We start from the raw sequence: 55396 nt of genomic DNA, 5'->3' as shown, positions 1-55396 counted from the left end.
AAGCGGTGTCGGCGTCGGAGGCGTCCCGTCCAGCTCGGGACTTTCGGCCCTTTTGCGCCCCTCCTGCCCGGCGAAAGGGTGGCGCTGGGCGGGCAGACCGGCCCGCTCGGACGACATCTCGTCGTGGAGATCCGGGAGAAGGCATGACCGAGGCATCCGTCCGTGCGCGGCAATCGCTGCTGTCCGAGAGCTCCGCGGAGGTGGTCCGCGCCACCGCCGACGTGGTGGCGGCGCACGCGGAGGAGATCACCGCGCGGTTCTATCCGCGGATGTTCGCCGCGCGCCCGGACCTGCTCCGGGTGTTCAACCAGGGCAACCAGGCCACCGGGGAGCAGAGCCGCGCGCTGGCCGGCTCGGTGGTCGCGTACGCGGTCCAGCTGGTGAACCCGGACGCGCCGCCGTTCGACCACATCCTGCGGCGGATCGCCTACAAACACGTCTCGCTGGGCATCCGGCCGGAGCAGTACACGATCGTCGGGCACCACCTGCTTGCCGCGGTCGCCGAGGTGCTGGGCGAGGCGGTCACCCCCGAGGTCGCCGCCGCCTGGGACGAGGTGTACTGGCTGTTCGCCACCCAGCTCGTCGCCGAGGAGGCCCGGCTCTACCAGCAGGCCGAGGTGGACCCCGCCTGCCCGGCGCGCCCCTACCGGGTCGTCCGCCGGATCGACGAGACACAGGACGTCATCTCGCTGGTGCTCGAGCCCGCCGACGGCGGCCCGCTCCCGCGCATCACCCCCGGGCAGTACGTCTCGGTCTTCGTCGACCTGCCCGACGGCGCACGGCAACCGCGGCAGTACACGGTCTCCTCCACCCGGCAGGACACCCGGCTGCAGATCACGGTCCGCAGGGTCCGCGGAGCGGGGGGCGCCCCGGACGGTCAGGTCTCGTCCTTCCTCCACGACTCCGTCACGGTGGGGGACCTGCTCGACGTCAGCGCCCCGGCCGGGGACTTCGTGCTCCAGGACGCCACCGGGCCGGTGCTGCTCGCGAGCGCGGGCGCCGGCATCACCACCGTGCTCCCGATCGTCGAGCACCTCGCCCGCACGCAGCCCCAGCGTCCGGTGATCGTGGCGCACGCCGACCGCACGCCTCGTGACCACGCCCTGCGCGAGACCGTGCTGACCGTCGCCCGCGAGCTCGACCACTTCACCGCGTACACCTGGTACGAGCAGCCGGACGTGGGCGACGACCAGGCGCGCATCGGCTACATGGACCTCTCCGACGTCCCACTGCCGGACGACGTCCAGGTGTTCACCTGCGGGCCGCTGCCGTTCATGCGGCACGTCCGGACGACGCTGCTGGCGCGCGGCGTGCCGGCCGCCCGGATCCGCTACGAGGTGTTCGGGCCGGACCTCTGGTCGGCCCGCCTCACCGAGCCCGAGTCGGGCGGGCGCTGACATGGCACGCGACAACAGCAGGGTGGGCCTGGACAGCGGCCTGGCCGAGAGCCTGGTCCGCACGTCCCGCTTCTTCCGCCGGGGAGAGGTCAGCGCGGATCTGCGTTCGCTGCACCAGATCGGTGGGCGGGACGCGGACAGCTTCTACCGGGACCGGTGGGCGCACGACAAGGTGGTGCGGTCGACCCACGGCGTCAACTGCACCGGCTCCTGCTCGTGGAAGGTGTTCGTCAAGGACGGCATCATCACCTGGGAGGCCCAGCAGACCGACTATCCGTCCACCGGTCCGGACCGGCCGGAGTACGAGCCGCGCGGCTGCCCGCGGGGTGCGGCGTTCTCCTGGTACACCTATTCGCCGACGCGGGTCCGCTACCCGTACGTCCGCGGCTCGCTCCTGCAGATGTACCGCGAGGCCAAGCAGCGTCTGGGTGATCCGGTCCTGGCCTGGGCCGACGTCGTCTCCGATCCGGAGCGCTCCCGGGTCTACAAGTCCCACCGGGGCAAGGGCGGCCTGGTGCGGGCGTCCTGGGACGAGGCCGCCGAGATGATCGCGGCCGCGCACGTGCACACGGTCAAGAGGTACGGACCGGATCGGATCGCCGGCTTCTCGCCGATCCCGGCGATGTCGATGGTGTCGCACGCGGCCGGTGCCCGGTTCATGTCGCTCATCGGCGCGCCGATGCTCTCGTTCTACGACTGGTACGCCGACCTGCCGGTCGCCTCCCCGCAGATGTTCGGCGACCAGACCGACGTTCCGGAGTCCGGTGACTGGTGGGACGCGTCCTACCTGATGCTGTGGGGTTCGAACGTGCCGGTGACCCGCACACCGGACGCCCACTGGATGACCGAAGCCCGCTACCGCGGCCAGAAGGTCGTGGTGATGTCGCCGGACTACTCGGACGCGACGAAGTTCGCCGACGAGTGGCTGGCACCGCACCCGGGCACCGATGGCGCGCTGGCGATGGCGATGGGCCACGTCGTCCTGCGCGAGTTCTTCGTCGACCGGCAGGTGCCGCGGTTCACCGAGTACGTGAAGCGCTACACCGACCTGCCGTTCCTGCTGACGCTGGAGGAGCGAGGCGATGCGTACGTTCCCGGGAAGTTCCTCACCGCCGCGGACCTCGGGGAAGCAGGCGACGACGCCCAGTTCAAGACCGTGCTTCTGGATGCCGCTGGACAACCGCACGTGCCCAACGGCTCGCTCGGCTTCCGGTTCGGCGAGGCCGGCAAGGGCAAGTGGAACCTGGACCTGGGCGTCGTCGACCCGCTTCTGTCGCTAGTCGGTGGGGAGGCGGTGGAGGTGGACCTCGCGCGCTTCGACACCCCGCGCGGCGAGGGTGCGACGATGCGGCGCGGTGTGCCGGTGCGACGGATCGGGGATCGTCTCGTCACGACGGTGTTCGACCTGCTGCTCGCCCAGTTCGGCGTCGGGCGGCCCGGTCTGCCGGGGGAGTGGCCCACCGGGCTCGACGACGCCGGCCAGCCGTACACACCGGCCTGGCAGGAGCAGTTCACCGGTGTACCGGCTGCCGCGGCGGCCCGCATCGGCCGGGAGTTCGCGCAGAACGCCGAGGACTCCGGTGGCCGGTCGATGATCATCATGGGCGCCGGCACCAACCACTGGTTCCACTCCGACACGATCTACCGGGCGTTCCTCACGCTGACGACGCTCACCGGCTGCCAGGGCGTCAACGGCGGCGGGTGGGCGCACTACGTCGGCCAGGAGAAGTGCCGCCCGGTCACCGGCTGGACGACGCTGGCGTTCGCTCTGGACTGGGTGCGGCCACCGCGGCAGATGATCCAGACCGCGTACTGGTACCTGCACACCGACCAGTGGCGCTACGACCAGACCACGCTGGACGGCCTCGCCTCGCCGCTGGGGACGGGCCGCTTCGCCGGCAAGGCCCCGGCCGACGTGCTCGCGCTCTCGGCGCGGATGGGCTGGATGCCGTCGCACCCGACGTTCAACCGCAACCCGCTGGAACTCGCCGACGAGGCGGCCGCCGCGGACAAGGAGCCGGGGCAGCACGTCCTGGACGGGCTCGCCGACGGGAGCCTCCGGTTCGCCGGGGAGGATCCGGACGCGCCGGAGAACTTCCCGCGCGTGCTGACGGTCTGGCGGGCCAACCTGCTCGGCTCCTCGGCGAAGGGCAACGAGTACTTCCTGCGCCACCTGCTGGGCACCGACTCCTCGCTGCGGGCCACCGAGACTCCGCCGGACGCGCGCCCGCGCGAGCTGGTCTGGCGCGACGAGGCACCCACCGGCAAGCTCGACCTGCTGCTCGCCCTCGACTTCCGGATGACCAGCACCACCGTCTTCGCCGACGTCGTGCTGCCGGCCGCGACCTGGTACGAGAAGCACGATCTGAACACCACGGACATGCATCCGTACGTGCACTCGTTCAACCCGGCGATCGCCCCGCCGTGGGAGACCCGCACGGACTTCGACGCGTTCGGCACGATCGCGCGGGCGTTCAGCCGGCTCGCCGCCACGCACCTCGGGGTGCGGCGGGACCTGGTCGCGGTACCGCTGCTGCACGACACCCCGGACGAGATGGCGAACCCGCGCGGCGTCGCCCGGGACTGGAAGGCCGGCGAGTGCGAGCCGATCCCCGGCCGGACGATGCCGAAGTTCGTGGTGGTCGAGCGCGACTACCCGGCGGTCGCCGAGAAGTGGGCCGCACTCGGACCGCTGGTGGAGAACGCCGGTCTGCAGATCAAGGGCGTCACGACCCGGCCGGACGAGGAGGTGACCTACCTGCGGAGCAAGAACGGCGCGGTCCGCGGCGGGGCGGTCGACGGACGCCCGTCGCTCGCGCGGGACGTGGACTGGTGCGAGACGATCCTCGCGCTCTCCGGTACCACCAACGGGCGGCTCGCGACCCAGGGGTTCCGGTTCGCCGAGGAGCGCACCGGTACCCCGCTGGCGGACCTCGCCGCCGAGCACGAGGGCAAGCTGATCACGTTCGCCGACACCCAGTCGCGGCCCACCCCGGTGATCACGTCGCCGGAGTGGTCGGGCAGCGAGCACGGGGGTCGCCGGTACTCGCCGTTCACGATCAACGTCGAACGTCTCAAGCCGTGGCACACGCTCACCGGTCGCATGCACTTCTTCGTTGACCACGACTGGATGACCGAGGTCGGGGAGAACCTGCCGGTGTTCCGGCCGCCGCTGGACATGCACACGCTCTTCGGCGAGCCACACCTGGGCGAGAAGGGCGAGCTCGGGCTCACGGTCCGGTACCTGACCCCGCACAACAAGTGGTCGATCCACTCCGAGTACCAGGACAACCTGTTCATGCTGTCGCTCTCCCGCGGCGGGCCGCTGATCTGGATGAGCACCCAGGACGCCGCCGCGATCGGCGTCCGCGACAACGACTGGATCGAGGCGGTGAACCGCAACGGCGTCGTCGTCGCGCGGGCCATCGTCTCCCAGCGGATGCCGGAGGGGACGGTCTACATGCACCACGCCCAGGACCGGTTGATCGACGTCCCCCGGGCCGAGACGTCCGGCAAACGCGGCGGGATCCACAACTCGCTGACCCGGCTGTTCCTCAAACCGACCCACCTGATCGGCGGCTACGCCCAGCTCAGCTTCGCGTTCAACTACCTCGGCCCCACCGGCAACCAGCGCGACGAGGTGACGGTCATCCGCCGCCGCTCGCAGGAGGTGCAGTACTGATGCGCGTGATGGCCCAGATGGGCATGGTGATGAACCTCGACAAGTGCATCGGGTGCCACACCTGCTCGGTCACCTGCAAACAGGCGTGGACCAACCGCTCCGGCGTGGAGTACGTCTGGTTCAACAACGTCGAGACCCGCCCCGGGCAGGGATACCCGCGGACCTACGAGGACCAGGAGAAGTGGAAGGGCGGCTGGGAACTCGGCCGCAACGGCCGGCTGCGCCTGCGCACCGGGAGCCGGCTCAAGCGCCTGCTGACGATCTTCTCCAACCCGGTGCAGCCCTCGATCGGCGACTACTACGAACCCTGGACCTACGACTACGACACGCTGCTCAACGCGCCCCTGCAGGAGCACACGCCGGTCGCCCAGCCCCGGTCGCTGCTCTCGGACAAGCCGATGAAGATCGAGTGGAGCGCGAACTGGGACGACAATCTCGGCGGCGCCCCGGAGCTCACCCAGGACGATCCCGTGCTCCGACGCCTCTCCGACGAGGTGAAGAAGCAGTTCGAGCAGACCTCGATGTTCTACCTGCCGCGCATCTGCGAGCACTGCATCAACCCCTCGTGCGCGGCGTCCTGCCCGTCGGGGGCCATCTACAAGCGGGCCGAGGACGGGATCGTCCTGGTCGACCAGGACCGCTGCCGCGGCTGGCGGGCCTGCGTCACCGGCTGCCCGTACAAGAAGATCTACTTCAACCACCGCACCGGCAAGGCCGAGAAGTGCACGTTCTGCTTCCCGCGGGTCGAGGTCGGCATCCCGACCGTCTGCTCGGAGACGTGCGTCGGGCGGCTCCGGTACATCGGGATCGTGCTCTACGACGCCGACCGCGTCCTCGAAGCCGCCTCGACGCCCGACCCGAAGGACCTGTACGAGGCGCAGCGGTCGCTGATCCTCGATCCGTCCGACCCCCGGGTGGTCGACGCCGCCGCGCAGGCCGACATTCCGCGGGACTGGATCGACGCGGCGCAGCGGTCACCGATCTACGCGCTCATCCACGACTACGAGGTCGCGCTCCCGCTGCACCCGGAGTACCGCACGATGCCGATGGTCTGGTACATCCCGCCGCTCTCCCCGGTCGTCGACGCGCTGACCGAGACCGGCCACGACGGGGAGGACGCCGGAAACCTCTTCGGTGCGATCGAGGCGCTGCGGATTCCGGTGGAGTACCTCGCGGAGCTGTTCACCGCCGGTGACGCGGCGCGGGTCACCGGCGTGCTGCGGCGGCTCGGCGCGATGCGCTCGTACATGCGCGACCTCAACCTCGGGCGTCCACCGCAGGAGTCGATCGCGACCGCGGTGGGGATGACCGGCGAACAGGTGCGGGACATGCACCGGCTGCTGGCGATCGCCAAGTACGACGAGCGGTACGTCATCCCCACCGCACACGCCGAGCAGGGCCCCGACCAGCAGGAGTTCGACACCGGGTGCTCGCTGGACTACGACGGCGGGCCCGGTATGGGCGGATGGGGTCCGTTCGGTGAGACCTCCGGCGGCGTCACCCCGATCGCGGTGGAGAACTTCCACATGCTGGCCGGGCGGCAGACCAGCGACAGCGTGACATCGGGGCGGGTCAACCTCCTGAACTGGGACGGGAAGAGCACGCCGCAGGGGCTGTTCCCCCCGAAGAGCGGCGGCTTTGACGAGGAGAACCGGTCGTGAAGCGCCGGAGTGCGGTGGCGCGCGCGGATGCGGCGACCGCCCGACAGGTCGCCTCACTGCTGCTGGACTACCCCGACGAGCAGCTCATCGCCCGGCTCCCGTTGCTGACCGCGGCGGTCGACCCGCTCCCGGATCGGCTGGCCGACCCGCTGCGGCGAATGATCGACCACGTCGAGGCGACGCCGCTGGAAGCGCAGCAGGCCGCCTACGTCCAGACGTTCGACCTGCGCCGCCGCTCCTGCCTGTACCTGACGTATTACCGGTACGGCGACACCCGCAAGCGCGGCATGGCCCTGCTGCGGTTCAAGCACCTCTACACCCGGGCCGGCCTGGTGCTCGGCGCGGCCGAGCTGCCCGACCACCTCTGCGTGGTCCTGGAGTTCGCCGCCACCGGGGACGCGGTCCGGGCCGAGACGCTGCTGCAGGAGCACCGGGCGGCGGTTGAGCTCATCCGGCTGGCGCTGGAGGAGCAGCGCTCGCCCTACGCCGACGTGCTGCACGCGGTCTGCGTCACGCTGCCGCCGGTCGAGGCCGCCGATCGCGAGGCGGCGCTCCGGCTCGCCCGCACCGGGCCGCCCACCGAAGAGGTCGGTCTGGATCCCTACGGCACGGCACCGTTCGCGCCGCCTGAGTACATCCCAGGAGTGCCGGTATGACCATTTTCCTCTGGGTGATCGTCCCGTACATCGCGTTCGCGGTCTTCGTCGTCGGTCACTACTGGCGCTACCGCTACGACAAGTTCGGCTGGACGACCCGCTCGACGCAGCTCTACGAGCGCCGGCTGCTGCGGTGGGGGAGTCCGCTCTTCCACTTCGGCATCCTGGCCGCGCTCGGCGGCCACGTCATCGGGCTGGCGATCCCGTCGTCCTGGACCGACGCGGTCGGGATCAGCGAGCACGCCTACCACGTCATCGCGGTCACCACCGGCGCCGTAGCGGGGTTCTGCACGCTCGCCGGGCTCACGATCCTCATCTACCGTCGCCGCACGGTCGGACCGGTGTTCTCGGCCACCACGCGGAACGACAAGCTGATGTACGTCGTGCTCACCGCGACGATCGTGTTCGGGCTGAGCAACACGGTGCTGGGCAACGTCATCGGCCAGGCCTCCGACTACCGGGAGAGCGTCTCGCCCTGGTTCCGGAGCCTGTTCTACTTCCGGCCGGAGCCGGAGCTGATGGCCGACGCGGGGCTCGGCTACCAGCTGCACGCGCTGTCGGCCTGCGCGCTGTTCGCGATCTGGCCGTTCACCCGGCTCGTCCACGTCTTCAGCGCCCCGATCGGCTACTTCACCCGGCCCTACATCGTCTACCGCAGCCGGACGCCCCAGCTCGGAAACCGCGCCAACGCGCGGGGCTGGGAGCGCGTCGGGCCGCCCCGCCGCTGACCGTCGGCCGGATCGAGAGGAGAGGCCACCGTGGCCAGAACACACACCGCCGACCGAGTCGCCCCGGCCGTGCCCCGGCAGGCCTGGACGATGCTCGCGGTCGCCACCATCGGGTTCACGATCAACTTCTGGGCCTGGGCCCTGATCAGCCCGCTCGGTAGTTTCTTCGCCGGTCATCTGCAGCTGTCCGCGATGCAGAAGTCGCTGCTCGTCGCCGTCCCGGTGGTCGTCGGGTCGCTGGGGCGGATCCCGGTCGGTGCGCTCACCGACCGATTCGGCGCCCGCACGATGTTCCCGCTGATCTCTGCGCTGACGATCATCCCGGTGCTGTTCGTCGGCTACGTCGCGACGGATTCGCTGACGTTGATGCTGATCGGCGGCACCGCACTGGGCCTCGGCGGCACGACGTTCGCGGTCGGCGTCCCGCTGGTCAACGCCTGGTTCCCGGCGGAGAAGCGCGGCACAGCGCTCGGGATCTTCGGCATCGGCATGGGCGGAACCGCGATCTCCGCGTTCACCACCGTGGCGCTGAAGGACGCCGTCGGGCTCACGTTCCCGTTCACGCTCGTCGCGATCGCGCTCGCGATCTACGCCGTCGTGGCCTACCTGGTGCTCCGCGACGCCCCGAACCGGCAGATCCCGCAGGGCAGCGCGGTCCGGCGCGCCTGGAACACCTTCCGGCTCCCGGTCACCCTGCAGCTGTCGTTCCTCTACGCGGTCGGCTTCGGCGGCTTCGTCGCGTTCAGCGTCTACCTGCCCACCTACCTCAAGGACGCGCACGACCTGAGCCCGGGTGACGCGGCGATCCGCACCGCCGGGTTCGTCGTGCTGGCCGTCGCGATGCGGCCGGTGGGCGGGTGGCTCTCCGATCGCCTGCACCCGGTCCGCGTGCTGGTCGCGTGCTTCGTGGTCGTGGCGGTCTTCGCCGGCATCTCCGCGCTGGAGCGGCCGCTCGCACCGCTCGGCACCGTCGCGTTCCTCGCGATGGCCGCCGCGCTCGGCGCCGCCTCCGGGGCCGTCTTCGCCCTCGTGGCGCTGGTCGCCCCACCCGGCACCGTCGGCTCGGTCACCGGCATCGTCGGAGCGGCGGGTGGCCTCGGCGGGTTCGCTCCGCCGTTGGTGATGGGCGCGATCTACGGATGGGTGGGCAACTACAAGCCGGGGCTGGCGCTGCTCGCGATCACCGCGCTGGTCGCCGCCGTCTACACGCAGCTGGCGATGCGCCCGGCGCCGGTTCCGAGCCACCGCACCGGCTGAGAAATGAGCCGAGCGTCGGAGGTGCCCGTTGGCGGGCCCCTCCGACGCTCGCGACGTCAGGCCGGCGGCAGACCGAGCGTCTTGATCTCGAGGTACTCCTCGAAGCCGTGGAGGCCGTTGCGGCGGCCCAGCCCGCTCTGCTTGGTGCCGCCGAACGGGCTGGTCAGCCCGAAGTGCTGACCGCCGTTGATGTTCGCGCTCCCGGTGCGCAGCCGCAGCGCGACCTGCAGCGCCCGGTCCTCGTCGGCGCTGCTGACCTGCCCGGACAGGCCGTAGATCGAGTTGTTCGCGATCGCGATCGCCTCGTCCTGGGTGTCGTAGGGGATCACGCACAGCACCGGCCCGAAGATCTCCTCCTGAGCGACGCGCGAGTCGGGGTCGACGTCGGCCAGCAGCGTCGGCTGGACGTAGTACCCCTTCTCCAGGCCCTCGGGGATCCCGCCGCCGGTCACCAGCCGCGCACCCGACGCCACCCCGTCGGCGATGAGCCCGAGCACCTTGTCCTGCTGGCCCTTGCTGATCTGCGGACCCTGGAGGTTCTGCGTGGCCCAGGGGTCACCGACCGGGAAACCCTCCATCGTGGCCTGCAGAATCGCCAGGCCCTCGTCGTAGCGGGAGCGCGGGAGCAGGATCCGGCTCGGCAGCACACAGCTCTGGCCGGACATGATGCAGGCCAGCATCGCGGCCATCGGCAGCGCCGCGGTGAGGTCGGCGTCGTCCAGCACGATGTGCGCGGACTTCCCGCCGAGTTCGAGCAGCGTCTTCTTCACGGTCGGCGCTCCGGCAGCGAGGATCGCGCGCCCGGTGGCGGTGGAGCCGGTGAACGTGATCATGTCGACCCGCGGGTCGGCCGAGAGCGCCGCGCCGACCTCGTTCGCGTTCGAGACCACGACGTTGAACACGCCGGGCGGGATGTCGGTCTCCTCGGCGACGATGCGGCCCAGTTCGCTCCCCGCCCACGGGGTGAGCTGCGCGGGCTTGAGCACGACGGTGTTGCCGGCCATCAGCGCGGGCGTCGTCTCCGCGATGTTGAGGTACAGCGGCACGTTCCAGGGGGTGATCGCTCCGACGACGCCGACCGCGTCGTAGTGGATCAGGCGGCGGGACGGCCCGGCCTGCGAGTCGTGGACGCCGGTGTCCTGCAGGTACTCGAACGACCGCCCGACCTCCGCCCAGTGGGCGACCTCCTCGACCGGGCTGTCGACCTGGCTCCCGGTGAGGCTGATCGGGCACCCGACCTCGGTGACGATGACCCTCCGCAGCCGTTCGGTGTTGCGCTCGAGGGCGGCGTGCAGCTGGGTCAGACAGTGGTAGCGGAACTCGACGTCCCGGGACCAGTCGGTGGTGTCGAACGCCCGTCGTGCGGCGCCGACGGCGCGTGCCATGTCGTCGGTCGTGCCGTCGGTGGCCCGGCCGGCGACCTCCTCGGTCGCCGGGTTGATCACGTCGAACATCGCACCGCTACCGGTGAGCTGTAATTCGCCGTCGATGAGCATCCGCTCGTCCCCGGCGAGCACACCGCTGTCGCTGTGCACGGTCGTCATCGCGAACTTCCCTTCGTCGTCATCGACGGCGGGCGTCGCCCCGCCCGCGGGAGAGCCATCAGATGCAGCCGAAGCTACAGTATTGCTTTCGGTATCGCGCCGGAATCGTGAGCCCGCAGCGGGCCGAGGGCGGCGGCGTCAGTCACCCGGCAGTCGAATTCCGTCGGCTACCTCCTCGAAGACGAATCCCCACCACGTTTCGTCGCCGCGGAACGCTCGCGGATCGAGCTTCCGCAGCTCCTTCCGCAGCTTCTTCCCGTGCCGGATCGCCTGCTTGTCGTCCACAGCCCGGAAGTCCTCGAGGAAACCGAGCCACCGTTCGAGGAAGACCAGGAACAGCGGAACCGTCGAGTTGACGAACACCGTCTCCGAACCGTCCACGGAGACGTGCCACACCTCGCCGTCGCCGCGGCGGACCAGGTAGGCCCCGGCGAAGTCGACCTCGTCCCGCCCGAGGTGGTAGTAGTCCGCACCGTCCACGGTGACGCCGGAGAGCAACGGCGCTCCGGCGAGGTGGAACATGCCCTCGATCGCCGCCGGAACCCCGACGGAGGCGAGGACGTCCACTGCGTCCGAGGGAAGGTTCACTGGTTCGGCAGCCCGGTCGATTCTGGCCACGGCACCACCGCGCCAAGGATCTCGTCCGATCGGGACGGCTCGGTCGGTCATCGATCAACTCCGCTTCGCCGGGGTCACGGAGGGCCGACCGTAGCCGAGGGACCGCTCGACCCCGAGTCAGGGCGCGCGAGCCCGGCCGGCCTCGGCGACCCCTACACTCGCGGCTCGTGACGACATCGCCCACGCCGGTCGAGCTGGCCTTCGCGCTGATGCGGGAAGGCCGGATCGGCGACGCCGAGAACCTGATGACCCGTGAACTGCAGGCCGCCACGGACCGTTCCGGCCCCGGCAGCCCGGAATGGGCTTCGGCCCAGTGTGACCTCGGCACGGTGCTGCTCAACGCCGATCAACTTCCCCGCGCGATCGAGTGCTACCGCTACGCGGTCTCCGCGCCGCCGCGCGATACCGAGTCGCGAAAGGACCAGCTGACCTACCGGCTCAATCTGGGCTCGGCGCTGCGTCTAGCCGGACGGCTCGACGAGGCGGAGGCGGAGTTACGCCGGGGCGTGGAGGAGCGGCTCGAGTTCTACGGCCGCGCGCACCCGGGGTACGCGTTCGGCCTCGAGCCGCTGGCGGCGCTGCTGCGGCAGCGTGGCGACGTGCCGGGTGCCCGGCAGGTCATCGAAGAGGCGGTGGCCAACCTGTGGGACAGCGGGCACGAGCGGGTCGCCTCCGCGTTGGCGCTGCGCGCAGTGATCGTGCACGCCGGCGGCACCGGCGAGCCGCTCTTCGTGGGCTGGCACCAACTGCCGGACGACGTCGTCGAGGAGATCGGACGATCGGTCACCCAGTTGCTGGACGACGACGATCCGGCCGCCCAACCCCTGCTCACCTCCCTGGTCGCCGCGTTGGAGGAGCGGCTGGGCGTCGACCACCAGGCGACGCTCAACGCCCTGGCCGCGCTGGCGAACCTCGGCCGTGTCCTCGGTGACCCTTCGGGGCGGGTCGAGGCGATCGAACGCGTGCTCGCGTCCTACGACCGCCAGGGCCGTCAGGAAGAGGCGGTGATGGCGGCGCTCGGCCTGGCGATGGCCCAGGACGAAGCCGGGGACGCCGAGGCGGCGCTGCACACGTACGCGTCGACGTCCGCGCGAGCGGAGCGCATCGGCCGTCCGGAGCTGACCAGCCAGGTGCTGCGCAACTGGGGTCTCGCGCTCAAGGACGGCGGCCACGCCGGCCCGGCTGAGCACCGGCTGAGCGAGGCCGTGAGCCAGGCCCGCCGCGGGGCAGACCACGACATGGTCGGGCGCGCCTGTGTCGCGCTGGGCCTGTCCTCCAGCACGACGGTCGGCTGGCGGAGGCCCGCACGGTCCTGGAGGAGGGCCTGAGCGTGCTGAACCCCGTCCACCCGGACGCGCTCATCGGCCGCAGCCACCTCGGCGCGGTACTGGAGGGCCGGACCTGCGGGTGCGGCGACCTGGCGGGCACGATCGCCGACGCCTTCCGCGAGTTCGTTCTGACCAGGCTCCCCGCGGATCTGCTGGACCGCCTCGACGTGACGATCGTGCAGGGCGAATTCAAGATCGACGTCGGTCTCCGCCGGGAACCGACCGAGACCGAGCTCGAGCGGCTCAACGACGTCGTCCAGACCGCGCACGCGGAGTTCCGCCGCCGGCTCACCGAACCGCACTACGCAGGCTGACCGGAGCTGCCGAAGAGGACGGTGAGCACGGCTCGCATCGTGTCGGGGTGACCGGTCTGACTCCGGTCGAGCAGCCACTGCTGCTGCATGCCGTCGAGAAGGGCGAGGACCGCGGTCGCGGCCTGCGCGGGGGTGAGGCCGGAGGGCAGGCGGTCGCCCCAGCGTCGGGCGAACGCCTCGGTCATCCGGGCGCGGACGTCGGCGTAGTGCGTACGGAAGTACTCCTGGGCCGGGTGCCCGTCGGTCACGCTCTCGGCCATCAGGACGCTGTACGCGCGGGCCAGCCCTGGCTCGTCGTGGTCGTGGGCCACCACCTCGGCCAGTTGGGCCGGCCAGTCCTCCTCGGCGTGGCCAGCCAGCAGGTGCTCGCGGCTGAGCTCCTCGCGGCGCTGCAGAATCGCGCTGAGCAGGGCTTCCTTGCTGGGGAAGTAGTGCAGGACACCCTGCCGGGTCAGGCCGACTCGATGGGCGACGGCGTTGAGTGACGTTCCGCGGTAGCCGCGCTCGGCCAGCATCTCCATCGCGACGGTGAGGATCTCGTTCCGCTTGCCGTTCACGAGCGCCATACTATGCTCCCTACCTACATGTAGGTAGGGAGGCGCGATGGAGCACGGTGCGGTCGTCACCGGGGCAGCGGGCGGGATCGGGGAGGCCGTCGCCCGGCGGCTCGCCGCGGGCGGGAGGCGCTGCGTCCTGGTCGACCGCAACCCGCTGGTGGAGCAGGTCGCCGCGTCGATCGGCGGCACCGCGGTGGTCGGCAACCTGACCGACCCCGACGTGTCGGTGCGCGCGGTCGCGGCGGCCGGTGCCGGGCTGGACCGGCTCGTGCTCAACGCCGGCGTCAACTCCGTCGACAAGGACCCGGCGACGCTCGACCTCGAGCGGTACCAGGCCGTCGTCGGTGTCAACCAGCACTCGGTCGTGTACGGCCTCCGGGCGGCCCTGCCGGTGCTGCGGCGTGCCGGTGGCGGCTCGGTGGTGGTCACCGCGTCGCTCGCCGCGTTGCACGGCGTCGAGCAGGACCCGATCTACACGATGACCAAGCACGCGGTGATCGGCCTGGTGCGCGCGCTCTCCGGACCGCTGTCCCGGGAGAACGTCCGGCTGTCCGCCGTCTGCCCGGGCCTGGTCGACACGCCGCTGACCGCGGGCGCCCGGGACCGCTTCCGCGCGGCCGGCATCCCGATGCTCACCGCCGAGGACGTCGCCGCCGCCGTCGAGCAGACGCTGGACACCGGTGCGCCCGGTACCGAGCTCGTCGTCCAGCCCGGACGCCCGCCGGTTCCGTACGCGCTCGCGCCCCTGCCCTGAGCCGAGCTCCGCCGGGCCGGTGCCTCAGCGCTCGTCGTCCGCCCTGCGGTGGGCGTAGGCGACGTAGGTCGGGATGGCCGCGCCCTGGTCGAGCGAGCCGAGGTCGGCGGGGAGGTCGACGACGCGGTCGTCGCGCGTCCGGACGGTGATCCACACGCGCGTGTACTGGCCGCCGCGGAACTCGGCTCGCCACCACGCGTCGCAGCCGTCGCAGCGTCCGGCGCGGTGGTCGCCGACCGGCTCGGTGCGGAGCCGGGCGTGCGTCTCGTCGGGGCAGAAGCCCTCCAGCAGGCGATCGCTCGGGGAGATGATGCGGGCAGCCACCCCGCCATCATCCCCTTCCGGCGTGCGCCACCCGGGGCCGACGTCAGTCCAAAATAACAAGCCCAGACACAGGCGAACCCGGCACTGTGACCTAAGGCCCTACTCTTCGGCGGCACGGCCCCCGAGACTGAAGGCGTTGAGACGGGGACGTTCCCGGCGTACCGGCAACGGAGGGGGTGAGGACGATGTCCGCAGGCATGTCCGGGTCCGCAGGACTGTCCGGCCATCCGGTGGACCACGCGGGTCTGGTGGTCCTCGATCTGGCGGAGTGCCGGCGGTACCTCCGGTGCGAACAGCTCGGCCGCGTCGGCTTCGTCCGCGCGGGAACCGTGGAGATCTTGCCGGTGAACTACGTCGTGGCCGGGTCCGGCGTGGCGTTCAAGACCGGGCACGGATCGAAGCTGGGCGCAGCGATGGACGGCGCCGCGGTCACGTTCGAAGTGGACGGGGTCGGGTTGCCGTCCACCGGTGTCGCCGCGTGGAGCGTGCTGGTGAAGGGCGTCGCGGGCCTGGTCACCGAGGACGACCTCCTCCAGGATCTGGAGCGCGAGGAGTCGCTGCCGCTGCTACCGTCCGCCGCCCGCACCGGCCGGTGGGTCCTGATTCGCCCTGACGAGATCAGCGGTCGCGCGATCGCCGCCGAGTAGGAGCTGGAAGACCATGCGAAAGATGTCGTTGACCGCCCTCGCCCGTGAGCAGCTCGAGAACGCCGCCCGGGAGACGAGCGGACGGAGCGCCCGCACCGTCTACGGAGGGCACGAACACGTCCTGCGGCAGACGGTGATCGCGCTCGCCGCCGGGCAGCAGCTGAGCGAGCACGAGAATCCGGGTGAGGCGACGGTGCACGTCCTGCACGGGCGGGTGCGCCTGGTATCGGACACGAACTCGTGGGAGGGCAGCGCGGGCGACCTGCTCGTCGTGCCGCCAGCCCGGCACGGACTGCACGCCCTGGAGGACGCTGCCGTACTGCTCACCGTGGCCGCGAGCCACTGACTCAGTAGGACGCGGGCAGGCCGGCGTGGAGGAGCCGGTTCGCCTCGCCGCGGCTGATCTTGACGCGGGACCGGCAGTGCTGGCACTCCAGTACGTACCGGCTGCGCACCGGCAGCACCGGGACGAAGAAGAGGCTGAATTTGGTGGTCTCCCGCACCACGAGGGCGCTGCCGGGCTGCCCGCAGACCTGACAGCCGCCCGCCGCCCTTCCCAGCACGTGGGCCTTCGTACGGAAACCGAAGATCAAGAACACGGAGTACCCCTGCGACTCGCTGGACCGGCGCGCACCGGATCGGACCTCCGGGTACCCGGAAGCGAGGCGTCCTACGCCGCGGCGCCGCCGACTCGCACGGTGCGCGGCAAGCGCTGGGGCCTATGTCGTGAATATTTGCCAAATGTTACTTTTGTTCCCCGGGCGGGGGGCTGTATGGGCGTGAGCGGGAAGCAGAGCCGGAAGCGGGGGCGCGCAGCGCCGGACCGCGCCTCCGCGGTGCCCGCCGGTCCGGCTGGGGCGGCGGGGTCTGCTCGGGCGCTGGGCTCCGCCGGGGCCAATGGGGCGGTCGGGCACCGCCGGTCGGTCGCGCCGGACGAGCTCGCCGAGCTGGCTGCGCGGCTGGCCGACGCTCCGGCCGCGGTCTGCACCGCGATCGACGCCAGCGCGGAGCGGGTCGCGGGCCGCTACGGTGCTGCGGCGGAGACCTGGCCGGAGGCCTCGCCGATCGAGGCCGGACCGGCCGCGTGCGTGTTGCGGTCGAATCGCTCGGTGGTGGTCGACGACACGTCCGAGGACCTCCGCTGGGGCTGTTGCCCGGTCTCGGTGTCCGAGGGCATCCGGGCGTTGCTCGGCGTGCCGCTGCGGGACGACGACGAGCGGATCGTGGGTGCGGTCTACGTCGTCGACGCGGCTCCGCGGCACTGGGAGGAAGCGCAGGTCGAGGCGGTGGACCGGTTGGCGATCCTAGCCGGTAACGCTCGGCCGATCCGGCACGACCCGGCCGAGCCGTACCCCGACGTTCCGCACCTGTTCCTGAGCGCGTTGCTGGAGACCCTGGACGTGGGGGTGGCCGCCTGCGACGCAGACGGCCGGCTACTCCTCTACAACCGCGCGCTCCGGGAGCTCCGCGACCTACCGGCATCCTGGTCACCGACGGACGGGCTGGAGGCGTCGCTGGTCACCAACCCGCTGCTCGGACTGGATGGGCAACCGCTGCCGCTCACCGGGGTGCCGCTGGTTCGGGCCCTGAACGGCGAGGTCGTGGAGCAGACCGACGTGATCATGACGGCGCCCGGCCGACGTCTGCGGATCGGATCGGCGAACGCGAAGCCGATCTACTCCGGCGACGGCCGGTGTCTGGGCGCGGTGACCGCGTTCCACGACATCACCGACCGGCGGCGCGCCGAGCGCTTCGCCGACTGCGAGCTGCAGGTGGCCCGGGCGCTCGCCGAGGCGCACTCGGTCGCGCACGCGGCGCCCACCGTCCTGAAGGCGGTGGCGCGGAGCCTGCAGTGGCCGCACGCGGAGCTGTGGCTCCTCGACGCGACCTCCGAGCACCTGGAGCCGGTGGCCCAGTGGAGCGCGCCCGCCCTCGACCTCCGCGTCGAGCTCCCGTCCGTGACTGGTCCCGAGGGGATCGTGGGCTCGGTGTGGGCCAGCGGGCAGCCGCTCTGGGTGCCCGACCTGCTCACCAGCCCGTACGTGGGAAGCGGCGAGGCGGCCGCGCGGACACGCGAGTGCGCCCGCCAGGGACTCCGGACGGTGCTGGCAGTCCCGCTCCTCGACGAGGGGGTGGTGCAGGGCGTCCTCGCGTGTTTCGCGGACACCATCGAGGGCGGCGAGGAGCTCCTCACGACTCTGCTCGGAACGATCGCGCACCAGATCGGGCAGTACATGGCCCGGCGCCGCGCCGACGAACTCGCGCTGGAGCTGGCCCGCACCAAGGACCAGTTCCTCGCGCTGGTCAGCCACGAGATGCGGACGCCGCTGACCGCGATCTCGACCTACACCGAGCTGATCCTCACCGACCCCGAGCAGGAGTGCTCCGCCCAGCACCGCCTGCTGCTCGAACGGGTCGACCGCAACACGCGCAGCTTGCGGGCGATCGTCAACGACTTGCTGGACCTCGCGGCGCTGGAGTCCGGACGGTTCACGGTGAGCTGCGACCACGTCGACCTGGTCGCGGTCGTCCACGACTCGGTCGGGGCGGCCGCCGGCGCCGCCCGCGCCGCAGGCGTCGAGGTGCTCACCGACGTGCCCGACCGGGCCGGCCTCTGGGCCGACGTCGTCCGTCTCCGTCAGGTGCTCGACAACCTCCTCTCCAACGCGGTGAAATACAGCCCGCACGGTGGGGAAGTACGGATCCGGGTCCGGACGGAGGACGACACGGTCCGCCTCGCGGTGAGCGACACCGGCATCGGGATCCCGGAGGCGGAGCGTCCGCGGCTCTTCCACCGCTTCTACCGGGCCTCGACCGCCCGCAACCACGGGATCCCCGGCACCGGTCTGGGGCTGACGATCGTCCGCGCGATCGTCGAGGCGCACGGCGGAACGATCGCGATCGCCGACGTCCCGGGGCCGGGGACGACGTTCGAGGTCCGGCTGCCGGCCTCCGAACGACCGGCAGCAACCCCGGACTGACCATCGACGCTCGCCCGGCGACCGGCCGCTGACGATCAGGGGGTCTCGGCCGCCGCGAGCGGGATCCGCAGCCTGATCGTCGACGGCCCGGTGAGGGCGAAGGTCCCGCCGTGCCGCTCGGTGATCACCCGGACCAGGGCCAGCCCGAGCCGCGGCACGGTGTCGGCGCTCGAGCCGAGCCCGGTACCGGTGGCGTTGGCGGGGGAGAAGCGGCTGACCAGCTCGGTGGCCGCGTCGCCGGGCGCGGAGAGCGTGAGCTCGGCGGCACCGTTGCGGGCGTGCAGCGCGACGAACAGGTCACCGCCGGAGGTGGCGGAGCTGGCCGACGCGAGGAGCGTGTCGGCGAGGGCGTGCAGCCGCTGGTCGTCGCCGTCGAGGTGGACGTCGGGGTCGATCTGGGCGTGCAGGGTGATCCCGGCGGCTTCGGTGGTGGGCCGGACGTCCGCGACGGCCTGCCGGAGCAGCGCGCTGAGGTCGACGTCGTGCGCCTGCAGCGGTTGGTCGCCGGCTTCGAGAGCGGCCAGGTCGAGCAGCGCGTCGACCAGGCTGCGGAGCCGGGCCGTGCCGCGGTCGATCCCGCGCAGCAGCTGCTGGTCGGAGTCCGGCCGCGGAGCCGGATCGTCGAGCAACAGTTGGGTGTAGGTGGCGATCGTGGTCAGCGGGGTGCGCATGTCGTGGCCGACGAGCGCGGTGAACTCCGCGCGGGTGTGCGCCAGCTGCAGCGCCAGGTCGGCTGCGCGGCGCCCGATCAGGAACTGGCTGACCTGCGCGCCGATCGCGGTGACCAGGCCGGTGATCAGCATCTGGTCGGTCTCCGCGGTATCGGCGAAGCAGGTGAGCGCGCCGACGGTGTCGGTGCCGTCGTGGAACGGGACCGAGACCGCGGACCGCAGGCCGTGGTGGACGTAGAGTTTGGTCCGTTCGCGTGCCTCCGGGTCGTCGAAGAGCGGCGACGTCTCCAGATCGGGGATCCAGACCGGCTCGCCGGTGGCCCAGACCTGACGCATCACGGCCTCGGTGGTGGGCGTGAGCTGCGCGGTGAGCAGTTCACGGATGGCGTCGGAACCCTCGTCCCAGTGCCCGATCCGGCGGAGGACGCCGGTGGCCGGGTCGATCCGCCGGATGCTGACGTAGGGCCAGCCGAGGGTCGCGGCGACGATGCGTGCGAGCTCGGAAGCGGCTTCCTCCAACGAAGTCGCGTGGTTGAGCAGCCGGGCGACGGCCAGCTCGCAGTCGCGGAACTGTTCGGTGCGGCGCCGGACGGTGACGTCCCGGATGGTGGCGACCGCTCCGATCACCCGTCCGTCCGTGGCCTGGATGGGTTGCCCGCTGGTGAGCACGTGCCGGTCGGGCAGGCCGGGGAGGCGCACCAGCACCTGGGTGTCGCGGAGCGTGGCTCCGCTCAGCGCGGCGGTCAGAACCAGGTCGCGGGCGGTGAACGGCTCGCCGTCGGGGTGGTGGAGCACCGGCAGCACTCCGGCCATCGCCTCGGCCGTGGACGCCGTCTCCGGCTGGCCGCAGAGCCGACGCAGGGCCCGGTTGAACACGACCGCCCGGCCCTCGGCGTCGACGGCCGCCACGCCCTCGGAGAGGCTGTCGAGCAGGGCGTCGGCGAAGGCCCGCTGCATCTCGGCCGCTTCGGCGGCGCTGGCCGCCTCGGTGGCCATCGTGACCTGTCCGGTGATGTCGGTGAAGAACGCGCAGATGATCGCACCGGCGGGGCTGTGGATGACCGACAGGCGGACCTGCGCGTGGATCGGACGGCCGTCCCGGTGGCGCACCCGCACCGCGCCGTGCAGGTGCCGGTCGGCGTCGACCTCGGTAGCGTGCACCTGGAGCAGCCGATCGAGGATCGTGTGGATCGCCGGTGGGCCGTCGCCCGGGCGGAGGAGGTCCTCGACGTGCCGACCGCAGGCCTGCTCCGACGTCCAGCCGAACAGTTCCTCGGCGGCGGAGTTCCAGCCGGTAATCACCGCGTCGGGGTTCAGGGTGAGGAAGGCCTCGGCGACCGCGTCGAAGACGACGGCGGCCTCGACGCCGGCCAGCGGTGTGTCCAGGTGCGGCGCGGTCGCGGGCACCGGGCCGACGAGCTCGGCGATCTCCACCACCGCCGCGATCTGGGAACCGGTCCACGGCCGTGGCCGGGTGTCGAGGACGGTCACCGATCCGACCGGCCGGTCGTCGGTGTCCCGCAGCGGAGCGCCCAGGAACGCCCGGACGCCGTACTCGACGGCGAGCGGGTGGTGGCGCAGCCGGGCGTCGTCCTCGGCGTCCAGGTCGGCGGAGAGGACCGGGCCGTCCGCGCTGACGACGTACTTGCAGAGCGAGTAGGCCACCGACGCCTCGTCACCGGCGACCAGCGAACGCGGAGCCCCGTAGCTGCCGGCGAAGTACTCGAAGTCCTGCCCGACGAGCGTGATCAGGCCCATCGGTGCGTCCAGCAGCCGGGCGGCGTGCCGGCTCATCTTGGTCAGCGGGATCGGCAGCGTCGGCAGCACCAGTCGGGCGCGTGCGACGGCGGCCAGGCGCAGCGGATCGGCCAGCGCCGCCGGATCGAGCGTCAGCATGACGCGCCCTCCTCTCGCGGCGGGCACGCCACCGCTGCCGCGTCGCCGACCACCAGTGCGTCGGTATCAAGAGTAGGACAAAAGCGGGATAGTAAACCTTTCAGGGATGTTCTATCCTCGGCCGCTCGCCACTGGGGTCCCGGCCGGACGCAGCGGCGGGGCGTAGCCGGCCGCCTGGAGACGGAACATTCGGGCGTAGGTGCGGTCCAGGGCCATCAGGTCGCGGTGCTCGCCGCTCTCGGTGACCGTGCCGCCCTCCACCACGTAGATCCGGTCCGCCTCGCGGACGGTGGAGAACCGGTGGGAGACCAGCACGACGGCCCGGTCGGTGTAGAGGTCGCGGAGCCGCGTGAACAGGTCGTGCTCGGCCTCCGCGTCGAGCGCCGCGGTCGGCTCGTCGAGGACGACGAGCGGCGCGTCCCGGTGGAAGGCCCGAGCCAGCGCGATCCGCTGCCACTGGCCGCCGGAGAGGTCGACGCCGTCGCTCAGTTCGCGGCTGAGTACGGTCTCGTAGCCGGCCGGAAGCCGGGCCACGAAGTCGTGGACACCGGCCCGGCGCGCGGCCTCCGCGACGCTCCGCTGAGTGGAGAGCGCGATGTTCTCGGCCGCGGTGAACTGGTACCGGATGAAGTCCTGGAACATCACGGTCAGCCGCGCCCGGTAACCGTCCGGGTCCAGCTCGGCGAGGTCGGTGCCGTCCCACCGGATCGCGCCCAGGTCCGGCCGGTAGAGCCCGCACAGCAGCTTGGCCAGCGTCGTCTTGCCGGACCCGTTCGGCCCGACCAGCGCGACCACCTCCCCGCGCCGCACCGACAGCGAGACGTCGCGCAGCGCGGGCACCGCAGCGCCGGGGTAGGTGAACGTGACGTGCTCGACCGTGACCCGGTCGAGCGAGGCGGGCGCCGGACGGCCCTCCGCCGCGACCGGGAGCCGGGCCTCGTCCGCACAGAACCGCTCGTAGTCGTCCACGAAGAGACTGTTCTCGTAGACCTGGGCGACGCTCTGCGACGCACCGACGAGCAGCGGCACGACCTGCATGAGCGCGGCGACCGCGGTGGCTGCCGACGCCACCGTGAGCTCGCCGGCCGCCACCGACCGCACCAGCAGTCCGCCGCCGAGCGCGACGCCGAGCGCCGTGCCCACCCCGCCGAGCAGGCTGAGCCAGGTGATCCGGCGCAGCACCGCCCGCAGCGCCACCAGCCGTTCGGCGAACAGCGTGCGGTGCCGCGCCGAGAGGGCCGACGCCAGCCCGAACACGCGGACCTCCTTGGCGCTCTCCCGGCCGGTCATCAGCGACCGCACGTAGGTGCGCCGCAGGTCGTTGCGGACCAGATCGACGCTGAGCGTGAACATCCCGCGGCTGGCGGCGGCGCCGGCCAGCAGCAGCGGCACGGTGGAGAGCAGGACGCAGACGACGAGCAGGGGGTCGATCACCCACAGCGTCCCGAGCACCGCCACCCCGGTGAGCAGCGACGACGTCGCGGAGAGCAGCGCCTCGGTGAACTCGATCGGGCGGTGCCCGGCGTCCTGCACGCGGCGGAGCCGTCCGTGGAACTCCGGTGAGTCGAACGCCGCCAGCTCGACCCGGCACGCGACGTCCAGCACGCGCTCCATCGCGTACATCGCGACGTGCTCGCCGAGCAGCGTCATGAGGTGACGCTGCACGGCCAGCAGCACCGACGAGGAGCCCAGCAGCGCGCCGAGGCCGAGCAGGAGCGGGAGCGGCCCGCCGCTCCCGCCGGTGTCCCCGACCAGCGTCGCGATCAGCGCGCGGACGAGCAGCAGGGCGGCGGCCGCACCGGCGGCGGCGGCCACCTGCGACAGCAGCACGAACAGCGTCAGCCGGGGTGCGGACCGCCACAGCAGGCGGGTCGTCGACCGCGCGACCCGCAGAACCGTCGCGGCCTTACGAGACATCGGCGGGGACGCCTGCGGTACGGCCGGCCCACACCTCGACCTGCTCCATCCAGGCGTCCCGCCCGACCAGGCCGCGCGCCCGGACCGTGCCGTCGGTGCCGACGACGCAGAAGTACGGGAACAGCAGCGGTCCGTTGTAGACCTTGATGAACGCGCTCTCGGAGTGCGGCGCGGCCACGACCGGCGTGCGCAGCGGCGTTCCGTCCGCGGTCATCTCCTCCAACCAGCTGGAGGTCTGCCGCGGGCCGGTGTCGGTGACGACGACGATCTCGGTGCCGCGGGCTGCCGCGGCGCCGTAGAACTTCTGCAGCTGCGGCAGCGTGCGCGTGCAGCCGTCGCAGTTGGGGGAGAGGAACACGTACGCCACCTCGCGGCCGGCGTACGTGCGCTCGTCGATCCGCCGCCCGTCGAGGAATCGGGCCCGGAACGTCGGGCCGGTCGCGCCGACCGCCAGCTCGGGCAGCCAGTTCTCGGCGAGCGACGCGGTGCTGGTCCGACGCCGCGCCCAGGCGACCAATCGCAGGGTCAGGAGCAGGTTGACCAGGATCAGGGTCCCGAGCACGTAGAGGGAAAGGCTCACCGCGGTCATGACGCGTCCTCCAGATCCAGCGCGAGCGGTCGGCGGAGCACCTCGGCGAGGTCGCCGAGGTGGATGACGAGCACGGTCAGCGCCGCCCCGGTGATCACCAGCAGACCGGTGTCGGCCCCGGCCAGCGGGGGCGCCGGCTCCGCCGACGCCGCCCACCCCGCTCCGCCGACGCCGAGCAGCAGCAGGTTGCGGACGACGTCGTACCAGGACAGCCGCTGCGCGGTGCGGCCGAAGCAGTTGCAGCCGACGCTCGTGCCTTGCAGCCGCGCCCGCGCGAGGATCGCGGTGTAGCCGGCGAGCAGGACCACGCCCCCGGCGAGCCCGGCGGCGATGGCACCGCCGGCACCGAGCACCACGCCCGCGGCGAGCAGCGCCACGAGCAGCGCTTCGAGCGCCACCACCGCCGGTGCCGTCCACCGGGCGACGCGATCGGGCAGCGGGGTGAACAGCGTGATCGTGTGGTGGAAGCCGTCGAGGTCACGGACCTTGGCGACGGCTGACACGGCGAACGTCGTCGCGACGACGGCGCCGGCCAGGACGGGGAGGGCGGCAGCCCACGGCATGGCTCACCTCCGGAGCAGGGACGGTGGGGACGGTGCTGCTTCGGGCTGGGCGGAGAGGACGATCGTGGGCAGCTCCAGCCCGTCGGCGGCGGCCGCGGCGAACTGCGCGCGGCCCGCGTCGTCGACGGCGCGCAACGCCCTGGTCTCCGCGTCGGTGGCGTCGACGACCGGGAGCCCGGCCTCCCGGGCCTCGTCGCGCAGGATCGGGTAGTCGTGCGACGGGTAGCCGGCGACGAGCCGTTCGACGATCGCGTCGATCGCCGCCGGATCGGCCTCGCTCCGGCGGAGCAGCGCGGTCGCCAGGGAGCGGGCCAGCGCGTCCGCCCGGTAGAGCCGCGCCAGCGCGGTCGGGGCGATCCGCTGGGACAGCAGCGCCAGCAGATCGACGCCGTTCTCCCGCGCGGACACGTCGAACCAGTCGGCCGCCAGGCTTCGGAACGCCCGGAGATCGGCGGCGGAGAGCGCGCCGACGGCCGGATCACCGGACGCCTGCTCGATCACCGGGTCGATCGGGCCGAGCTCGGCGCCGGCGGTGAGGACGATCTCGTCGGCACCGAGGCAGAACAGGGTGCCTGCCGAGCGGGCCCGCACTCCGACCAGCACCGCGAGGTGAGGTGTCCGGTCCGCCAGGACGGCCACGGCCCGGCGCGCCCCGGTGGGCGACCCGCCCCGGGTGGACAGGACGACGTCCAGGCCGGCGCCGCAGGGGAGGTCCCGGACGAGCGGATCGAGCCGGTCGGCGAGGTCCTCGTCGATCCGCCCGTGGCAACAGAGCACCGGGCGGCCGCGGACGGAGGCGAGTGCAGTGAGCGCGTCCACGGCTCACCGCCCCGTGATCAGCCGGGTCGCGACCGCGTCGGCCATCCGCAGCTCCGGCACCCGTTGTTCGACGTGGAGGAACTGGCCGTTGGGGTTGCTCTCCAGGAACAGCAGCCGGCCGTCCCTGTCCCGGACCAGGTCGATCGCGCTGAACTGCAGACCGTACGACCGCACCAGCGCCAGGCACGCCTCGGCGACGTCGTCCGGGAGCGATCCGGGCCGCATCCGGAGCCGATCGGTCTCGGTCCGCCAGTCGACGCCCGGCGGCGGACCGTCGGCCGGGCTGATCTCGGCGACGAACAGGTCGTCCCCGATCACCGTGACCCGGTACTCGACCCGCTTCTCGACGAACTCCTGGAACTGGCACGGCACGGTGCGGACCGTCGACTCCAGCGCCGCCAGCTCGGCGGCGGTGACCAGCGTCGTCGCGACGAACCGCGGTTCGACGTCGGCATCGTGGTTGCGATCAACGGTGCGTCCGGCCATCAGGTACGGGTCGGTGAGGACCTTGTAGACGATCCGGCCGTCGCAGTCGTCGGCGAACTCGCGCACGGCCGCCGGATCGCTGCTGATCAGCGTCCGGGGGACCGCGAGCCCGAGCCGGCGCGCCCGCTGGAGCTGCTCGAGCTTGTAGCCGGCTCGCCGGATGTCGTCGGGGCGGCTCATCCAGTAGCAGTCCAGCGACGCCCAGAGGCCACCGGTGGCGTGCCGGAGCTCCTCCTCGGCGAACTCCCGCTCCCACTCCGACAGGTCGGCGGGCAGTCCGAAGCCGGTCGGTTTGCGCCACCAGACCGCGGTGACGTCTTCCCACGCGAACGTGCGGCCACCGGCCGTGACGTGCAGCGTGCCGGTCCACTCCGGACCGTCGAGGCGGGCGGAGAGCACCGCGCCGCCGGGGAGCTCCGAGGAGTTGACCCGGATCGGCTCGTGCCCGCGTCGAACGAGCAGATCGATCAGGACGTCGGTGTGTGCGTCGAAGACGTTCGTCGAAATGACGATCTGGGCAGAACTCACGCTTCCTCCCGGGGTGCGGCGCCGGCCGGAGCGCCGTCGGCCGGCGCCGCGACCGGATCAGGCGTAGTCGCAGGCGTAGCAGCCCAGGTAGGACTTGCTGCACCTGGTTCCGGTGCACGCCGTGCCGGTGGACTGGCAGGGGTTCCGGCCGCTGTAGTAGCCGCCCGAACAGAGGGCGCTGCCCATCGTGGTGCCGCTGTCGCCCTCCCAGACGAGCGTCTGAGTGGCGGCGTCGTAGCCGGTCGCCACGGGGCTCTGCGGTGGATCGGTGACCGGGCTCGCAACCCGGAACGCGAAGAGTCTGCTCACGGTCGGTGGTCCCTTCGGAAGTCGGCTCGCTCCCGGGATCACCGGGAGCCCTGCGACGCGGAACTCTGCCCGACGGTGCTCTCAAACCGGTCTCATCCCGCTCCAACGGGGACGAGATAACGGCTCGGCATCGAACGGTAGTAACTGTCGAACCCTGCGTTACCTTCTGCCTTATGTCGCCTGTTAAGGACTTGTCGATTCCCCTTTGACAGAACCGGAGGATCGGTGCGCCTCAACATCCTTGGTTCCCTCACCGTCGAAGGACCGCGGGGCATCGTGCCGATCTCCGCAGCCCGCGAGTCCGCTCTGCTCGCCGAATTGGTCGCCCACCTCGGGCAACCGGTCACCCGTGAGCACCTGGCCGAGGGCATCTGGTCCGGCCGGGTCCGCCACCCGGCGCACGCCGTCCACGCGCTCGTCAGCCGGCTCCGCCACCGGCTCAGCCTCGCCTGCACCGAGGTGGCCGGCGCGGTGATCGTCACCCGCGGCGCCTGTTACGCGCTGCACGTCGCGGACGACGCGGTCGACGGGCTGCGCTTCCAGGCCCTGGTGCTCGCCGCCCGCCAGGCGGTCGCCACCGGCGCGTACCACCGCGGCTCCGGCCTCTACGACGACGCCCTGGAGCTGTGGCAGGGCCCCGCGCTCTCCGGCGCCGCCGGCGACTCACCCTGCGTCCAGGCCGAGCGCTCGCGGCTGGAGGAGTTACGCGTCACCGTGCTGGAGGAGCGCGCCCAGGCGCTGCTCCGCGTCGGCGCCCACCGGGCGCTCGTCACCGAGCTGTTGCCGCTCGTCGACGCCTATCCGCTGCGCGAGGGGCTGCGGGCCGCGCTGATGCTCGCGCTCTACCGCAGCGGCCGGGTGGGCGAGGCGCTTGCCGCCTACCGCGCGGCGCGGGAGCATCTGGTCGAGCACGTCGGTGTCGGACCCGGCGCGGAGCTCCGGCACTTGCACGCCCGGATGCTCTCCGGCGACCTGCGGGACGAGCGCGAGTCGCCGCCGCACGCCGTCGAGCTGGCCGACCGGCCGGCCGAGAGCCTGGGGCGGCTGATCGGCGAGCTCCGGATGGATCAGGCCCGGCTGGAGACGAGGATCCGCCGGTTGGAGGCCCGGCTCGCGGGGCGACCACGGTCGGCGAGCGGGTGAGTGGCTGGGAGGCCCAGGGCTCGCCGCGCTCAGCCGACCTTGATCTCGACCCCGTTGCTGGAGAACGACTCGAACAGCTTGACCTTGGTGATCCTCTGGCCCTGCGGGATGTCCCACACCCAGGTCACCTCCGTGCTGGTGCCCGGGTTGACGTCGCTCAGGAACAGCGTCAGGTCCTCGTTGGCCGCGATCGACGCCGAGATGTCGGCCTTGAACTCCTGGCCTTCGGCGTTGTAGGCCTCGTTCGTCCCGGCCTCCAACGACAGCGGCTCGTTGCCGAGGTTCTTGACCGTGGCGGTGACCAGGCAGAACTGACCTTTCGGGGTCTTCTGGGAGTACTCGTCGCCGACCGAGGTGGCGCCGCACTCCGCGGACTTCACGGTGAACTCGGTGTTCCCGTCGCGGGCCGGCTGGTTCAACGCGCCGTCGGACCCGGACTGCGCGCTCTCCGCCGTCGTCACGGTGTCGGCGTCGGAGTCGGAGTCCCGCATGCCGTACCAGACCGCGCCGATGACGCCGAAGACCAAGCACAGCGCGACGACGCCGCCGATCACGAACAGCGCGATCTTGCCGCCGGACGACTTCTTCGGGGGCTGCCCGTACGGGTGGCCGGGTCCGGGCTGGCCGGGACCGGGCTGGCCGGGTCCGGGCCCGGGCTGGCCGAAGCCCGGCTGCCCGTAAGCGGGCTGGCCGTAGTCGGGTTGCCCGTAAGCGGGCTGGCCGTACGCGGGCTGCCCGTAGGGGTCGGGGGCGCCGTAGGGCTGCTGGGGGCCGCCGCCGTACGAGGGTGGCTGGGGTAAAGGTTGCTGGGGCTGCCCGTACGGCGGCGGAGGTCCGTTGTGGGGCTGCTGGGGATCCGGAGGCCACGTCATGGCCAGCGACGCTACCGGCCCCGCCAAGGTCTCACCCGGCCGAGTACTCGTCGGGCACCCGCATCGCCGGGCCACCGACGTGCAGTCCGAGCGGGACCGCGCGTCCCCGCGGTTCCTCCCACGCCTCCTGGTTGTCCATCGATCTCTCCCTCACGTCAGGCGGTCGCGCAGTGCCGCGAGCGGGCCGTCCCAGTCGCGGGCCAGCGCGCCGAGGAATTGCTGCGCCACCTTCATCGGCGCCGAGTCCAACCGGTACCGGACCCGGCGCCGCTCGCCGGGCTCGGCCACGACCAGCCCGGCCTCGGCCAGCAGCGCGAGGTGCTTGGCGATCGCCTGCCGGGTGATCGGCAGCTGGCCGGCGAGGTCGGTCGCGGTGGCCGGCCCCCGAGCCGCGAGCGCGGCGAGGATGCTGCGCCGGCTCGGATCGGCCAGGGCGGTGAAGACCTCCTGGGCCACCGCCTCCGGATCAAAGTCGTCCATCGAGGTACGCGACCAGCTCGCCGAGCTCGTTCGTCCAGCCCTCGGTGTTGCCGTTGTGGGCGACCTTGTGGGTCTCGGCGTCCGGTGCCTGGGCGAACCCGGTCTCGACCATCGTCAGCGTGGTGCCCGTGCCGGTGGGCGCCAGCGTGAACTCCACAAAGGTGCGTCGCGGATCGCCCTCCGGGAGGCCGTAGATCGGCCAGGTGTACGCGAAGACGTGCGGCGGCTCGAGCCGCTCGATCGTGAGGACGGCGGTGTCGCCGCTGTCCCAGGCGAGCTTGACCTGACCACCGACGCGCAGGTCGACCTCGGCGCGCTGGCCGAACCAGGTGCCGAGGCCTTCGGCCGTGGTGAGCGCGGCCCAGACCTTCTCGGGGGAGTGGGTCAGCTCCAGCGTGCGCTCGATCCGATCGGGGAACGTCATCTCCGCCTCCAGGTAGCAACTCGTCGGTTGCCACCGAACCTATAGCAACCTCTCGGTTGCGTCAACGCTCTCGGTTCGGCGCGGGGCGCGACGCCAGCCCGGCCTCCGCCGCCCGTGAGGACAGGCGCGCGGCAGGGAGTGGTTGTCACGCCTTCGGGGTGGCCGCCAAATGGTTGTCGTCGATTCCGTGCCATGGCACAGGATCGACGACAACCACTGTNGCGCGACAATCACGCCGCTGTCTGGCCGGGAGGCGCGACAATCACGCCGCTGTCTGGCCGGGAAGCGCGACAATCACGCCGCTGTCTGGCCGGGAAGCGCGACAATCACGCCGCTGTCTGGCCGGGAAGCGCGACAATCACGCCGCTGTCTGGCCGGGAAGCGCGACAATCACGCCGCTGTCTGGCCGGGAAGCGCGACAATCACGCCGCTGTCTGGCCGGGAAGCGCGACAATCACGCCGCTGTCTGGCCGGGAAGCGCGACAATCACGCCGCTGTCTGGCCGGGAAGCGCGACAATCACGCCGCTGTCTGGCCGGGAAGCGCGACAATCACGCCGCTGTCTGGCCGGGAAGCGCGACAATCACGCCGCTGTCTGGCCGGGAAGCGCGACAATCACGCCGCTGTCTGGCCGGGAAGCGCGACAATCACGCCGCTGTCTGGCCGGGAAGCGCGACAATCACGCCGCTGTCTGGCCGGGAAGCGCGACAATCACGCCGCTGTCTGGCCGGGAAGCGCGACAATCACGCCGCTGTCTGGCCGGGAAGCGCGACAATCACGCCGCTGTCTGGCCGGGAAGCGCGACAATCACGCCGCTGTCTGGCCGGGAAGCGCGACAATCACGCCGCTGTCCGGCCGGGAAGCGCGACAACCACGCCCCTGCCCGGCGGAGCTGATCCCGATGCAAGGATGAGGGCCGCGTCTCGACCGTCGAGAGGGGCTGACCGCACCGTGCCGCGTCCGAGCGTTCCGCTGCTGTCGCGCGATCAGATCGCCGCGGCGGCGCTCGCGCAGATCGACGAGACCGGAACGCTCACGCTGCCCAAACTCGCCACGACGCTGAACGTCAGCGTCTCGTCGATCTACCACCACTTCGCCGGTGGGCGGGAAGCGGTGATCGAGGGCATCCGCGGTCTGCTTAGCCGCGACTTCGAGGGGCCGTTCGACGAGACCGCCGGGTGGCGCGCCTACACCGAGGAGTGGGCCCGGCGGTACCGGGCGACGATGGCCCGCCATCCGGGCGTCGTGCCGTTACTGACCGCGCAGACCGTCACCGCGCCCGAGACGCTCGCCAGCTACGAGGCGCTCGCCGATGTGCTCAGCCGCGCCGGGTTCGCCGACGAGGACCTGCTGCACGCGGTCAGCGTCCTGGACTGTTTCATCCTCGGATCCGCCCTCGACGCGGCGGCGCCGATGGACGTCTGGGCCGACTCGGGGAATCCGGAGTCGGCGCTCAGCGCGGCGATCGCGGCGACCCGCTCGCAGCCGGGAGACCGGTCGCAGCGATCGTTCGAGATCGGCCTGAACAGCTTGCTCGCCGGTCTCGCGCAGCTCGTGCACTGACGCCTCCCGGCCGACGGCTGCTGCGCCCGCTCCGGCCGTGCCGAAAGTCGGAGGCGGAAAAGGGGTTAAGCGAGCCGCCAAGCGGAATCCGTCACCTCGTCCCAGGGAGCCCTTCAGTAACCGAATCTGATTCGGTTATCGTGGCGGTCTGCTCAAGGAGGCCAGTCGTGCCGGACGCGTCGTCACGCGACCCAGGAAAGACCCGGATGCCCGCCGAGTGGGCACCGCACGCCGGCACGTGGATGGCGTACCCCACCCCGAACCAGACGTTCGGTGACGGCGTCGAGCTCGCCGCGGCCCGGGCCGCCTGGACGGCGGTGGCCAACACGATCGTGCGCTACGAACCGGTCACGATGCTGGTCGACCCCGGCGACCGCGCCGAGTTACTCGACCCGCGCATCACCACGCTCGCGGTGCCGATCGACGACGCGTGGCTGCGCGACAGCGGCCCGACGTTCGTCTACGGCCCGAACGGTGGCCCATACGCCGTGGACTGGGGGTTCAACGGCTGGGGCGCCCAACCCTGGGCCTCCTGGGTCGACGACCGGCAGGTGGCCCGGCGGGTCGCCGACGCGGCCGGGGTGCCGCGCATCGCGTCCACACTGACCCAGGAGGGCGGCGGCTTCCACGTCGACGGCGCCGGAACGGTGCTGCTCACCGACACCGTCCAGCTGGACCCCGACCGCAACCCCGGCTGGACGGGCGCGCAGGTCGAGGCGGAGGTTCACGCCCGGCTCGGCACCACGACCGCGATCTGGTTACCCCGCGGGCTCACCGCGGACTACGGCAAACTGGGCACCAAGGGACACGTCGACATCGTCGCCGCGTTCACCCGGCCCGGCACCGTCGTCGTGCACACCCAGCCCGACCCCGGCCACCCCGACTACGCGGTGAGCCAGGAAGCCACCCAGATCCTCCGCGACCAAGGGCTCGAGGTTCTCGAACTGCTCGCCCCTACCGTCACCGAGATCGACGGTGAACTGGTCGACTACTCCTACGTCAACCACTACGTGGCCAACGGCGTCGTCGTGCTCTGCGCGTTCGACGACCCCCGCGACGCCCAGGCCGCCGCCGTGCTGGCCGAGGCCTACCCGGGCCGCGAGGTCGTGCTCGTCGACGCCCGGGACGTCTTCCGCTTCGGCGGCGGCGTCCACTGCATCACCCAGCAGCAGCCCCGAACCGTCCCACCGCAGCCGCAGCCCCTCGAGGAGGTCTCATGGACCTGATCACCGCCTCCGCCACCGACTCACCGGCCCGCGTCGAGGCACCGGTCCGCGGCGTTCTTCCCGTCGGCCTGGTGCAGACCCGCTGGCACGCCGACCCGGCCGAGCACCGGGAGGTGCTGCTCGACGGCGTCCGCACCGCCGCGGAGGCCGGCGCCCAGGTCGTCTTCCTCCCCGAGCTGACGCTCTCCCGGTACCCGGCGGACACCCGCCCCACCGGCGACGCCACCGCCACCGCGGAGGACCTGGAGACCGGCCCGACCCGCGGGTTCGCCGCCGAGGCGGCCGCGGCCACCGGCGTGATCGTGCACGCGTCGCTGTTCGAGCGCAGCCCGGCCGACGACGGGTTGGGCTTCAACACCGCGGTCCTCGTCGCGCCGGACGGCACCCTGCTGGGACGCCGCCGCAAAACCCACATCCCGGTGACCGCGGGGTACTACGAGGACCACTACTTCCGGCCCGGCCCCGCCGAGTCCGACGCGTTCGCGCCGGTCGAGCTGTCCGGTGGTGCGCGGATCGGCCTCCCGACGTGCTGGGACGAGTGGTTTCCCGAGGTCGCGCGTGCCTACTCGCTGGCCGGCGCCGACGTTCTCGCCTACCCGACCGCGATCGGCTCCGAGCCCGACCACCCCGACTTCGACACCGCGCCGCTCTGGCGGCAGGTCATCGTCGGCAACGGCATCGCGAACGGCACGTTCATGGTCGTGCCGAACCGCTGGGGCTCGGAAGGGCTGATCACGTTCTACGGCAGCTCGTTCATCTCCGACCCGTACGGCCGGGTGCTCGCCGAAGCCCCGCGCGAGGGCGACGCGGTGCTGGTCGCGCCGCTCGATCTGGACCAGCGCCGGGACTGGCTGACGCTCTTCCCGTTCCTGGAGACCCGCCGCCCGGACGCGTACGGCGCCCTGACCGCCTGAGCGCACGCCAAGCCGGTTCCCCTCAGGCGCCGGACCGCGCCCAGCCGCGGACCGCCGACGGGGCCGGGTTGACGTGTGCCGCTCCGGCGGCGATCACCGTCGGCACGGTCTCGTTCCCGTCGGCCACGGCGCGGACGGCGGCCGCGCCCTCCGGGTCGCTCCAGATGTTGACCCAGTGCACGCGCCGCCCGACGGGGAGCAGGCCGAGCCGCATCCGCAGACAGAACGGGCAGCCCGGTCGCCAGTAGACGATCGGCCGGCCGTCCTCCGCGCTGCGCGCCTGCGCCTCCGCCGCGGTCACCGACGATCGCACGAGCAGCGGCGTGGACGCCCAGGCCCAGCCGAGGAACCAGAGCAGGAGGATCACCGCGAAGACCGGCGATCCGCCCGCGAACAGGGCCGCCGCTCCGAGAACGCCACCCGCCGCCAGCAGGGCCGGAGACCTCCAGTTGCGCATGCCTCCCACGGTAGAGGCCGGGCCGTGCCCGGCAGGTCACAGATCGAGGACGAGCTTCGGGCCGGCGGCGCGGGACACACAGATGAACATCGTGTCGTTCGCCGCGCACTCCTCTTCGGTCAGCAGGCTGTCCCGGTGGTCGACCGCGCCGCTCAGCACCGGCGTCTCGCACGTGCCGCACGTGCCCTCCTGGCACGAGTACAGGACGAGTGCACCGGCCTCCTCGACGACCTCGAGGATGGACCTGTCTGGCGGCACGGTGACCGTCACCCCGGTCTGCGCCAGTTCGACCTCGAACGACTCGTGCCGCACCGGCTCACCCTGCTCCTTGGGCGAGAACCGCTCGACGTGCAGCGCGCCGGACGGCCAGGACGTGCACCGCTCCTCGACCGCCAGCAGCAGCGGCTCGGGCCCGCAGCAGTAGACGAGGGTGTCCGCGCGCGGCGTGCCGAGGATCGCGTCCAGGTCGAGGAGACCCTGCTCGTCCTGCGGACGTAGGGTGACCCGCGGGCCGTGCGCGGCGGTCAGCTCGGCCGCGAACGCCATCGACGCCGCGGTGCGGCCGCCGTAGTGCAGCTCCCACTCGGCGCCGGACGCCGCAGCGGCGGCCACCATCGGCAGGATCGGCGTGATCCCGATGCCGCCGGCGACGAACACGTACCGCGCCGCGGGCTCCAGCGCGAAGTGGTTGCGCGGCCCGCGGACGTCGACCAGCTGACCCTCGTCGAGCTTGTCGTGCACGTACTGGGAGCCGCCGCGGCTCTCGCCCTCGCGGAGCACCGCGATCCGCCACACCGACCGGTCGGCCGGGTCGCCGCAGAGCGAGTACTGCCGGACCAGGTCCGGTCCGAGTGCCACGTCGACGTGCGCTCCCGGTGCCCATGCGGGGAGCGCGGCTCCGGCGGGGCTCCGGAGCTCCAGCGTCACGACGCCGTCGGCGACGCGTTCGCGGCGGGCGATCCGGAGACGCAGGTCCACCTCGTCGTGCGTGCTGTGCACGGGCCTCTCCTCGTCCATGCGGCAGGTCATAGTCAGGATGCCATCTGTCAATGGCGCGGTCATCGCCTCCGGGCGAACGTCACACCCGCGCCGGCCGGCGGCGGAGCATCACCGGGTCGGTGACGACGTGCGCGGGTGGCCGCGGCAGCGGCGCCGGAGGTGGCTCGATCGCGCCGCCGGCAGGGTGGTCGGGGTGGGCGAGCAGCCACTCCCAGAGCACCACCGGGTCGTCCGCGTCGCTCTCCGCGCCGCAGTGACAGCGACCGTGGAGCCGGTCGGAGCCGGGCAGCCAGTCCACGTGCAGTACCCGCGCCCCGGCGCCCCGTGCGCCGGGGCCCGCGGCCGTCATCGGGCGGCCGGGGCAGCCGCCGGAGCCGACCCGGCGCCGGCCGCGGCCAGCTTCGCCATCAACCGGCGGGCCGCGAGGCCACCGGTGTCGATGTTGATCGACAGTTCCTGGTACCCGTCCGCCTCGGTCGCGATCACCCGCTCCAGGACGTCGAGCGCGGTCACGTCCTGCAGCACGACCGTGCGGTTGCTCTCGGCCAGGAAGTCCGACACGCCCTGGTCGTCGAGCGCGAAGTCGCGGGCCACCGCCCAGAAGTCGTGGGTCGAGTGCTCGGTCTCCGGCGTGATCGCGTACACGACCTCGACGTGGAACGCGTCCGGGTCGCTGCCGTCGGCGTTCGGCAGCACCCCGACCGGCGCGATCCGGGAGTGCAGTTTGTACAGGCAGGGCGGCGTGTACTCGATGTCCTGCCAGCGCGTGATCCGGCCGGTGATGCCGGTCGACTTCGCGTAGAACGGCGGGCAGGCGGCGTCGGCCATGTGGCGGGACACGTAGACGATCCCGGCTTCCTCGTCGACCTCGGTCGTGATCGGGGTCTCGGCCACCTCGGGGGTGCCGATGTATCCGCCGTGCAGGTAGGTCTCGTGCGAGAGGTCGAGCAGGTTGTCGATGAGCAGGCTGGCCCGCGCGGCGAGCGGCTCCATGCCCGACACGGTCGTCCAGCCGTCGAGGTCGAGCCACGGCGCCCGGGGGATCGGCGTCGAGGGCGCGAGTGCCGGGTCGCCGATGAACACCCAGACGAACGAGTCCTGCTCCACGATCGGGTACGAGCGCAGCCGTGCGGTCCGCGGAACCCTGGTCTGACCGGGCACCGCCACGCAGACGCCGTCCGCGCCGTAGGTGAACCCGTGGTAGCCGCAGACGACGGTGTCGCCGACGAGGTGGCTGGGGTGCTCGGAGAGCGGGAAGCGGCGGTGCACGCACCGGTCGGATATCGCGGTCACGGTGCCGGCCTCGGTCCGCCAGAACAGGATCGACTCCCCGCAGATCGTCCGGGAGAACAGGTCCCGTCCGATCTCGCGGCCGTAGGCGGCCACGTACCACTGGTTGCGCACGATCGACGTCATCGTCAGCCCTCTCCACGCTCAGCCCTCGGTCGGGTGGTCAGTGTGAGTGGCGCCACCCGCGCCTGCCGACCGTTACTTCCGCAATGCGGAAGGCTGATCCGTCCTTGTTCGGTTCAGCCGGTAGGTCGACGAGACGCGCGCCGCCGACCGTCGCCCGGAACCGACCGAGAGGGCTGCGTGCGCGGGCATTCGGGTCCACACTGGCCCCATGCCGACCGCCGACGAGCCCGGCCCGGACGCGCTCCGGCGCAAGCTCGTCGCGGCGATCGACGACTGGCGGGCCGAGCTGTTCGCGCCGGTCGACCCCGCGGTGCGGGCGGCGATGCTCACGATTCCGCGCGAGGTGTTCGTACCGGGGATCCCGCTGGCGGACGCCTACGACGAGCACTCCGCGGTGGTCACCAAGCGGGACGCGCACGGCATCGCGATCAGCTCGGTGTCGGCGCCGTCGATCGTCGCGATGATGCTCACCCAACTCGACGTCCGACCCGGGCACCGCGTCCTGGAGATCGGCAGCGGCGGGTACAACGCCGCGCTGCTCCGCGAGCTGGTCGGGCCGGACGGCCGGGTCACCAGCGCCGACGTCGATCCGGACGTCGTCGAACGGGCCCGGCGCTGCCTGGCGGCGATCGGCTGCACCGACGTCGAGGTGGTGCAGGCCGACGGTGAGTTCGGCGTGCCGGACGGTGCGCCCTACGACCGGATCGTGGTGACGGTCGAGGCGGCGGACACCCCGCCGGCCTGGGTCGCGCAGCTCGTCGACGGCGGGCGCTTGGTGGTCCCGCTGCGGCTCTGCGGGTTGACCCGCTCGGTCGCGTTCGACCGCGTCGGCCGGACGCTGGTCAGCCGCGGGTACGAGCTGTGCGGTTTCGTCCGCATGCGCGGCGCCGGCGAGCGCCGCGAGCTTCGGGTGTCGCTGGACGGCGACGACGTGTACCTCGTCCTCGACGACGGCCAGCACGCGGACGCCGCAGCGCTGCGCACCGCGCTCCGCCGGCCGCGGGTGGAGCGCCCGACCGGGGTCGTCGTCGGCCCCGAGGAACCCTACGTCGAGCACCTCGATCTCTGGCTGGCCACGACGCTGCGCGGGTTCTGTCTGCTCACCGCGAGCGAGCGCGCCGTCGAGCGCGGGCTGGCGTACCCGACCTGGGCGGGTGGGGGAACGCCGGCGATCACCCGCGGCGGAACGTTCGCGTACCGGTCGTGGCGACGCCAGGCGGCGGGCGGTGCCGAGCTGTCGGTGCTCGCCCACGGCCCGGACGCCGCCGAGCTGGCGGAGGAGTTCGCGGAGCCGCACCGGGTGTGGGGGCGGGACCGGCGTACCGCACCACCGGCCCGGATCGTGGTGCACCCCGCCGGTACGCCGGACGCCGAGCTGCCCGCCGGGTTCGTGCTGGACCGCCCGCACACCCGCACGGTGATCTCCTGGCCCGACGCGGGTTAATCCGCACTAACCGAAAATTGAGTAAGCTGCGGTTAACCGAACTCTCCCGACCGCCGCGTGTCGGGTCACCCGGCCTCCGGCGACGGTCTGAGCCAGGACAAGGGTTCACCGGAGGCGACGGAGGCTGGGATGGACGCCTGGGCGACCGGCGCCGACGGGGCTTCGTCGGCCAGCCCGATACCCACCCAGCCGACCGGCGCCGACGGGTCCGGCGGCGTCGGCCGCACCGACGGGTCCGGCGGGGCGGGACCCGACGCGAACGCCGGCGGGACCTCGGCCGCCGAGACGCGGCGGAGCGCGCTCAAGGCCGACCGGCGGCGCCAGCTGCTCCGGGCCGGCGCGACGCTCATCGCCGAGCGCGGCTTCCCCGGCGTGCGGCTGGAGGATCTGGGCGCCGCCGTCGGAATCAGCGGCCCGGCCGTCTACCGGCACTTCCCGAACAAGGAAGCGGTGCTGGTGGAGTTGACGGTCGGCGTCAGCGACCGGCTGCTGCGCGGCGGCCACGCGGTGGTGGTCGCGGCCCCGACGCCCGCCGCGGCGCTGGCCGGCCTGATCGACTTCCACCTGGACTTCGCGCTCGGCGATCCGGAGCTGATCCGGATCCACGACCGGGACCTGGCCAGCCTGCCCGCCGACGCGCTGCACCGGGTACGACAGACCCAGCGGACCTACGTCGAGCTCTGGGTGACGGTCCTCTGCGCGATCCGCCCCGGCCTGGCGGAGGACGAAGCACGGGTGCGGGCGCACGCGGTGTTCGGCCTGCTCAATTCGACGCCGTACAGCGCGCAGGGCGTCGCACCGGCTCGCACCAGGGAGATCCTCCGGGAGATGGCCTTCGCGGTCCTGCGCTGAGCCCGCACGGCCGCGAGCCGCGTCGCCTGGACACACTGGATACGCCCGCCTACGCTGTATCCCAGTTAGTCGCCACTAACTGAGACCGCCACCCCGACGACGGGACCGGACATGACCGACACCGCGCTCGATCTCCTCTCCGAAGACCACCGCGACCTCGCGCTGACCGTCCGGGAGTTCGCGCGCTCGGTGGTCGCCCCGGTCGCGGCCGTCCACGACGCGGAGCACTCGTTCCCCTACGAGGTCGTCGCGGGCATGGCGTCGATGGGGCTGTTCGGCCTGCCGTTCCCGGAGGAGTACGGCGGCATGGGTGGCGACTACTTCGCGCTCTGCCTGGCGCTGGAGGAACTCGGCAAGGTCGATCAGAGCGTGGCGATCACCCTCGAGGCCGGGGTCTCGCTCGGTGCGATGCCGATCTACCGCTTCGGCTCCGAGGAGCAGCGGAAGGCGTGGCTGCCGCAGCTGACCAGTGGACGCGCGCTCGCGGCGTTCGGTCTCACCGAGGCGGGTGCCGGCAGCGACGCGTCCGGAACGCGCACCACCGCACTCCGCGAGGGCGACTCCTGGGTTCTCAACGGCTCCAAGCAGTTCATCACCAACTCCGGCACCGACATCACCCGCCTGGTGACCGTGACGGCGGTGACCGCGACCGGCGCGGACGGGAAGAAGGAGATCTCCACGATCCTGGTGCCGACCGACACCCCCGGGTTCACCGCCGGCCCTGCCTACGACAAGGTGGGCTGGCGCGCGTCCGACACCCATCCGCTGACCTTCGACGACGTGCGGGTGCCCGCGGAGAACCTGCTCGGCGACCGCGGCCGGGGTTACGCGAACTTCCTGCGCATCCTGGACGAGGGGCGGATCGCGATCGCGGCGCTGGCCACCGGTGCCGCGCAGGGCTGCGTCGACGAGAGCGTCAAGTACGCGTCGGAGCGGGTGGCGTTCGGCAAGCCGATCGGCGGCCACCAGTCGATCGCGTTCACGATCGCGCGGATGGAGGCCCGGGCGCACACCGCCCGCACCGCCTACTACGACGCGGCCGCCCGGATGCTGGCCGGCAAGCCGTTCAAGAAGGAGGCCTCGATCGCGAAGCTCATCGCGAGCGAGGCCGCGATGGACAACGCGCGGGACGCCACCCAGATCCACGGCGGCTACGGGTTCATGAACGAGTACGCGGTGGCCCGGCACTACCGGGACAGCAAGGTGCTGGAGATCGGCGAGGGCACGACCGAGGTGCAGCTCATGCTGATCGCCCGGGAGGTCGGCCTGTGAGCGCGCGACGGATCGTCCAGCGTGGGCTGTGGTTCGAGGAGTTCGAGACCGATGTCGTCTACGACCACCGGCCGGGGCGGACGATCACCGAGGCCGACAACGTGCTCTTCACGACGTTGACGATGAACACCCAGGCGCTGCACCTGGACGCCGCGTTCGCCGCGGAGACGGCGTTCGGTCAGCGCCTGGTGAACTCGATGTTCACGCTCTCGACGCTGATCGGGCTCTCGGTGGCGCAGCTGACGCAGGGGACGATCGTCGCGAACCTGGGTTTCGGCGAGGTCGCGTTCCCGAAGCCGCTCTTCCACGGCGACACGCTCTACGCCTCCACCGTGGTCACGGACCTGCGGGAGTCTCGCAGCCGCCCGGGCGAGGGTGTGGTGACGTTCGCCCACACCGGGACGAACCAGCACGGCGACGTGGTCGCCACCGCCGTCCGCTCCACCCTCGTCCGCAAGCGCCCGTCAGGGGACTGACGTTCACCCGCCGTTGCCCTAGCGGACTCCCGTCGACCCCTTCGGTGTCCCTTTCTGCCCCGCTAGCGTCCGTATTTCACACCGGACGTGAGCAAAGGCAGGTACCTACTCGTGACCAGCGGACTCCACCGAGGGCTCGCGTTCCCTCGGGCACTCCTCGCGATCGTCGTCGTGGTCGTGGCGGTCGTGACGCTGACGCCGCAGGCGGCCTCGGCCGCGCCGTCGCGGAACCCGTCGCTGATCATCAACGGCTACGTCGAAGACGGCTGCCTGAGCGCCAACTACTCCAACTCCTACATCGCCGACTGCGGCAGCGGCTCCGGCTACCACAAGTGGCGGCGGATCTACCTGCCGCTCGGGGGTTCAGGCTGCAGAACGACGAGAGCCGACTCTGTCTCGCGATGAACTCGGGGCTGGACGTCTTCGTGACGAACTGCTCCTCCGCCAACATCAATCCCTACCAGGACTGGCAGTTCGTCGCGGACAACGCCGCCTGGACCAACATTCGCCACCGCCAAACCGGCGCGTGCATGAGCGCTAACGGCATGGCCAAGGACACGTACGGTGTCCGGGGCGGATGCAACTTCGACGCGCCCGGACGGACGTGGCTGTTCTCGTAGATGTCCCGTTACCGACGTATCAGCCGGCGCTGATACGTCGGTAACTGGCCAGAAATCAGCGCGGGCCGTACGTGCGGAAGATCGGCTCCGCGATGCAGACGGGCTTGGGTGCGCCCTCGGCCTCGATCACGGCGCCGATCGTCAGCTGGTAGCCGCCGGACACCTCCTCGACGTCCTTCAGCGTCGCGGTGAGCCGGATCTTGGAGCCGACCGGCACCGGCGCGGGGAAACGAACCTTGTTCAGCCCGTAGTTCACGCCCATCGTCGCGTCGGACACGGTCAGGACCTGCGACCACATCGGAATCAGCAGCGACAGCGTCAGGTACCCGTGGCCGATCGGGCCGCCGAACGGGCTCTCCGCCTTGGCCCGCTCCGGGTCGACGTGGATCCACTGGTGGTCGTCGGTCGCGTCGGCGAACAGGTTCACGCGCTCCTGGGTGACCTCGAACCAGTCGCTGACGCCGAGCTCGGTGCCCTTGAGGTTCGGCAGCTCGGCGAGGGTCGTCGTGGTGGTGCTCATGCGAGAACATCCTTCCGGAGGTCGGGCTTACGGATCTTGCCGGTGGCGGTTTTCGGTAGCTCGGGGACGAACCGGATCTCCCGCGGCACCTTGAAACCCGCGAGTCGCTCGCGCAGGGCGGCGCGGACCGCGTCGGCGTCGGTTTCCGTGCCGTCGGACAGAACCACGAACGCGAGGCCGACCTCGCCCCACCGGTCGTCCGGGACGCCGATCACCGCGGCCTCCTCGACTCCCGCCAGGTCGCGGAGCGCGGACTCGACCTCGGCCGGATACACGTTCTCACCACCGGAGATGTACATGTCCTTGTACCGGTCGCGAATGTAGAGGAAGCCCTCGTCGTCGATCACGCCGGCGTCCCCGGATCGGTACCAGCCGTCGACCAGCACCTCGGCGGTGCGGTCTGGCTCGTTCCAGTAACCGGCCATGATGTTCGGCCCCTGCAGGACCACCTCGCCGATCTCACCCGGCGCGGCCTCCGACCCGTCCGGCCGCACCACCCGGACGTCGGTGAAGAACTGCGGGCGCCCGGCCGACCCGACCTTCGCCACGGCGTCGGCGGAGTCGAGTACGGTACCGGCCGGGGCGGACTCGGTCATGCCGTACGCCTGCTGCACCGTGATGCCCCGGTCGAGCCAGGTACGCAGCGTCTCCATCGGTAGCGGCGCCCCGGCGGCGGCCACGGTGCGCAGCGACGAGAGGTCGCGTTCACGGAAGCCCGGTTCCCGACTGAGAGCGTCCAGCATCGTCGGGACCCCGAAGAAGCTGTTGATGCGCTGCTCCTCGATGAGCGCGAGCAGCGCAGCCGGATCGAACGACCGCACGATCACCGCGCACCCACCGCGCAGCAGCGTCGGGTTGACGGTGCCGTTGAGGCCGCCGATGTGGAACAGCGGCGCGACCGCGAGCGTCCGCTCGTCCGAGGCGAAGTCGAAGCCGAGGATCTGGCTCATGCACGCCCAGGTCATGTTGCCGTGCGTGAGCACGGCGCCCTTGGGCCGGCCGGTCGTCCCGGAGGTGTACATGATCAGGCATGGGTCGTCGAGGGTGACCCGGGCGTCCCGCGGCTCCGGCTCGGTCAGCAACTCCTCGTACGGCAGCGAGTTCGCGCCGCCGGCGACCGGCGGCTCCGCCGCCACCCACGTACGGACCGACGTCAGGTCGCGCAGCTCGTCGGCGATCACGCCGTGGTCACGGCCGTGGACGACGACCGACGCGCCGGAGTGCCCGATGACGTAGGCGGCCTCCGGCGCCGTGAACCGAGCGTTGACCGGCACCCACACCGCACCGAGCTGCCCGCAGGCGTAGAGCGTCTCCAGGGCGGCCGGGTCGTTGAAGCCCAGCCACGCCACCCGGTCACCGGGGCGGACGCCGAGGCCGGCGAGCGCACCGGCCACGCGCCGCACGCGGTCGGAGAACTGCAGGTGGGACGTGGTGACACCCTCGAACCAGAGCGCGTCCCGGTGCGGCGAGATCCGGCGCCGCCGCTCCGGCCAGGAGCCCAGTCCGGCGTTACGCACGGTCCAACCCGAGGGCCCGGACGGCGTTCTCCTTCATGACCAGCGGCCGGACGTCGGGCTTGACGTCGAGGGTCTCGAAGTCGCGGATCCATCGCTCCGGCCGCAGCAGCGGATAGTCCGAACCGAAGAGGACCTTGTGCTTGAGCTGGCGGCTGATCGCGTGCACCAACTGCGGCGGGAAGTACTTCGGTGACCAGCCGGAGAGGTCGATGTAGACGTTCGCCTTGTGGGTGGCGACCGAGATCGCCGCGTCCTGCCACGGCACCGACGGGTGGGCCATGATGATCGTCAGACCGGGGAAATCCGCCGCGACGTCGTCGATCAGCATCGGGTCGGAGTAGCGCAGCTTGATGCCGCGGCCACCGGGCAGACCCGCGCCGATCCCGGTCTGACCGGTGTGGAACAGCGCCGGGACGCCGAGGGACTCGATCTCGGCGTAGAGCGGGTAGACGCTGGGGTCGTTGGGCAGGAAGTTCTGGAAGCTCGGGTGGAACTTGAAGCCCCGGACACCGTGCTCCTCGACCAGTCGCCGGGCCGCCCGGATACCGGCGACGCCGCGCGCCGGGTCGATGGATCCGAACGGGATCAGGACGTCGGGGTGCGCGGCGGCGAGGTCGGCGATCTCCTCGTTCGACAGCGTCGGCTGGCCGGTCGCGGCTTCGGCGTCGACCGTGAAGATCACCGCGGCCATCTTCTGCGCCCGGTAGTCGGCGGCGATGTCGGGCACGGTCGGGTCGTACGGGTCGCCCTTGAAGTACTTGGAGGCGGCGGCGGACAGCTCGTCGTCGAGGGCCATGTGCCCGTGCTGGTCGGCGTGCACGTGGACGTGCACGTCGATCGCGACCAGGTCGTCGAGGTTCAGCCCGGCCCGGGCCCCATTCTCCGGGGTCATCGCGGGGGCTCCGGGAACTGCTGGCCCACGGTCTGCAGCGACGGGGAGAACCGGTCGGCCCAGACGTCGGCGATCGCGTCGGCCGACCAGCCGGTGCCGTCGGCGAACTCGACGACGACCTCGGACGGGTGGCTCCAGAGCGCGAGCCGGTCGCCGCCGATGCCGACTGCCTGGCCGGTGATGCCGGCGGCGGCGTCCGAGGCGAGGAACGCGACCAGCCCGGCGGCGTCCTCGGGCGTCCCGAAGCCGAGCTGCTGGCGGGCGAACGCGGGCAGCGGCTCGCCGTTGTTCAGCGCCTCGATGTACGGCTTGAGGAACGGCACGGTCTCGGTCATCGCGGTCGCGGCGACCGGCACCACCGCGTTGACGGTGATCTGGGCCCGGGCCAGCTCCATCGCCCAGGTGCGTACCATGCCGACGATGCCGGCCTTCGCGGCGGCGTAGTTCGTCTGCCCGAAGTTGCCGACCTGGCCGGTGGGGGAGCCGATGCAGATGATCCGGCCGCCTTCGCCCTGCTCACGCAGCTTGACAGCGGCGGCGCGGGTGCAGGTGAACGTCCCGCGCAGGTGGGTGGTGATCACCGCGTCGAACTGCTCGTCGGTCATCTTCCACAGCGTCGTGTCGCGGAGGATGCCGGCGTTGTTGACCAGCACGTCCAGCCGGCCGAACTCGGCCACGGCCCGGTCGACCAGGGCCTGGGCGGCGTCGCTGCTGCCGACCGGGACCACCTCGGCGACTGCGCGGCCACCGGCCTCGGTGATCGTGTCGACGGCGGCCTTCGCCACCGCCTCGTCCACGTCGTTGACGACGACCGCCGCACCGTGCGCTGCCAGCCGCTGCGCGTAGGCCAGGCCGAGGCCACGCCCGCTTCCGGTGACGATCGCTACTTTGCCTGACAGGTCCATGTCGCTGCCTCTTCGCCGCTCGGGGGACTCGATCTCCGAGAAAGAAGGTAAGCTCAACCATTGAGAGTGTCAATGAATGAAGGGTTCATCTAATGCCGTTCGTCGACAACATCGGTTTCCTGATGTCCCGGGCGAGCGGCCAGCTGGTGCGCGCCACGAACGCCGCGCTGGCCGACGACGGGCTGCGGGTGCGGCAGTACTCCGTGCTCTCGCTGGTGTGCGAGTCCGCCGACGGGGAGTCGCAGCGTGACCTCGCCGAGGTGCTCGGGCTCGACCCCAGCCAGGTCGTCGCGCTCGTCGACGACCTGGACCGCGCCGGGCTGGTCGAGCGCCGCCCGTCACCGGCCGATCGGCGGACGAAGCTCGTGGTGCCCACCGAGCGTGGCCGGGCGGTCCGGGACCGGGCGGGCGAGCGGGCCGACGCCCGGCTCGCCGAGACGCTCGGTGCGTTGACCGAGGACGAGCAGGCGACGCTGCGCGCGCTGCTGGCCCGGGTGGCCGATCTGGGCGTGGCGCCACGTGTGGCGCCCTGAGATTTCGTGCTCGATCGGGCCAAACAGAACCCTGGCGCCCGGCGAATCGCTCCGACGGGTTCCGAACCGGAGGCTCCCGGCCCACCATGGAGTGATCCAGCTCACCGTCCGAGCGAGGAGAGCCCATGAAGACGCAGGCAGCGGTCGTCCACCAACCCGGGAAACCGATCGAGATCGAGGAACTGGAACTCGACAAGCCCCGCGACGGCGAGGTGCTCATCCGTTACCTCTACGCGGGTCTGTGCCACTCCGACGTCCACATCGCCCACGGTGACCTGGAAGCCCGGTTGCCGATGGTGCTGGGCCACGAGGGCGCGGGAATCATCGAGGAGGTCGGACCCGGCGTCACCCGGGTGAAGCCCGGCGACCACGTCGTCTGCTCGTTCATCCCGAACTGCGGCACCTGCCGCTACTGCGCCACCGGGCGGCAGTCCATCTGCGACCTCGGTGCGACGCTGCTGGAGGGATCGCTGCCCGGCGGGCGATTCCCGTTCCGCGGCCAGGCCGGTGAGTACGGCGCGATGTGCTTGCTGGGGACGTTCAGCCAGTACGGCGTCATCCACCAGAGTTCGGTCGTCAAGGTCGACGACAGCCTGCCGTTGGACAAGGCGGTGCTGGTCGGCTGCGGCGTCCCCACCGGATGGGGCTCAGTCGTGAACACCGCCGAGGTGACCGCCGGTGACACCGTCGTCATCATCGGCATCGGCGGGATCGGGATCAACGCGGTGCAGGCGGCCGCGTTCTCCGGGGCCAAGCACGTCGTCGCCGTCGACCCGCTCGCCAACAAACGGGAGAAGGCGCTCGAACTCGGCGCGACCCACGCGTTCGCCACCGCCGCCGAGGCGATCGACGCGGTGACGGCGCTGACCGAGGGCCAGATGGCGGACTCCGCGATCCTCACGCCCGGTGTGCTGACCGCGGAGAACGTCGGCGAGGGCTTCATGATCGTCGGCAAGGGCGGGATCGTCGTACTGACCGCGCTGAACAAGCTGGAAGAGCCCACCATCCAGCTACCGGGCACGGTGCTGACGCTCTACCGCAAGCAGCTGCGCGGCAGCCTGTTCGGCGACTGCAATCCGACCACCGACATCCCGCGGCTGCTCGGCCTCTACCAGAACGGCGACCTGAAGCTCGACGAGATCATCACTCGCACGTACCGGCTGGACGAGGTCAACCGCGGTTACGACGACTTGCTCAACGGGGCGAACGTCCGCGGCGTCATGGTGCACGAGCACTGAGTCTGGCTACTCGGGCCGTGGCCCGTCGGGGTTCCCGGCCCGGGGAACGCCGACGGGCCGCCCGCCCGGTGACTGCGGCATAGTGATGCCGTGGCGCAGCGGTCCGGGCGGGAGGGTCGTGGACTGATCCTGGCCGGGGTGGACGGAAGTCCGACCTCGGTGCGGGCCGGCGCGTACGCCGCCGGCCTCGCCCGGCGTCAGCACGCCGACTTCCTCGTCGTGTACGTCGCCACCCGGGCAGCGCTGGCGGCGATGGCCCCGGAGGCGGCGCAGCTCGCCGAGGAGGCGGTGGAGCAGTCGATCGCCGAGCTCCGGGAGAGCGTCGAGGCGTGGACGGGCTGGGCCGAGATACCGGTGCGGTTCCTGGCGGTCCGCGGTGATCCGTACACCGAGATCTGCCGGATCGCCGGCGAGGAGCGCGCGGACGCGGTCGTCGTCGGCGCGTCGACCCACGCCGGGCATCGCTGGGTCGGATCGCTGGCGGTGCGGCTGGTGAAGACCGGCCGCTGGCCGGTGACGGTGGTGCCCTGAGCGGCCGCGGGGCCGGTGCGGCTGCGGTAGCGGCCCGGTAGCCGATCGGGAGCGGCGCGCGGTGACGCTCCCGGCGGGGGAGCGGGACGGGAGCGCCGGGCCGGTGGCAGTGCAAGCGCCCTCGGTGCAACCGATTGGGGTGGCGCACCCTCTGTACCCCTGAGGAACGGGACATGACTACTGTTTCGAGCGTTACCCCGGATATCGCCCCACCCCGGCCGGTCCGCGCGCCGCTGGTCTCGGTGTCCGACAAGCCGTTCGCGTACGTCCTGCACGGCTTGATCGAGGCCCAGCTCGCGTCGCCTCCGGCGGCACCCCCGGCGCCCGCCGGGCCTCCCGTCGTGGCTCCGATCGTGATCGGCCCGAAGGGCCCGACGACGATCGGCGCGTTCACGCTCGGCCGTCTCGTCCTGACCGGCAGCGCGACGTTCCCGGAGATCCCGGCCGCCTGAGCGCGGTGCGCGAGCGGGGTCATGTGACCGCTCGGATGGCTCTACGCTGCCATCATGGCCGCGTTCGGTGATGCGTCCGCCGCTGGTGAGACGGACGGTCGGGTCTGGGACGTCGCGCTGTCCTTCGCCGGAGCGCAGCGTCCTTACGTAGAACAGGTCGCCGCGGTGCTCAAGGCGTCCGGGGTGCGATGTTTTTACGACGCGGACGAGCAGCTCACGCTCTGGGGGAAGTTCCTGCCGGAGGAGCTGTCCGACCTCTACGCGTATCGGGCCGCGGCGGTCGTCGTGTTCGTTTCCGCCGAGTACGCCGCGGGCGACTGGACGCGGCTGGAGCGTCGCGCCGCACTGGATCGCGCGGTGCGGGACCGGGCAGAGCGGGTGCTACCGGCCCGCTTCGACGACACCGCGCTGCCCGGCTTGCTCGCGGGCCTGGTGACGGTCGACCTCCGCGAAGTGGAGCCCCGGACGTTCGCCCACCTGCTGATCGAGAAGCTGGCCACGCTCGGCGTCCTCGGTACGGGGCCGCCCCCGGGCGCAGCAACGACACGACCGGCTCCGGTCATCGCGAACCTGCCGCCGCGCAACCCGGTCTTCACCGGCCGTGGTGAACTGCTCGGTGCGATCGAGCGGAGCTTCGCCGAGCAGCCGGTGGCCGTGGCCACGGTGCGCGGCATGGGGGGCATCGGCAAGACGCAGACCGCGCTGGAGTTCGCGTATCAGGGACGTCAGGGCGGCAGGTACACCCTGACCTGGTGGGTGCGGGCGGAGTCCGACCTGACGCTGCTGGAAGACCTGGCGGGATTGGCCCCCGCGCTCGGCACGACGTCCGATCAGGACCTGGAGTTCACCGTGACCGAGGTCTGCCGGCGCCTGGAGACGCTGTCGAATTGGTTGCTGGTCTTCGACGACGTGCGGGAGGCGCGGGTCGTCCGACCGTGGCTGCCGGCCGGGGCGGGCCACGTGCTGATCACCTCGCGGGACCGGTCGTGGCAGCGGACCGCGACGACGTTGGACATCGACCTCTTCACCCGCGAGGAATCGACGAGCTACCTGTTGCGGATCGCCGGTACGCCGTCCGACTCGGGGACCCGCGCCGCCGCCGACTCGCTCGCCGCGGAGCTGGGCGATCTTCCCCTCGCGCTGGCGCAGGCCGCGGCTTACGTCGAGACTCACGGCCTGTCGATCGGCGGCTACCTAGCGCTGTACCGGGAGCAGGCCGGCGCCGGTCGGCTGCTGGCCGAGCGGATCGAGGACTACCCGCACCGCGTGGCGACGACGTGGCTCATCCACTACACCGCGCTGGCGGCCGATCAGCCGGCCGCCCTCGAACTGCTCTCGCTCTGCGCGTGGCTGGAGACCGACAACGTCGATCTCGACCTCCTGCTGGGCCGCCCCGAAGTCCTCGAGGGCGCGTTGGCCGGTGAGCTGGCTCGACGGGCCGCGACGGCGTCCGGTCGGGAGGAGCTCATCGGCGCGCTAGTCAGAACCGGTCTGGTCACTCGCCTCGACGACGTTCGGCTCCGCATCCATCAACTGGTGGCGCAGGTGACCCGGGAGCGGCTCGTCGAGCACGACCCCGAGATCGCTGCCGCGTGGGCGAACCATGCCCTGGACCTGGTGTACGAGCTCCTCCCCGACGAGCCGTGGAAGCACCAGAACTGGCCGGGTGCGCTCGAACTCGCCGCCCATGCCACGACGATCATGGGACACCTCGAACGCGCCGGATGGACGCCGACCATCAACGCGGGCCCCGTCCTCGGGATGCTCGGCCAGTACCTCGAGGCACGGGCGGACTACGAGACCGCTCACCGCTACCTCGAGCGCGCGCTGACGATCGTCGAGGCGATGTACGGGCCGCAGCATCCGTGGGTCGCCGCGACGCTGGGCAACCTGGGTAACGTCCAGCTGCAGCTCGGCTGGCTGGACGCGGCGCGGGCATCGCACGAGCGAGCGCTGCGCATCAAGGAGACCACCTACGGCGTGGAGCATCCGCGGGTCGCGGTGACGCTGGGCAATCTCGGCCTCGTGCAGCAGCAGCTAGGAGAGTTGGAGGCGGCACGGGCGACGCACGATCGAGCACATGTGATCTTCGCGAAGGCGTGGGGTCTCGATCACCCGGACGCGGTGTGGGTGCGCGGGTTGCGGGCCGAGCTGCGCTGAGCACGCACCGCACGGGGCTCGGCGGCGAGCGGCAGGAAGTCGTCGGTGCGGCCGTCTTGCGGGAGGCCGCCGGTCGCCGCGACGAACGCGATCGTCTCCTCGACGCCGGACGACTCCGGTACGACGTGCTCGTTCGGCGCACCGAGGACGTCGTACGGCTCGTACCAGGACGCCATGTCCGCGGTGCTGAACAGCGTCGCCTGCGGCCGGGCCGCGTGCCGCCGGAACGTTTCCTCCAGGCTGACGTCCAGGTAGAAGAACGTGCTGCGGCCGCGGTGGCCGGCCGCGAGTTCGACCAGGACGTCCCGGTAGCGGGACGCGGTCAGGATGCCTTCGACGACGACGTGGTAGCCGTGGTCGAGCGCGAGACGGGCGGTCTGCGCGACCATCCGCGGAGCCAGGCCGCCGGGGTAGTCGCGCTCCCGCAGCACGATCCGCCGCAGGTAGTCCTGCTCGACGAGCGCGCAGCCGCGGCCGTGGCGACGCTGCAGCGCCGCCGCCACCGTGCTCTTGCCGGAGCCGGAGTTCCCGCGCACGACGATCAGTACCGGGTCCGGGTTCTCCGGTGAGCGCTGCATGTCGTCATCCTCCATCGAGGACTCGCGCGGTTTCTCCGACAATTGTCGGAGAACTGTGGCACTCTCCTCCGTGAGCCGCCGCCCGGCGAACGGAGGACCCGGCCGATGACCGATGTAGCCGCCGCCCGTTACGCGGGCGCCCGCCTTCCACGGGTCGAGGACCCCCGCCTGCTCACGGGTCACGGCACCTTCGTGGACGACGTGGTGCGCCCGGGGATGCTGCACGCGCACTTCGTCCGGAGCCCGATGGCCCGGGCGCGAGTCCTCAGCATCGACGCGTCCGAGGCACTCGCGCTGGACGGCGTCCACGCGGTGTTCACCGCCGGTGACCTCAACCCGGACGTCGTCGACCACTGGTACTCGCTGATGGGGAAGCACGTCCCGGACACCCCGCGGCCGCCGCTCGCCTCGGACGAGGTTCGGTTCGTCGGCGACCCGGTCGCGCTGATCGTGGCCGTCGACCGGTACGTCGCGGAGGACGCCGCCGAGCGGGTCTTCGTCGACTACGACCCGCTGCCCCCGGTCGTCGACTACGCGACCGCGGTGGAGTCCGACGAGTTGGTGCACGCGTCCTACCCGCGCAACATCGCCGGCGAGCTGGGCGGCCGCCCAGCCGAGGAGCTCGCCGAGACGTTCGCGGCGGCGGCGCACGTCGTCGAGCACACGCTCCACCAGCAGGCCTACGCGGCCGTGCCGATGGAGACCCGCGGGCTGATCGTGGAGTACTCGGCGCCGACCGGCGAGATGACGATCTGGGCGTCGACGCAGTCGCCGCACGAGGTCCGGCTGTTCTGCTCCCGGCTGCTCGGGATGCCCGAGCACCGGGTCAGGGTCGTGATGCGCGACACCGGCGGCGGCTTCGGTCAGAAGGCGGTCCCGCAGCGCGAGGACATGTGCTTGATGCTGGCCGCGCGGAAGGTCCCGGCCGCGCTGAAGTGGATCGAGGACCGGCAGGAGAACCTCGTGTCGGCCGGCCAGGGCCGCCACGAGCACGGCACCGCGCGGCTCGCGTTCGACGACGAGGGCCGGATCCTGGCGGCGTCGATCGACCACGTCCAGGACGCCGGTGCCTACCCCGTGCCGTGGCCGGTGCAGACCGCCGCGGTGGTCGGGATCCTGTTCCCCGGCCCGTACCGGGTACCGGCGGCCACGTTCACCACCCAGTCGGTGTTCTCCAACACCACCGCCCGCGCGCCGTATCGCGGGCCGTGGCAATTCGAGTCGCTCGCCCGTGAGGTGCTGCTCGACGTCGCGGCCCGCCGGATCGGCATGGACCCGATCGAGCTCCGCCGCCGGAACCTGCTGCGCCGCGACGAGATGCCGCTGACGAACCCCAACGGCATGCCGTACAGCGACGTCACGCCGCTGGAGACGTTCGAACACGCGATGAAGCTGCTGGACTACGACGCGTTCCGCCGCGAACAGGAGCGCGCCCGCGCCGAGGGCCGCTACCTCGGCGTCGGAACCTGCACTTACATCGAGCCCACCACCAGCGGGCACGGCTTCCTCGGTACCGAGGGCGCGACGATCCGGATCGAGCCGTCCGGCACGGTCAACGTCTACGTCGCCGGTGGATCCAGCGGCAACAGTCTGGAGACGACCGCGGTCCAGCTCGCCGCCGACGCGCTCGGCGTCGACATCGCCGACGTCAACACGATCCAGGGCGACACCGCGGTGACGCCGTTCGGCGGCGGCACCGGCGGTAGCCGATCGGGCTCGATGATCGCGGGAGCGGTCGCCGAGACCGCGTCCGTCCTCCGCGAGCGCGTGCTCGCGATCGCCGCGCACCGCCTGGAGGCCGCGGTCGAGGACCTGGAGCTGAAGCACGGCGTCGCCGCGGTCAAGGGTGCGCCGGGGAGCGAGCTCACGCTCGCCGAGATCGCCGAGATCGCCTACTTCCAAGCCGGCTCGCTTCCGCCCGAGATACCCGCCGGCCTGGAGGCCAGCGGCCGGTATCGGGCGCAGAGCCTGATGATCTGGGCGAACGCCACCCACGTCTGCACCTGCGAGGTCGACGTGGTGACCGGCGCCGTGACGATCCTGCGGTACCTCGTCAGCGAGGACTGCGGCCCGATGATCAACCCGAACGTGGTCGAGGGCCAGATCGCCGGTGGCAGCGTCCAGGGGATCGGTGGCGTGCTGTTCGAGCACGCCGCCTACGACGCCGACGGCAACCCGCTGGCCACGACGTTCATGGACTACCTGCTGCCGACGAGCACCGAGGTGCCGGTGATCGAGTACGGACACGTGGAGACGCCCGGCCCGGGGGAGGGCGGCTACAAGGGAGTCGGCGAGGGCGGCGCGATCGGGGCGCCGCCGGCGGTGGTGAACGCGGTGGCCGACGCGCTGGCGCCGTTCGGCGTCGAGGTCACCCGGCTGCCGCTGGGGCCGGCGTCCGTCGTCGGACTGATCGAGGCGGCGGGCGCATGAAACCCGCACCGTTCGAGTACTCCGCGCCCGAGAGCCTCGACGAGACGCTCGCGCTGCTGGCCGACTGCGCCGAACGCGACGAGGAGGCGAAGCCGATCGCCGGCGGGCAGAGCCTGACCCCGATGCTCGCGCTGCGGCTGGCCTACGTCGACCGCCTGGTGGATCTGCGGCGGGTGGCGGAGTTACGCGGCGCCGAACGCCGGGACGGCGGACTGTGGATCGGCGCCACCACCACTCAGGCCGCGGTCCAGCGGTCGCCGGACGTCACCGCGGTTGCCCCGCTGTTCGCCCGCGCCACGCCGCTGATCGGGCACTTCCAGATCCGCAACCGGGGCACGATCGGGGGCTCCCTCGCGCACGCCGACGGGTCCGCGGAGTACCCGGCGGTCGCGGTCGCGCTCGACGCCCGGATCGAGGTGGCGTCGCGGCGGGGAACGCGGACGATACCCGCCACCGAGTTCTTCACCGGCTTCCTGAGCACGGAGCTGGCCCCGGACGAGCTGCTCACCGGCGTCAGCGTCCCCGCCTGGAGCGGACGCTGCGGTTACGCGGTCGAGGAGTTCGCCCGGCGGCACGGTGACTTCGCGATCGCCGGTGTGGCGGTGGCGGTCGCGCTCGACGAGGACGCCCGGATCCGACGCTGCGGCATCGGACTGTTCGGGGTCGGTGCGACGCCGGTGCGGGCCGTGGACGCCGAGACCGCGCTGATCGGTGCCGCGGCCGACGAGGTGTCCACCACCGACGTCGGGCACGCCGCACTGTCCGGGCTGGCCGGTGTCCCCTCGGACCTGCACGGATCTGCCGATTACCGCAAACGGGTGGGCGCGGCGCTGGTGGCGCGCGCTCTCGGGAACGCCCTCCGGGAGGCGCGACATGGCTGACGTCGACATCGAGCTGACGATCAACGGCGCGGTCCGGCGGGACACCGTCCCGCCCCGGCTGACGCTCGCCGATTACCTGCGGGTCAACTGCGGGCTGACCGGCACCCACCTGGGCTGCGAGCACGGGGTCTGCGGCGCGTGCACGGTACTGCTGGACGGCGAGGCGGTCCGCGCCTGCCTGGTCTTCGCCGTCCAGGCCGACGGCGCGGCGATCACCACGATCGAAGGCATCGCCGGAGCGGACGGGCAGCTCTCGCCGGTGCAGGCGGCCTTCCGCGACCACCACGGACTGCAATGCGGGTTCTGCACGCCCGGGTTCGTGCTCTCGGCGACCACGCTCCTGCGCGACAACCCCGACCCCACCGACGACGAGATCCGCGAGGGCTTGTCCGGGAACCTCTGCCGGTGCACCGGCTACCAGGGCATCTTCGCCGCGGTCCGCGCGGCGGCCGACTCGTCGGCGGCCCCATCGAAGAACGGAACTTCATGAAGCTCGAGAACAGCTTGACGATCCCGGTGCCGCCTCCCGCGGCGTGGCGGGTCCTGCTCGACCTGGAGCGGATCGCCCCGTGCGTGCCCGGCGCCACGCTGACCGGGCGGGACGGCGATCGCTTCCGCGGCCAGCTCAAGGTCAAGCTCGGGCCGATCGGGCTGCTCTACGACGGCGTCGTCACGTTCGTCTCCCGGGACGAGGACGCCGGTGTCGCGGTACTGGAGGCCACCGGCCGGGAGAAGCGGGGCAACGGCACCGCGAAGGCGATCGTCACGTGCCGGCTCGTCGGCACCGACGCCGCGACCGACGTGCACGTGCAGACCGACCTGGCGATCACCGGCAAACCCGCTCAGTTCGGACGCGGTGCGCTCGCCGAGGTCGCGGGCGCGCTGGTCGCCCAGTTCGCGAACAACCTCCGGATGGAGCTCGCGGGGCTCAAGTAGCGGGTTGGCCCGCGCGGGCGTCGACGACCCAGCAGGCCGCGGTCAGCCGCACCTCCGCGCCGTCGACGTACGGCTCGAACGCCGCGCGCACCGTCCGCACGACCTCCGCCCGGGTGGTGTCGTCCACCTCGGGCAGCGCCTGGCCGAGGTGGCCCATCCGGGTGAAGTAGGGAACCAGCGCGCTCTCCGGGAACGTGCACGGCACGTCGATCGGCCGGAGTGCGACGTCGTCCCAGCCGCTGTCCGCCAGAATCCGTCGCACCGTGCCGGCGTCCGCGAATCCGAACTGCCCCGGTCCGTCCGTGCGGCGCGGCGGCAGGTTCGGTAGCAACGGCGCGGCGGCGCGCTCGGCCGTCGTCATGAACGGGTTCTCCTCGGCCGTCCGCCAGACGATCAGCCGCAGTGCGGCGTCGTCGGTGGCCGCACGCCGCAGGTTCGCGAACGCCTGCACCGGGTCGGCGAAGAACATGACGCCGAACCGGGACACGATCGTGCCGAACGTGGCCGGTGGGAGCGGGTGGTCCTGGGCATCGGCGCGGAGGAACTCGGCCTGGGAGCTCGCCGCCGCGGCCCGGGCGCGGGCCGCGGCGATCATCGGCTCGGCGATGTCGATGCCGACGGTCCTGGCGGTGCCGACCTGCCGGGCGAGCGCGACCGTGGTGCCGCCGGTCCCGCAGCCGACGTCGAGCACCGCATCGGCGGGCCGGTCGCGGGCGACGTCGAGGAGCAGCTCCGCGAGTGGCTCGAACATAGTGTCGATCGCCGCGGCCAGGTCGACCCAGGCGCTGCCCTTGGCGCCGTTCCACTGCGTTACCTGCTCCTGCTCGCGGGCCGTCCCCATGTTTCCTCCTGTACGCGATCGCCATCCGGAGACCACACTGTTCTACTTCAAGGTGGCTTGAAGTCAACCGGACGAGGTCAACGATGGCGGATCTGGACATCGGCGAGGTGGCGCACCGCTCGGGGGTACCCGCCTCGACGCTGCGGTACTACGAGGAGCGGGGCCTGATCACCTCGACCGGCCGCCGCGGCCTGCGCAGGCAGTTCGACCCGGGCGTGCTGCAGCGGCTCGCGCTGATCGCGGTCGGCCGCTCGGCCGGGTTCTCGCTCGACGACATCGCGGGCATGTTCGGCCCGGACGGGGAGCCGCACATCGACCGGGTGCTGCTCGTGGAGAAGGCGGACGAGTTGGACCGGACGATCCGGCGGCTCGGCGCGCTGCGTGATTCGCTGCGGCATGCGGCGAACTGTCCGGCGCCGAGTCACGCGGAGTGTCCGACGTTCCGCCGCATCCTCGCCGCGGCCGAGGAGCAACCTCCGGCCGCCGCGCCGAGCCCGCTGTCGGGTCCACCGCGCGCCCGGCCGCACGCCACCGCCGCCCCGTAAGACCGCACGCGGCGGGGCCGCGCGAGCGGGCCGGCGTCCGGCGCGCTCGGGCGC

At 71.8% G+C, this 55396-nt stretch carries 57 protein-coding genes; 32 read left to right on the top strand and 25 right to left on the bottom strand.

The genetic code is table 11. The features are described from left to right. Positions 1 to 143 precede the first annotated feature (143 nt). Genes ABEB28_RS19300 through ABEB28_RS19275 form a run of 6 tightly spaced genes read left to right on the top strand, consistent with a single transcriptional unit; the run spans position 144 to position 9381 of the window. On the top strand, positions 144 to 1397 hold the full coding sequence (locus ABEB28_RS19300) for a globin domain-containing protein (protein WP_345729535.1): 1254 nt from the start codon (positions 144 to 146) through the stop codon (positions 1395 to 1397). 1 nt (position 1398) lies between these two features. After that, a complete protein-coding gene (locus ABEB28_RS19295) occupies positions 1399 to 5079 on the top strand; it encodes a nitrate reductase subunit alpha (RefSeq protein WP_345729534.1) in 3681 nt (1226 codons plus the stop codon). Next, positions 5079 to 6740, top strand: coding sequence for a nitrate reductase subunit beta (gene narH, locus ABEB28_RS19290; protein ID WP_345729533.1), 1662 nt, complete (start codon positions 5079 to 5081; stop codon positions 6738 to 6740). The genes ABEB28_RS19295 and narH overlap by 1 nt, the downstream gene beginning before the upstream one ends. Beyond that, complete coding sequence (narJ, locus tag ABEB28_RS19285; RefSeq protein ID WP_345729532.1) at positions 6737 to 7396, top strand: nitrate reductase molybdenum cofactor assembly chaperone; 660 nt, start codon at positions 6737 to 6739, stop codon at positions 7394 to 7396. The genes narH and narJ overlap by 4 nt, the downstream gene beginning before the upstream one ends. Then, positions 7393 to 8124 carry a respiratory nitrate reductase subunit gamma gene (narI, locus tag ABEB28_RS19280; protein WP_345729531.1) on the top strand — a complete coding sequence of 244 codons (732 nt, stop codon included), beginning with the start codon at positions 7393 to 7395 and terminating at the stop codon, positions 8122 to 8124. Before narJ ends, narI begins: the two co-directional genes overlap by 4 nt. A gap of 30 nt (positions 8125 to 8154) precedes the next feature. Further along, complete coding sequence (locus ABEB28_RS19275; protein ID WP_376980386.1) at positions 8155 to 9381, top strand: MFS transporter; 1227 nt, start codon at positions 8155 to 8157, stop codon at positions 9379 to 9381. A 56-nt stretch (positions 9382 to 9437) separates the two neighbouring features. Here the strand turns inward: ABEB28_RS19275 and ABEB28_RS19270 are convergent, their stop codons facing one another. Beyond that, positions 9438 to 10925, bottom strand: a complete 1488-nt coding sequence (locus tag ABEB28_RS19270) for an aldehyde dehydrogenase family protein (protein WP_345729530.1) — start codon at positions 10923 to 10925, stop codon at positions 9438 to 9440. A gap of 138 nt (positions 10926 to 11063) precedes the next feature. Then, positions 11064 to 11543 carry an SUKH-4 family immunity protein gene (locus tag ABEB28_RS19265; protein WP_345729529.1) on the bottom strand — a complete coding sequence of 160 codons (480 nt, stop codon included), beginning with the start codon at positions 11541 to 11543 and terminating at the stop codon, positions 11064 to 11066. 167 nt (positions 11544 to 11710) lie between these two features. Here ABEB28_RS19265 and ABEB28_RS19260 point away from each other — a divergent pair, with 167 nt between their 5' ends. Together ABEB28_RS19260 and ABEB28_RS19255 are read left to right on the top strand one after the other, a co-directional pair. Continuing rightward, positions 11711 to 12871, top strand: a complete 1161-nt coding sequence (locus ABEB28_RS19260; RefSeq protein WP_345729528.1) for a tetratricopeptide repeat protein — start codon at positions 11711 to 11713, stop codon at positions 12869 to 12871. 2 nt (positions 12872 to 12873) lie between these two features. Then, entirely contained in the window at positions 12874 to 13185 is a 312-nt protein-coding gene (locus tag ABEB28_RS19255) for a hypothetical protein (protein ID WP_345729527.1), read from the top strand. Here the strand turns inward: ABEB28_RS19255 and ABEB28_RS19250 are convergent. Beyond that, positions 13173 to 13751 carry a TetR/AcrR family transcriptional regulator gene (locus ABEB28_RS19250; protein WP_345729526.1) on the bottom strand — a complete coding sequence of 193 codons (579 nt, stop codon included), beginning with the start codon at positions 13749 to 13751 and terminating at the stop codon, positions 13173 to 13175. The genes ABEB28_RS19255 and ABEB28_RS19250 overlap by 13 nt on opposite strands. 37 nt (positions 13752 to 13788) lie before the next feature. Between ABEB28_RS19250 and ABEB28_RS19245 the strand changes: the two genes are divergently transcribed. Next, positions 13789 to 14496, top strand: coding sequence for an SDR family oxidoreductase (locus ABEB28_RS19245; protein WP_345729525.1), 708 nt, complete (start codon positions 13789 to 13791; stop codon positions 14494 to 14496). Between the two features lie 24 nt (positions 14497 to 14520). Here ABEB28_RS19245 and ABEB28_RS19240 read toward each other — a convergent pair whose 3' ends face one another. Next, a complete protein-coding gene (locus tag ABEB28_RS19240; RefSeq protein WP_345729524.1) occupies positions 14521 to 14820 on the bottom strand; it encodes a hypothetical protein in 300 nt (99 codons plus the stop codon). 185 nt (positions 14821 to 15005) lie between these two features. Between ABEB28_RS19240 and ABEB28_RS19235 the strand changes: the two genes are divergently transcribed. Continuing rightward, positions 15006 to 15467, top strand: a complete 462-nt coding sequence (locus ABEB28_RS19235) for a pyridoxamine 5'-phosphate oxidase family protein (protein WP_345729523.1) — start codon at positions 15006 to 15008, stop codon at positions 15465 to 15467. Between the two features lie 13 nt (positions 15468 to 15480). Further along, positions 15481 to 15813, top strand: coding sequence for a cupin domain-containing protein (locus ABEB28_RS19230; RefSeq protein WP_345729522.1), 333 nt, complete (start codon positions 15481 to 15483; stop codon positions 15811 to 15813). A gap of 1 nt (position 15814) precedes the next feature. On the opposite strand, the gene ABEB28_RS19225 is transcribed toward ABEB28_RS19230, so the two are convergent. Further along, on the bottom strand, positions 15815 to 16066 hold the full coding sequence (locus tag ABEB28_RS19225) for a zinc-ribbon domain-containing protein (protein WP_345729521.1): 252 nt from the start codon (positions 16064 to 16066) through the stop codon (positions 15815 to 15817). Positions 16067 to 16246: 180 nt separating this feature from the next. Here ABEB28_RS19225 and ABEB28_RS19220 point away from each other — a divergent pair, with 180 nt between their 5' ends. Further along, a complete protein-coding gene (locus ABEB28_RS19220) occupies positions 16247 to 18448 on the top strand; it encodes a sensor histidine kinase (RefSeq protein ID WP_345729520.1) in 2202 nt (733 codons plus the stop codon). A gap of 35 nt (positions 18449 to 18483) precedes the next feature. Here ABEB28_RS19220 and ABEB28_RS19215 read toward each other — a convergent pair whose 3' ends face one another. The 7 genes from ABEB28_RS19215 to ABEB28_RS19185 all read right to left on the bottom strand — a co-directional run bounded on the left by ABEB28_RS19215 (position 18484) and on the right by ABEB28_RS19185 (position 26226). Continuing rightward, a complete protein-coding gene (locus tag ABEB28_RS19215) occupies positions 18484 to 21015 on the bottom strand; it encodes a PAS domain-containing protein (RefSeq protein WP_345729519.1) in 2532 nt (843 codons plus the stop codon). 111 nt (positions 21016 to 21126) lie between these two features. Beyond that, entirely contained in the window at positions 21127 to 22932 is a 1806-nt protein-coding gene (locus tag ABEB28_RS19210; protein WP_345729518.1) for an ABC transporter ATP-binding protein, read from the bottom strand. Further along, positions 22922 to 23521, bottom strand: a complete 600-nt coding sequence (locus ABEB28_RS19205; RefSeq protein ID WP_345729517.1) for a redoxin domain-containing protein — start codon at positions 23519 to 23521, stop codon at positions 22922 to 22924. Before ABEB28_RS19205 ends, ABEB28_RS19210 begins: the two co-directional genes overlap by 11 nt. Continuing rightward, positions 23518 to 24084, bottom strand: a complete 567-nt coding sequence (locus ABEB28_RS19200) for a MauE/DoxX family redox-associated membrane protein (RefSeq protein WP_345729516.1) — start codon at positions 24082 to 24084, stop codon at positions 23518 to 23520. Before ABEB28_RS19200 ends, ABEB28_RS19205 begins: the two co-directional genes overlap by 4 nt. 3 nt (positions 24085 to 24087) lie before the next feature. Next, positions 24088 to 24903 (bottom strand): SDH family Clp fold serine proteinase, encoded by an 816-nt coding sequence (locus ABEB28_RS19195; RefSeq protein WP_345729515.1) that lies wholly within the window; start codon positions 24901 to 24903, stop codon positions 24088 to 24090. Positions 24904 to 24906: 3 nt separating this feature from the next. Further along, the gene (locus tag ABEB28_RS19190) at positions 24907 to 25917 is read right to left on the bottom strand and encodes an MvdC/MvdD family ATP grasp protein (protein ID WP_345729514.1); all 1011 of its coding nucleotides are present in this window, start codon (positions 25915 to 25917) and stop codon (positions 24907 to 24909) included. A 57-nt stretch (positions 25918 to 25974) separates the two neighbouring features. Next, complete coding sequence (locus tag ABEB28_RS19185) at positions 25975 to 26226, bottom strand: hypothetical protein (RefSeq protein ID WP_345729513.1); 252 nt, start codon at positions 26224 to 26226, stop codon at positions 25975 to 25977. 276 nt (positions 26227 to 26502) lie between these two features. Here ABEB28_RS19185 and ABEB28_RS19180 point away from each other — a divergent pair, with 276 nt between their 5' ends. Further along, complete coding sequence (locus ABEB28_RS19180; protein ID WP_345729512.1) at positions 26503 to 27369, top strand: AfsR/SARP family transcriptional regulator; 867 nt, start codon at positions 26503 to 26505, stop codon at positions 27367 to 27369. Between the two features lie 29 nt (positions 27370 to 27398). On the opposite strand, the gene ABEB28_RS19175 is transcribed toward ABEB28_RS19180, so the two are convergent. The 3 genes from ABEB28_RS19175 to ABEB28_RS19165 form a co-directional block, all read right to left on the bottom strand. Then, complete coding sequence (locus ABEB28_RS19175) at positions 27399 to 28241, bottom strand: DUF4352 domain-containing protein (protein WP_345729511.1); 843 nt, start codon at positions 28239 to 28241, stop codon at positions 27399 to 27401. Positions 28242 to 28391: 150 nt separating this feature from the next. Further along, the gene (locus tag ABEB28_RS19170; protein ID WP_345729510.1) at positions 28392 to 28721 is read right to left on the bottom strand and encodes an ArsR/SmtB family transcription factor; all 330 of its coding nucleotides are present in this window, start codon (positions 28719 to 28721) and stop codon (positions 28392 to 28394) included. Continuing rightward, positions 28708 to 29145 carry an SRPBCC domain-containing protein gene (locus ABEB28_RS19165; protein ID WP_345729509.1) on the bottom strand — a complete coding sequence of 146 codons (438 nt, stop codon included), beginning with the start codon at positions 29143 to 29145 and terminating at the stop codon, positions 28708 to 28710. Before ABEB28_RS19165 ends, ABEB28_RS19170 begins: the two co-directional genes overlap by 14 nt. A gap of 950 nt (positions 29146 to 30095) precedes the next feature. On the opposite strand from ABEB28_RS19165, the gene ABEB28_RS19160 reads away from it, so the two are divergent. The 3 genes from ABEB28_RS19160 to ABEB28_RS19150 all read left to right on the top strand — a co-directional run bounded on the left by ABEB28_RS19160 (position 30096) and on the right by ABEB28_RS19150 (position 32847). Beyond that, the gene (locus ABEB28_RS19160; RefSeq protein WP_345729508.1) at positions 30096 to 30707 is read left to right on the top strand and encodes a TetR/AcrR family transcriptional regulator C-terminal domain-containing protein; all 612 of its coding nucleotides are present in this window, start codon (positions 30096 to 30098) and stop codon (positions 30705 to 30707) included. Between the two features lie 167 nt (positions 30708 to 30874). Further along, positions 30875 to 31933, top strand: coding sequence for an agmatine deiminase family protein (locus tag ABEB28_RS19155; protein ID WP_376981945.1), 1059 nt, complete (start codon positions 30875 to 30877; stop codon positions 31931 to 31933). Beyond that, positions 31924 to 32847, top strand: a complete 924-nt coding sequence (locus tag ABEB28_RS19150; RefSeq protein ID WP_345729507.1) for a nitrilase-related carbon-nitrogen hydrolase — start codon at positions 31924 to 31926, stop codon at positions 32845 to 32847. The genes ABEB28_RS19155 and ABEB28_RS19150 overlap by 10 nt, the downstream gene beginning before the upstream one ends. A gap of 22 nt (positions 32848 to 32869) precedes the next feature. On the opposite strand, the gene ABEB28_RS19145 is transcribed toward ABEB28_RS19150, so the two are convergent. The 4 genes from ABEB28_RS19145 to ABEB28_RS19130 form a co-directional block, all read right to left on the bottom strand. Continuing rightward, positions 32870 to 33304: a glutaredoxin domain-containing protein gene (locus ABEB28_RS19145; RefSeq protein ID WP_345729506.1), complete on the bottom strand. Its 435-nt coding sequence runs from the start codon at positions 33302 to 33304 to the stop codon at positions 32870 to 32872. A gap of 36 nt (positions 33305 to 33340) precedes the next feature. Next, positions 33341 to 34321 carry a PDR/VanB family oxidoreductase gene (locus tag ABEB28_RS19140; RefSeq protein ID WP_376981943.1) on the bottom strand — a complete coding sequence of 327 codons (981 nt, stop codon included), beginning with the start codon at positions 34319 to 34321 and terminating at the stop codon, positions 33341 to 33343. Positions 34322 to 34382: 61 nt separating this feature from the next. Beyond that, entirely contained in the window at positions 34383 to 34652 is a 270-nt protein-coding gene (locus tag ABEB28_RS19135; RefSeq protein WP_345729504.1) for a hypothetical protein, read from the bottom strand. Next, positions 34649 to 35719: a Rieske 2Fe-2S domain-containing protein gene (locus tag ABEB28_RS19130; protein WP_345729503.1), complete on the bottom strand. Its 1071-nt coding sequence runs from the start codon at positions 35717 to 35719 to the stop codon at positions 34649 to 34651. Before ABEB28_RS19130 ends, ABEB28_RS19135 begins: the two co-directional genes overlap by 4 nt. Before the next feature lie 208 nt (positions 35720 to 35927). On the opposite strand from ABEB28_RS19130, the gene fxlM reads away from it, so the two are divergent. The 6 genes from fxlM to ABEB28_RS19100 all read left to right on the top strand — a co-directional run bounded on the left by fxlM (position 35928) and on the right by ABEB28_RS19100 (position 40383). After that, complete coding sequence (fxlM, locus tag ABEB28_RS19125) at positions 35928 to 37163, top strand: methyltransferase, FxLD system (RefSeq protein WP_345729502.1); 1236 nt, start codon at positions 35928 to 35930, stop codon at positions 37161 to 37163. 129 nt (positions 37164 to 37292) lie between these two features. Next, positions 37293 to 38015, top strand: coding sequence for an SACE_7040 family transcriptional regulator (locus ABEB28_RS19120; RefSeq protein WP_345729501.1), 723 nt, complete (start codon positions 37293 to 37295; stop codon positions 38013 to 38015). Between the two features lie 111 nt (positions 38016 to 38126). Further along, complete coding sequence (locus ABEB28_RS19115) at positions 38127 to 39287, top strand: acyl-CoA dehydrogenase family protein (RefSeq protein ID WP_345729500.1); 1161 nt, start codon at positions 38127 to 38129, stop codon at positions 39285 to 39287. Beyond that, positions 39284 to 39763, top strand: coding sequence for a MaoC family dehydratase (locus ABEB28_RS19110; protein WP_345729499.1), 480 nt, complete (start codon positions 39284 to 39286; stop codon positions 39761 to 39763). The genes ABEB28_RS19115 and ABEB28_RS19110 overlap by 4 nt, the downstream gene beginning before the upstream one ends. Before the next feature lie 111 nt (positions 39764 to 39874). After that, positions 39875 to 40168, top strand: a complete 294-nt coding sequence (locus ABEB28_RS19105; RefSeq protein ID WP_345729498.1) for a hypothetical protein — start codon at positions 39875 to 39877, stop codon at positions 40166 to 40168. Beyond that, positions 40165 to 40383, top strand: coding sequence for a hypothetical protein (locus ABEB28_RS19100; protein WP_345729497.1), 219 nt, complete (start codon positions 40165 to 40167; stop codon positions 40381 to 40383). Before ABEB28_RS19105 ends, ABEB28_RS19100 begins: the two co-directional genes overlap by 4 nt. 55 nt (positions 40384 to 40438) lie before the next feature. Here ABEB28_RS19100 and ABEB28_RS19095 read toward each other — a convergent pair whose 3' ends face one another. From ABEB28_RS19095 to ABEB28_RS19080, 4 genes are read right to left on the bottom strand one after another with little or no spacing between them, the layout of a single operon-like run. Continuing rightward, a complete protein-coding gene (locus ABEB28_RS19095) occupies positions 40439 to 40903 on the bottom strand; it encodes a MaoC family dehydratase (RefSeq protein WP_345729496.1) in 465 nt (154 codons plus the stop codon). Then, positions 40900 to 42420: an acyl-CoA synthetase gene (locus tag ABEB28_RS19090; protein ID WP_345729495.1), complete on the bottom strand. Its 1521-nt coding sequence runs from the start codon at positions 42418 to 42420 to the stop codon at positions 40900 to 40902. The genes ABEB28_RS19095 and ABEB28_RS19090 overlap by 4 nt, the downstream gene beginning before the upstream one ends. Then, positions 42413 to 43312 carry an amidohydrolase family protein gene (locus ABEB28_RS19085; protein ID WP_345729494.1) on the bottom strand — a complete coding sequence of 300 codons (900 nt, stop codon included), beginning with the start codon at positions 43310 to 43312 and terminating at the stop codon, positions 42413 to 42415. Before ABEB28_RS19085 ends, ABEB28_RS19090 begins: the two co-directional genes overlap by 8 nt. Further along, on the bottom strand, positions 43309 to 44217 hold the full coding sequence (locus ABEB28_RS19080) for an SDR family oxidoreductase (protein ID WP_345729493.1): 909 nt from the start codon (positions 44215 to 44217) through the stop codon (positions 43309 to 43311). The genes ABEB28_RS19085 and ABEB28_RS19080 overlap by 4 nt, the downstream gene beginning before the upstream one ends. A 92-nt stretch (positions 44218 to 44309) precedes the next feature. On the opposite strand from ABEB28_RS19080, the gene ABEB28_RS19075 reads away from it, so the two are divergent. The 5 genes from ABEB28_RS19075 (at position 44310) to ABEB28_RS19055 (ending at position 49131) form a co-directional block, all read left to right on the top strand. Next, positions 44310 to 44750: a MarR family winged helix-turn-helix transcriptional regulator gene (locus ABEB28_RS19075; protein WP_345729492.1), complete on the top strand. Its 441-nt coding sequence runs from the start codon at positions 44310 to 44312 to the stop codon at positions 44748 to 44750. Positions 44751 to 44875: 125 nt separating this feature from the next. Then, positions 44876 to 45988, top strand: coding sequence for an NDMA-dependent alcohol dehydrogenase (locus tag ABEB28_RS19070; protein WP_345729491.1), 1113 nt, complete (start codon positions 44876 to 44878; stop codon positions 45986 to 45988). Positions 45989 to 46078: 90 nt separating this feature from the next. After that, positions 46079 to 46519, top strand: a complete 441-nt coding sequence (locus ABEB28_RS19065) for a universal stress protein (RefSeq protein ID WP_345729490.1) — start codon at positions 46079 to 46081, stop codon at positions 46517 to 46519. Positions 46520 to 46692: 173 nt separating this feature from the next. Then, a complete protein-coding gene (locus ABEB28_RS19060; RefSeq protein ID WP_345729489.1) occupies positions 46693 to 46971 on the top strand; it encodes a hypothetical protein in 279 nt (92 codons plus the stop codon). A gap of 54 nt (positions 46972 to 47025) precedes the next feature. Beyond that, positions 47026 to 49131, top strand: a complete 2106-nt coding sequence (locus ABEB28_RS19055; protein WP_345729488.1) for a tetratricopeptide repeat protein — start codon at positions 47026 to 47028, stop codon at positions 49129 to 49131. Here ABEB28_RS19055 and ABEB28_RS19050 read toward each other — a convergent pair. Further along, entirely contained in the window at positions 49083 to 49709 is a 627-nt protein-coding gene (locus ABEB28_RS19050) for a kinase (RefSeq protein WP_345729487.1), read from the bottom strand. The genes ABEB28_RS19055 and ABEB28_RS19050 overlap by 49 nt on opposite strands. Before the next feature lie 105 nt (positions 49710 to 49814). On the opposite strand from ABEB28_RS19050, the gene ABEB28_RS19045 reads away from it, so the two are divergent. From ABEB28_RS19045 to ABEB28_RS19030, 4 genes are read left to right on the top strand one after another with little or no spacing between them, the layout of a single operon-like run. Beyond that, a complete protein-coding gene (locus ABEB28_RS19045; protein ID WP_345729486.1) occupies positions 49815 to 52139 on the top strand; it encodes a xanthine dehydrogenase family protein molybdopterin-binding subunit in 2325 nt (774 codons plus the stop codon). Further along, positions 52136 to 53020 carry an FAD binding domain-containing protein gene (locus tag ABEB28_RS19040; protein ID WP_345729485.1) on the top strand — a complete coding sequence of 295 codons (885 nt, stop codon included), beginning with the start codon at positions 52136 to 52138 and terminating at the stop codon, positions 53018 to 53020. Before ABEB28_RS19045 ends, ABEB28_RS19040 begins: the two co-directional genes overlap by 4 nt. After that, on the top strand, positions 53013 to 53510 hold the full coding sequence (locus ABEB28_RS19035; protein WP_345729484.1) for a (2Fe-2S)-binding protein: 498 nt from the start codon (positions 53013 to 53015) through the stop codon (positions 53508 to 53510). Before ABEB28_RS19040 ends, ABEB28_RS19035 begins: the two co-directional genes overlap by 8 nt. Further along, complete coding sequence (locus ABEB28_RS19030) at positions 53507 to 53956, top strand: SRPBCC family protein (protein WP_345729483.1); 450 nt, start codon at positions 53507 to 53509, stop codon at positions 53954 to 53956. Before ABEB28_RS19035 ends, ABEB28_RS19030 begins: the two co-directional genes overlap by 4 nt. Here ABEB28_RS19030 and ABEB28_RS19025 read toward each other — a convergent pair. Continuing rightward, positions 53949 to 54797, bottom strand: coding sequence for a class I SAM-dependent methyltransferase (locus ABEB28_RS19025; protein WP_345729482.1), 849 nt, complete (start codon positions 54795 to 54797; stop codon positions 53949 to 53951). The genes ABEB28_RS19030 and ABEB28_RS19025 overlap by 8 nt on opposite strands. An 83-nt stretch (positions 54798 to 54880) precedes the next feature. Here ABEB28_RS19025 and ABEB28_RS19020 point away from each other — a divergent pair, with 83 nt between their 5' ends. Beyond that, the gene (locus ABEB28_RS19020) at positions 54881 to 55342 is read left to right on the top strand and encodes a helix-turn-helix domain-containing protein (protein WP_345729481.1); all 462 of its coding nucleotides are present in this window, start codon (positions 54881 to 54883) and stop codon (positions 55340 to 55342) included. Positions 55343 to 55396: the final 54 nt, after the last annotated feature.

This window comes from Cryptosporangium minutisporangium (assembly GCF_039536245.1).
Classification (GTDB): Bacteria; Actinomycetota; Actinomycetes; order Mycobacteriales; family Cryptosporangiaceae; genus Cryptosporangium; species Cryptosporangium minutisporangium.
The sequence above is the reverse complement of the archived record's forward strand: the minus strand, read 5'-3'. Positions and strand labels throughout refer to the sequence as shown.

Coding starts and splice junctions, on each gene's coding strand:
- ABEB28_RS19235 (WP_345729523.1), top strand. CDS start 15,006: ATGTCCGCAGGCATGTCCGGGTCCGCAGGACTGTCCGGCCATCCGGTG.
- ABEB28_RS19040 (WP_345729485.1), top strand. CDS start 52,136: ATGAAACCCGCACCGTTCGAGTACTCCGCGCCCGAGAGCCTCGACGAG.
- narH (WP_345729533.1), top strand. CDS start 5,079: ATGCGCGTGATGGCCCAGATGGGCATGGTGATGAACCTCGACAAGTGC.
- ABEB28_RS19095 (WP_345729496.1), bottom strand. CDS start 40,903: ATGAGCACCACCACGACGACCCTCGCCGAGCTGCCGAACCTCAAGGGC.
- ABEB28_RS19120 (WP_345729501.1), top strand. CDS start 37,293: ATGGACGCCTGGGCGACCGGCGCCGACGGGGCTTCGTCGGCCAGCCCG.
- ABEB28_RS19245 (WP_345729525.1), top strand. CDS start 13,789: ATGGAGCACGGTGCGGTCGTCACCGGGGCAGCGGGCGGGATCGGGGAG.
- ABEB28_RS19115 (WP_345729500.1), top strand. CDS start 38,127: ATGACCGACACCGCGCTCGATCTCCTCTCCGAAGACCACCGCGACCTC.
- ABEB28_RS19100 (WP_345729497.1), top strand. CDS start 40,165: ATGAACTCGGGGCTGGACGTCTTCGTGACGAACTGCTCCTCCGCCAAC.
- ABEB28_RS19230 (WP_345729522.1), top strand. CDS start 15,481: ATGCGAAAGATGTCGTTGACCGCCCTCGCCCGTGAGCAGCTCGAGAAC.
- ABEB28_RS19070 (WP_345729491.1), top strand. CDS start 44,876: ATGAAGACGCAGGCAGCGGTCGTCCACCAACCCGGGAAACCGATCGAG.
- ABEB28_RS19200 (WP_345729516.1), bottom strand. CDS start 24,084: ATGCCGTGGGCTGCCGCCCTCCCCGTCCTGGCCGGCGCCGTCGTCGCG.
- ABEB28_RS19025 (WP_345729482.1), bottom strand. CDS start 54,797: ATGGGGACGGCCCGCGAGCAGGAGCAGGTAACGCAGTGGAACGGCGCC.
- ABEB28_RS19250 (WP_345729526.1), bottom strand. CDS start 13,751: ATGGCGCTCGTGAACGGCAAGCGGAACGAGATCCTCACCGTCGCGATG.
- ABEB28_RS19075 (WP_345729492.1), top strand. CDS start 44,310: ATGCCGTTCGTCGACAACATCGGTTTCCTGATGTCCCGGGCGAGCGGC.
- ABEB28_RS19020 (WP_345729481.1), top strand. CDS start 54,881: ATGGCGGATCTGGACATCGGCGAGGTGGCGCACCGCTCGGGGGTACCC.
- ABEB28_RS19080 (WP_345729493.1), bottom strand. CDS start 44,217: ATGGACCTGTCAGGCAAAGTAGCGATCGTCACCGGAAGCGGGCGTGGC.
- ABEB28_RS19300 (WP_345729535.1), top strand. CDS start 144: ATGACCGAGGCATCCGTCCGTGCGCGGCAATCGCTGCTGTCCGAGAGC.
- ABEB28_RS19205 (WP_345729517.1), bottom strand. CDS start 23,521: ATGACCGCGGTGAGCCTTTCCCTCTACGTGCTCGGGACCCTGATCCTG.
- ABEB28_RS19060 (WP_345729489.1), top strand. CDS start 46,693: ATGACTACTGTTTCGAGCGTTACCCCGGATATCGCCCCACCCCGGCCG.
- ABEB28_RS19140 (WP_376981943.1), bottom strand. CDS start 34,321: ATGGACGAGGAGAGGCCCGTGCACAGCACGCACGACGAGGTGGACCTG.
- ABEB28_RS19130 (WP_345729503.1), bottom strand. CDS start 35,719: ATGACGTCGATCGTGCGCAACCAGTGGTACGTGGCCGCCTACGGCCGC.
- ABEB28_RS19150 (WP_345729507.1), top strand. CDS start 31,924: ATGGACCTGATCACCGCCTCCGCCACCGACTCACCGGCCCGCGTCGAG.
- ABEB28_RS19175 (WP_345729511.1), bottom strand. CDS start 28,241: ATGACGTGGCCTCCGGATCCCCAGCAGCCCCACAACGGACCTCCGCCG.
- ABEB28_RS19035 (WP_345729484.1), top strand. CDS start 53,013: ATGGCTGACGTCGACATCGAGCTGACGATCAACGGCGCGGTCCGGCGG.
- ABEB28_RS19270 (WP_345729530.1), bottom strand. CDS start 10,925: ATGACGACCGTGCACAGCGACAGCGGTGTGCTCGCCGGGGACGAGCGG.
- ABEB28_RS19210 (WP_345729518.1), bottom strand. CDS start 22,932: ATGTCTCGTAAGGCCGCGACGGTTCTGCGGGTCGCGCGGTCGACGACC.
- ABEB28_RS19215 (WP_345729519.1), bottom strand. CDS start 21,015: ATGCTGACGCTCGATCCGGCGGCGCTGGCCGATCCGCTGCGCCTGGCC.
- ABEB28_RS19165 (WP_345729509.1), bottom strand. CDS start 29,145: ATGACGTTCCCCGATCGGATCGAGCGCACGCTGGAGCTGACCCACTCC.
- ABEB28_RS19170 (WP_345729510.1), bottom strand. CDS start 28,721: ATGGACGACTTTGATCCGGAGGCGGTGGCCCAGGAGGTCTTCACCGCC.
- ABEB28_RS19295 (WP_345729534.1), top strand. CDS start 1,399: ATGGCACGCGACAACAGCAGGGTGGGCCTGGACAGCGGCCTGGCCGAG.
- ABEB28_RS19030 (WP_345729483.1), top strand. CDS start 53,507: ATGAAGCTCGAGAACAGCTTGACGATCCCGGTGCCGCCTCCCGCGGCG.
- narI (WP_345729531.1), top strand. CDS start 7,393: ATGACCATTTTCCTCTGGGTGATCGTCCCGTACATCGCGTTCGCGGTC.
- ABEB28_RS19055 (WP_345729488.1), top strand. CDS start 47,026: ATGGCCGCGTTCGGTGATGCGTCCGCCGCTGGTGAGACGGACGGTCGG.
- ABEB28_RS19045 (WP_345729486.1), top strand. CDS start 49,815: ATGACCGATGTAGCCGCCGCCCGTTACGCGGGCGCCCGCCTTCCACGG.
- ABEB28_RS19085 (WP_345729494.1), bottom strand. CDS start 43,312: ATGACCCCGGAGAATGGGGCCCGGGCCGGGCTGAACCTCGACGACCTG.
- ABEB28_RS19135 (WP_345729504.1), bottom strand. CDS start 34,652: ATGACGGCCGCGGGCCCCGGCGCACGGGGCGCCGGGGCGCGGGTACTG.
- fxlM (WP_345729502.1), top strand. CDS start 35,928: ATGCCGACCGCCGACGAGCCCGGCCCGGACGCGCTCCGGCGCAAGCTC.
- ABEB28_RS19050 (WP_345729487.1), bottom strand. CDS start 49,709: ATGCAGCGCTCACCGGAGAACCCGGACCCGGTACTGATCGTCGTGCGC.
- ABEB28_RS19145 (WP_345729506.1), bottom strand. CDS start 33,304: ATGCGCAACTGGAGGTCTCCGGCCCTGCTGGCGGCGGGTGGCGTTCTC.